The 49,521-nt window shown below is 63.3% G+C and carries 39 protein-coding genes and 3 pseudogenes; 18 read left to right on the forward strand and 24 right to left on the reverse strand.

Annotated elements, in window-relative coordinates; translation table 11 throughout:
- The first annotated feature begins 500 nt into the window (after window positions 1-500).
- From V8324_RS13825 to V8324_RS13840, 4 genes are all read left to right on the forward strand, one after another.
- Window positions 501-1,871 (forward strand): hypothetical protein, encoded by a 1,371-nt coding sequence (locus tag V8324_RS13825; protein ID WP_336420515.1) that lies wholly within the window; start codon window positions 501-503, stop codon window positions 1,869-1,871.
- A 242-nt stretch (window positions 1,872-2,113) separates the two neighbouring features.
- Window positions 2,114-3,013 (forward strand): VPLPA-CTERM sorting domain-containing protein, encoded by a 900-nt coding sequence (locus V8324_RS13830; RefSeq protein WP_336420516.1) that lies wholly within the window; start codon window positions 2,114-2,116, stop codon window positions 3,011-3,013.
- 327 nt (window positions 3,014-3,340) lie between these two features.
- Window positions 3,341-4,030, forward strand: a complete 690-nt coding sequence (locus tag V8324_RS13835) for a hypothetical protein (protein ID WP_336420517.1) — start codon at window positions 3,341-3,343, stop codon at window positions 4,028-4,030.
- A gap of 341 nt (window positions 4,031-4,371) precedes the next feature.
- A complete protein-coding gene (locus V8324_RS13840) occupies window positions 4,372-4,914 on the forward strand; it encodes a VPLPA-CTERM sorting domain-containing protein (RefSeq protein WP_336420518.1) in 543 nt (180 codons plus the stop codon).
- A 69-nt stretch (window positions 4,915-4,983) separates the two neighbouring features.
- Here V8324_RS13840 and V8324_RS13845 read toward each other — a convergent pair whose 3' ends face one another.
- The 4 genes from V8324_RS13845 to V8324_RS13860 all read right to left on the reverse strand — a co-directional run bounded on the left by V8324_RS13845 (window position 4,984) and on the right by V8324_RS13860 (window position 9,160).
- Window positions 4,984-5,844, reverse strand: coding sequence for a glycosyltransferase family 2 protein (locus tag V8324_RS13845; RefSeq protein ID WP_336420519.1), 861 nt, complete (start codon window positions 5,842-5,844; stop codon window positions 4,984-4,986).
- Window positions 5,845-5,864: 20 nt separating this feature from the next.
- On the reverse strand, window positions 5,865-6,683 hold the full coding sequence (locus V8324_RS13850) for a CpsD/CapB family tyrosine-protein kinase (RefSeq protein WP_336420520.1): 819 nt from the start codon (window positions 6,681-6,683) through the stop codon (window positions 5,865-5,867).
- 81 nt (window positions 6,684-6,764) lie between these two features.
- Entirely contained in the window at window positions 6,765-8,306 is a 1,542-nt protein-coding gene (locus tag V8324_RS13855) for a GumC family protein (protein WP_336420521.1), read from the reverse strand.
- Window positions 8,303-9,160 carry an ExeA family protein gene (locus V8324_RS13860; protein WP_336420522.1) on the reverse strand — a complete coding sequence of 286 codons (858 nt, stop codon included), beginning with the start codon at window positions 9,158-9,160 and terminating at the stop codon, window positions 8,303-8,305. The genes V8324_RS13855 and V8324_RS13860 overlap by 4 nt, the downstream gene beginning before the upstream one ends.
- A gap of 550 nt (window positions 9,161-9,710) precedes the next feature.
- Here V8324_RS13860 and V8324_RS13865 point away from each other — a divergent pair.
- The 5 genes from V8324_RS13865 to xrtD all read left to right on the forward strand — a co-directional run bounded on the left by V8324_RS13865 (window position 9,711) and on the right by xrtD (window position 17,058).
- Window positions 9,711-10,391 (forward strand): sugar transferase, encoded by a 681-nt coding sequence (locus V8324_RS13865; RefSeq protein ID WP_336420523.1) that lies wholly within the window; start codon window positions 9,711-9,713, stop codon window positions 10,389-10,391.
- A gap of 190 nt (window positions 10,392-10,581) precedes the next feature.
- Window positions 10,582-13,035, forward strand: coding sequence for a tetratricopeptide repeat protein (locus V8324_RS13870; RefSeq protein ID WP_336420524.1), 2,454 nt, complete (start codon window positions 10,582-10,584; stop codon window positions 13,033-13,035).
- A 175-nt stretch (window positions 13,036-13,210) separates the two neighbouring features.
- A complete protein-coding gene (locus V8324_RS13875) occupies window positions 13,211-13,807 on the forward strand; it encodes a polysaccharide biosynthesis/export family protein (RefSeq protein WP_336420525.1) in 597 nt (198 codons plus the stop codon).
- 14 nt (window positions 13,808-13,821) lie between these two features.
- The gene (locus V8324_RS13880; protein WP_336420526.1) at window positions 13,822-15,282 is read left to right on the forward strand and encodes a hypothetical protein; all 1,461 of its coding nucleotides are present in this window, start codon (window positions 13,822-13,824) and stop codon (window positions 15,280-15,282) included.
- A 186-nt stretch (window positions 15,283-15,468) separates the two neighbouring features.
- Complete coding sequence (xrtD, locus tag V8324_RS13885; protein ID WP_336420527.1) at window positions 15,469-17,058, forward strand: VPLPA-CTERM-specific exosortase XrtD; 1,590 nt, start codon at window positions 15,469-15,471, stop codon at window positions 17,056-17,058.
- A gap of 139 nt (window positions 17,059-17,197) precedes the next feature.
- Here xrtD and V8324_RS13890 read toward each other — a convergent pair whose 3' ends face one another.
- Complete coding sequence (locus V8324_RS13890; RefSeq protein ID WP_336420528.1) at window positions 17,198-18,082, reverse strand: hypothetical protein; 885 nt, start codon at window positions 18,080-18,082, stop codon at window positions 17,198-17,200.
- Between the two features lie 284 nt (window positions 18,083-18,366).
- Here V8324_RS13890 and V8324_RS13895 point away from each other — a divergent pair, with 284 nt between their 5' ends.
- Window positions 18,367-19,038 carry a rhomboid family intramembrane serine protease gene (locus tag V8324_RS13895; protein WP_336420529.1) on the forward strand — a complete coding sequence of 224 codons (672 nt, stop codon included), beginning with the start codon at window positions 18,367-18,369 and terminating at the stop codon, window positions 19,036-19,038.
- Window positions 19,039-19,045: 7 nt separating this feature from the next.
- Here the strand turns inward: V8324_RS13895 and V8324_RS13900 are convergent, their stop codons facing one another.
- The 3 genes from V8324_RS13900 to V8324_RS13910 all read right to left on the reverse strand — a co-directional run bounded on the left by V8324_RS13900 (window position 19,046) and on the right by V8324_RS13910 (window position 21,122).
- Window positions 19,046-19,564: a glycosyltransferase gene (locus V8324_RS13900; protein ID WP_336420530.1), complete on the reverse strand. Its 519-nt coding sequence runs from the start codon at window positions 19,562-19,564 to the stop codon at window positions 19,046-19,048.
- On the reverse strand, window positions 19,561-20,043 hold the full coding sequence (locus V8324_RS13905) for a UDP-N-acetylglucosamine--LPS N-acetylglucosamine transferase (RefSeq protein ID WP_336420531.1): 483 nt from the start codon (window positions 20,041-20,043) through the stop codon (window positions 19,561-19,563). Before V8324_RS13905 ends, V8324_RS13900 begins: the two co-directional genes overlap by 4 nt.
- 125 nt (window positions 20,044-20,168) lie before the next feature.
- A complete protein-coding gene (locus tag V8324_RS13910) occupies window positions 20,169-21,122 on the reverse strand; it encodes a glycosyltransferase family 2 protein (protein ID WP_336420532.1) in 954 nt (317 codons plus the stop codon).
- A gap of 397 nt (window positions 21,123-21,519) precedes the next feature.
- Here V8324_RS13910 and V8324_RS13915 point away from each other — a divergent pair, with 397 nt between their 5' ends.
- The 3 genes from V8324_RS13915 (at window position 21,520) to V8324_RS13925 (ending at window position 24,746) form a co-directional block, all read left to right on the forward strand.
- Complete coding sequence (locus V8324_RS13915) at window positions 21,520-22,500, forward strand: glycosyltransferase family 2 protein (protein WP_336420533.1); 981 nt, start codon at window positions 21,520-21,522, stop codon at window positions 22,498-22,500.
- A gap of 199 nt (window positions 22,501-22,699) precedes the next feature.
- Window positions 22,700-23,740, forward strand: a complete 1,041-nt coding sequence (locus V8324_RS13920) for a glycosyltransferase (RefSeq protein WP_336420534.1) — start codon at window positions 22,700-22,702, stop codon at window positions 23,738-23,740.
- Window positions 23,741-23,744: 4 nt separating this feature from the next.
- Window positions 23,745-24,746 (forward strand): glycosyltransferase family 2 protein, encoded by a 1,002-nt coding sequence (locus V8324_RS13925; RefSeq protein WP_336420535.1) that lies wholly within the window; start codon window positions 23,745-23,747, stop codon window positions 24,744-24,746.
- A 19-nt stretch (window positions 24,747-24,765) separates the two neighbouring features.
- Here the strand turns inward: V8324_RS13925 and V8324_RS13930 are convergent, their stop codons facing one another.
- The 8 genes from V8324_RS13930 to V8324_RS13965 form a co-directional block, all read right to left on the reverse strand.
- Complete coding sequence (locus tag V8324_RS13930) at window positions 24,766-25,506, reverse strand: hypothetical protein (RefSeq protein WP_336420536.1); 741 nt, start codon at window positions 25,504-25,506, stop codon at window positions 24,766-24,768.
- Between the two features lie 58 nt (window positions 25,507-25,564).
- Complete coding sequence (locus tag V8324_RS13935; RefSeq protein ID WP_336420537.1) at window positions 25,565-26,941, reverse strand: O-antigen ligase family protein; 1,377 nt, start codon at window positions 26,939-26,941, stop codon at window positions 25,565-25,567.
- Entirely contained in the window at window positions 26,934-28,115 is a 1,182-nt protein-coding gene (locus V8324_RS13940; RefSeq protein WP_336420538.1) for a sulfotransferase family protein, read from the reverse strand. The genes V8324_RS13935 and V8324_RS13940 overlap by 8 nt, the downstream gene beginning before the upstream one ends.
- A 134-nt stretch (window positions 28,116-28,249) precedes the next feature.
- Window positions 28,250-30,673, reverse strand: coding sequence for a PKD domain-containing protein (locus V8324_RS13945; protein ID WP_336420539.1), 2,424 nt, complete (start codon window positions 30,671-30,673; stop codon window positions 28,250-28,252).
- A gap of 409 nt (window positions 30,674-31,082) precedes the next feature.
- Window positions 31,083-32,396 carry an HlyD family type I secretion periplasmic adaptor subunit gene (locus V8324_RS13950; RefSeq protein ID WP_336420540.1) on the reverse strand — a complete coding sequence of 438 codons (1,314 nt, stop codon included), beginning with the start codon at window positions 32,394-32,396 and terminating at the stop codon, window positions 31,083-31,085.
- A gap of 11 nt (window positions 32,397-32,407) precedes the next feature.
- On the reverse strand, window positions 32,408-34,138 hold the full coding sequence (locus tag V8324_RS13955; RefSeq protein WP_336420541.1) for a type I secretion system permease/ATPase: 1,731 nt from the start codon (window positions 34,136-34,138) through the stop codon (window positions 32,408-32,410).
- A gap of 238 nt (window positions 34,139-34,376) precedes the next feature.
- Complete coding sequence (locus tag V8324_RS13960; protein WP_336420542.1) at window positions 34,377-34,589, reverse strand: hypothetical protein; 213 nt, start codon at window positions 34,587-34,589, stop codon at window positions 34,377-34,379.
- Window positions 34,590-34,781: 192 nt separating this feature from the next.
- Entirely contained in the window at window positions 34,782-35,810 is a 1,029-nt protein-coding gene (locus tag V8324_RS13965) for a replication initiator protein A (RefSeq protein WP_336420543.1), read from the reverse strand.
- 409 nt (window positions 35,811-36,219) lie between these two features.
- On the opposite strand from V8324_RS13965, the gene V8324_RS13970 reads away from it, so the two are divergent.
- Both V8324_RS13970 and V8324_RS13975 read left to right on the forward strand, forming a co-directional pair.
- Window positions 36,220-37,629: an AAA family ATPase gene (locus V8324_RS13970; RefSeq protein WP_442970541.1), complete on the forward strand. Its 1,410-nt coding sequence runs from the start codon at window positions 36,220-36,222 to the stop codon at window positions 37,627-37,629.
- Window positions 37,630-37,752: 123 nt separating this feature from the next.
- Complete coding sequence (locus V8324_RS13975; RefSeq protein ID WP_336420545.1) at window positions 37,753-38,787, forward strand: ParB/RepB/Spo0J family partition protein; 1,035 nt, start codon at window positions 37,753-37,755, stop codon at window positions 38,785-38,787.
- 43 nt (window positions 38,788-38,830) lie between these two features.
- On the opposite strand, the pseudogene V8324_RS13980 reads toward V8324_RS13975, so the two are convergent.
- Together V8324_RS13980 and V8324_RS13985 are read right to left on the reverse strand one after the other, a co-directional pair.
- Window positions 38,831-39,117 (reverse strand): annotated as a pseudogene (locus V8324_RS13980) (integrase); the annotation flags it as partial.
- 189 nt (window positions 39,118-39,306) lie between these two features.
- Complete coding sequence (locus V8324_RS13985) at window positions 39,307-40,380, reverse strand: NAD(P)-dependent alcohol dehydrogenase (RefSeq protein WP_336420546.1); 1,074 nt, start codon at window positions 40,378-40,380, stop codon at window positions 39,307-39,309.
- A gap of 406 nt (window positions 40,381-40,786) precedes the next feature.
- Between V8324_RS13985 and brnA the strand changes: the two genes are divergently transcribed.
- The gene (gene brnA, locus V8324_RS13990) at window positions 40,787-40,912 is read left to right on the forward strand and encodes a type II toxin-antitoxin system BrnA family antitoxin (protein ID WP_336420547.1); all 126 of its coding nucleotides are present in this window, start codon (window positions 40,787-40,789) and stop codon (window positions 40,910-40,912) included.
- A 36-nt stretch (window positions 40,913-40,948) separates the two neighbouring features.
- On the opposite strand, the gene V8324_RS13995 is transcribed toward brnA, so the two are convergent.
- Window positions 40,949-42,007, reverse strand: coding sequence for a tyrosine-type recombinase/integrase (locus tag V8324_RS13995; RefSeq protein ID WP_336420548.1), 1,059 nt, complete (start codon window positions 42,005-42,007; stop codon window positions 40,949-40,951).
- A 20-nt stretch (window positions 42,008-42,027) separates the two neighbouring features.
- Between V8324_RS13995 and V8324_RS14000 the strand changes: the two genes are divergently transcribed.
- Together V8324_RS14000 and V8324_RS14005 are read left to right on the forward strand one after the other, a co-directional pair.
- On the forward strand, window positions 42,028-42,249 hold the full coding sequence (locus tag V8324_RS14000) for a type II toxin-antitoxin system CcdA family antitoxin (protein WP_336420549.1): 222 nt from the start codon (window positions 42,028-42,030) through the stop codon (window positions 42,247-42,249).
- A 12-nt stretch (window positions 42,250-42,261) separates the two neighbouring features.
- Window positions 42,262-42,555 (forward strand): CcdB family protein, encoded by a 294-nt coding sequence (locus V8324_RS14005; protein ID WP_336420550.1) that lies wholly within the window; start codon window positions 42,262-42,264, stop codon window positions 42,553-42,555.
- 279 nt (window positions 42,556-42,834) lie between these two features.
- Here the strand turns inward: V8324_RS14005 and V8324_RS14010 are convergent, their stop codons facing one another.
- The 5 genes and pseudogenes from V8324_RS14010 to V8324_RS14030 form a co-directional block, all read right to left on the reverse strand.
- Window positions 42,835-44,988, reverse strand: coding sequence for a UPF0149 family protein (locus tag V8324_RS14010; protein ID WP_336420551.1), 2,154 nt, complete (start codon window positions 44,986-44,988; stop codon window positions 42,835-42,837).
- 567 nt (window positions 44,989-45,555) lie between these two features.
- Complete coding sequence (locus V8324_RS14015) at window positions 45,556-46,071, reverse strand: CAP domain-containing protein (protein ID WP_336420552.1); 516 nt, start codon at window positions 46,069-46,071, stop codon at window positions 45,556-45,558.
- Window positions 46,072-46,242: 171 nt separating this feature from the next.
- On the reverse strand, window positions 46,243-47,808 hold the full coding sequence (locus V8324_RS14020) for a hypothetical protein (protein ID WP_336420553.1): 1,566 nt from the start codon (window positions 47,806-47,808) through the stop codon (window positions 46,243-46,245).
- A 563-nt stretch (window positions 47,809-48,371) separates the two neighbouring features.
- Window positions 48,372-48,617 (reverse strand): annotated as a pseudogene (locus tag V8324_RS14025) (IS110 family transposase); the annotation flags it as partial.
- Window positions 48,618-48,686: 69 nt separating this feature from the next.
- Window positions 48,687-49,521: pseudogene (locus tag V8324_RS14030) on the reverse strand (transposase); the annotation flags it as partial.

The following is a 49,521-nucleotide window of genomic DNA, read 5'->3' on the forward strand; positions in this document are numbered from 1 at the left end:
AGACCCACATAGCCCGTCCCGATCATCGCGATCTTCATCGAGAAATATCCTTGTCGCTGCCCCGGCCATCACCCCGGGAAAATCAAATCGCGCCGCCCCTGTCCCGCATAGCGCCCCCGCGAGGCCCGGACAACCTGTTCCGCGGCCCCGCGCGCGTGACAGGTGGGTCCGGCTGCGCTATCTCACACCGATATTGATTTACCGTGAAAGCGTCACCGCCATGCGCCTCACCCTCACGCGCCGCCACCTGCTGCGGCTTCTGGCCGGGACGGCCCTCGTCCCCGCGGCGGCGGGCGCGCAGCAGGATCTCGCGGTCCCCGGGCTCGAAACCGGATCCGGGCCGCTGGTGGCCGAGGACGGCACGCTGCTGGTGCGCCGCGCGGCGCTGTCTCGCCGCGGCCCGGGCGGGCGACCGCTGGCGCGGGTGCGGATCCCCGAGCGCGGCGCGCCAGTGCTCGACCCCGAGGCGGGCGNGCCCTGCCGCGCGCCGGCTACGCCTGTTGGTCCACGAGGGGCGCGCGGCGGGCAATCACGGCGATCTCTACGAGAACCGCGATCGCGGGCATTCGCGCCTACCCGCCGAGGCGCATCCGCAGCTGACGCATGTGCGCTACGAGGCCGGGATGCGCGACGCGCGGCTCGATTACGGGCTGGCCGGGCCGGTGATCTTCGACGCGCCGCTGATCGGCAATTCCTCGACCGCTCTGAAGAACGGCGCGTTCTGGCGGTCGCTGGCGCGCATGGCGCTGACCCGGCCCGACGGGCCGCGCCGACTGTATCAGAACTACCTGGCCGGGCAGATCCACGTCTACCCCGAACATCGCGACCACGACCCCGAACACGGCGACCTGATCCCCGCCAACACGCCGTTCTTTCTCGTCTCGCAGGGCTCGTCCTACACGGACCGCCCGCACCTGCGGGCGCTGGCGATGATCCTCGCCGCGCTGCGCCCCGAGACCAAGGCATTCCTGCACGACGCCCAGCTTCTGGCGCCCACCGTGCAGATGGTGTTCCGCCGCAGCCTGACCCCGGTGCGCAGCCGCGCCGATTACCACTCGGGGATCGCGCATGCCTCGGCGGTGCCGGGCGGCCGGATCAACCTCGCGCGCATGGTCGGGCTGGCCAACACGCTGACACCCGACACCGTGCCGCCGATGGTGCGCCTCGCGGTGCTGTCGGAGACGCGCAGCACCGAGGGGGTCGATCATTTCGGCGAAGGCCTGGATGAGCGGCTCTTCGACACGCCGCCGGCGATCGCCCGGATCTGGCGCAGCGCCACACCGCGGCGCAGCATGGTCATCTCGGCCGAGGCGACGCGCGATCTGCAGGGCCGCAGCCCGGATTTCGCCTGGCGGCTGCTGCGCGGCGACCCGGCCCGCACCCGGATAGAGCCGCTGGACGCCCGCGGCACGCGCGCCCGCATCACCCTCGACTGGCAGGAGCCGCGCGCCGTCCCCGGGCGCGACGACATCCTGTCGAGCCGGGTGGATATCGGCGTCTTCGCCCGCATCGGCGATCATGACAGCATGCCGGGGCTGATCTCGGTGCTGCTGCCGCATCACGAGACGCGGGCCTATGCCCCCGGCCCCGACGGCACTCCGCGCATCGAGTCCCGCGATTTCCGGCTGGCCGAGGGGGGCTATGCCGACCCGGTGCTCTTTCCGCGCGCCGACTGGCGCGACGTCTACCGCTACGATCCCGAAGGCCGCTTCACCGGCTGGCAGCGCGAGGGGGGCGACGAGCCCCTGCGGTTCGACGCCGCCGGGCGGCTGATCACCGCAACCGGTCCGGTTGTGGCCCGCCACGTGGTCGAGCGCCCCGGGAAGGGCGTCCCGCGGCTGGTGCTGCGGACCGGGCCGCAGGCCGAGTAGCCCCGCACGGCCCCGCCCGGAAATCCGCGGGACGCCCCTGAAATCATGGTTAATCAATACCCTGCGGCGCGGCGTTCCGCGCGGGGCGCCACCGCGCGAGCCCCCGAATCATTGCCCGTCCCCCAGGCGCATGACCGGCGCATGACCGCCCCGCGGCCCGCGGCGATGTTTCCTGAATGCGGCCAGTTTTAATCGAATTCAAGGATCGCAAATCTGGGCGCGACAGTCATGACGCCCTCAGGTTGCAAACGCATATCCGCCTTTCCATGGCCACCCGGATGTGCCCAAGACAGCGTCCTCGGGATGCGCAGTGGAACCGTAAAGGGTTAATTTTCATGACTTATCTCTACAAGACGCTCGGCCTCGCCGCGGCGGCGACGCTCGCCCTGGCGACCACCGGGGCGACCGGCGCGCAGGCCGCCTCGATCACCGTCCAGAGCTTCAGCCCCGGGGCCTTCATCGGTCTCGCGAAAAGCGACACCGTGATCGAGGATTTCGAGACGCCCGGGGCCCTCACCAAGACGTTCGAAGGGGGTGGCACAGGTCTCGGAACGGCGCCGGACACCTACGGCGAACTCGCAGCGGGCACGGCCCTCGGCTCGAAAGTCGGCAGTTTCACCGGCCTGGGCGGCACCGGCAAGGGCAACACCTGCCAGAATCTCTCGATCGGCAACGCCACCTGTGACAACATCGCGCTGCAATTCGACTCGACCCTGAACGGTCAGTCCAACATCGTGCCGGATGAGGGTAAGTGGTCAATCAACGCGGCGGACACGAAGGGGATCGAATGGACCGCCTTCCTGCCCGGCGACCGGCAGTTCACGTCCCTGTTCTTCGCCATCCGCGACGCGGCCGACCAAGGCGCGAAGCTGACGGTCGCGGCGGCTGGGCAGTCCGTGGAACTCACCGACCTGCTCAACAATGGCAACCGGCTGGGCAACAACAACGAGCAGCTGATCTTCGTCGATTTCGGCACCGCCGTCGACTCCGCGCTGATCACGATGTCGAGCAGCAAGATCAACGACTCCTTCAGTATCGACGGGGCCGCGATCACCCCGGTGCCGCTGCCGGCCGCCGGCTGGCTGATGATCGCGGGGCTCGGCGGGCTCGCCGCGCTGCGCCGCCGCAAGCGCGCCGCCTGATCCCGTCCGCCCTCACGCCTTCGATACGGCCGCGCCCCGCGCGGCCGTTTTTTCATGATCTGCGCGCACACCCGCCCTGCCGGGCAGGACGGGATGCGGATCGGATCACGGGCCCGGGCCGGATGATTCGCGGCCCGGACGGCCCGGACCGGTCGCTGTATCTCGTTTCTTAACGGCTCAACCGTTTGGCGCGTTCTGATGAAGCCACGGCGACAATCATGACGGCCTGCGGTTGTAAATTCGCATGTGCCTTGGTCCGGCCCGTCAAAGGCGTCATGGTCGTCACGGCTAATGGTACAATCTAGTTAGGGAACAAGGGTTATCTTTATGAGAAATGCATACAAGGGCCTCGGCCTCACGGCAGCGATTGCCATGGCTGGGCTGTTCGCGGGTGCAGCGTCGGCTGCGGTCATCGATTTCGACGCGCTCGACGCCACCGCGGGCCAGACCGTGCCGCTGACAAGCTTCAGCGAGGATGGCTACACGTTCGACCTGTCCTTCACCGGCGGGTCCGCAGGTCCTGCGGTCTTCGACACGACCTGCACCGGCTATGGCGGTACCGACGGGTGCAACGACGATGCCGATCTTCAGCCCACGGTACAGGGCGAGAATGGGGTGTCCGACAATGTCCTGATCCTGCAGAGATCGGCGCCCGGCGCGCTGATCCCGAACGACTTCAATGACGGCGGCCGGATCGGCTTCACGCTGACCTCGGGCAAGGCGTTCTTCCTCACCGGGTTCTCGGCGGTCGATGACGAGATGTTCTCGGCCATCGACACGGATGGCAGCACCGTGCTGGGCAGCATCACGCTAGGCAGCGACGGCGAGACCGGTACGATCAGCTTCCGGTCCTCGCGCATTGAGATAGGGGATACGTTCTACTTCGACTACGCCGGATCGGGCGGGATCGACAGCCTGACCACCACGCCGGTCCCGGTTCCCGCGGCCCTGCCGCTGGCGCTTTCGGCCTTCGGCGCGCTCGCTTGGCTGGGCCGCCGCAGGCGTCGCCCCGTCTGACACGGCACATCAGTCTGCAACATGAAACGGCCGCCTTACGCGGCCGTTTTGCGTGGGCACGGGTTCCCTCTGCGCCGATCGCACCTGCCGGGCCCGGCCGGTGCCGGGGGTACGGAGTCGGTTATGGCTTCCGAAACATCTGATAAATAACGCTTTCAACCCCGGATCGATACTTTCAAAGCGACAGTGAAACGCCTTCCGATTGTAACATCGCCTGACCTCCACACCCTGAAATGGTAACATTTCGGGCCGATCCGGCCTCTTCCCCTTGACCCGCCGCGCCGCGGTTTGAAACCGTCAATCCTGCACGACAGATATTAGATGCGGAAGAGGAGGTTTTGATGAAACATCGATACGAGGCGCCTAAGGCTGCACGCGTCGCCGGGCTGGCCGTCGCGGCGATACTCGCCCTCGGTGCGCAGAAGGCCGGGGCGGCAACCGTCGTGAACGAAGGCGGCGGCCCGTATGACATCACCACGGACACGCTGTTCACGGGGCTTGTCGAGGATCCCGATGGCGGCGCCGGAAGCTACATCGTGGACTTCACCTCGTCACGGGATCCCCTGCCGGCGACGGCCGCCGCCTCCTTAACCGAAGGCGTGCTGGACACGTTCGACGATCTGACCATGGAATGGCAGGACGGGTCGGGAACCGCGCTGGCATCCACGCCCGTCTTCGATCCCGTCACCCGGCTGGAAACGACCTTCGCGTCCCCGAACCTGGCCCAGTCCCTCGCCTTCACCTGGACAGGGTCAGCCACGGACCAGGGCTTCGACTTCGAGGTCTCGCCGGTTCCGCTGCCCGCCGGGATCTGGCTGATGCTGGGCGCGCTTGGCGGGCTTCTCGGCCTGCGCCACCGCCGCAGGGCCGCCGCCGACGCGTGACCGGCATCCGGACCGCCGCAAACCGCACCGTCGAGGGCCGCCGCCGCGCGGCCCTTCTTCGGTTTCCGCTCAGATCCCGAGGCCGGCGGCCTGGCGCAGCATCCAGACCATGCGCGTCAGCCGCAGGCGGATCAGCGTCGCCGCGGCGCGCGCCCGCTCGCGCCCGCCCGACAGCCGCGGGCTGCGCAGCACCCTGGGCAGATGCACAACGGCGCTGGCGGGCATCATCAGCGCCTTGAGGGCCCATTTCAGCCGCGCCGCGGCCCCTCGCCCCGTCTGGCCGAACATCTCTTGGGTGATGCGCCGCCATTTGCCGCGCAGCGCCGGCCAGTCGGCGCGCGACGGATGCCCGACACGCAGCCCGTCCTCGTAGATCAGCCGGTAGCCCCGGGCGGTGGCGCGGAACGACCAGTCGCGATCCTCAGACACGCCGCCGCGGAACGGGCCCACATCCGCGAACACGTCGCGCCTTGTGACCAGGTTGCCGGTGCCGGAAAACCCCTGCACCTCGATGTAATGCCGGAAATCGAAGGCGAAGACCGCCTCGAATGCCTCGGCGCCGCTGCGCGGCGGCGGGGTCTCGTCGAAGACCTCGACGCGGCCGCCCACGAGATCGGCGCGGTCCATCACCGCCCGACCCACGGCCACCCAGTCGGGGGCGGGCACGCAATCGGCATCGATGAACATCAGCCGCGGCGCCGTCGTCTCGGCCACCCCGCGATTGCGCGCCGCCGCCGCCCCCTTTTCGGGCTCGGTGACAATGCGGATGTCGGAAAACCGCGCGCGCACCGCGTCCAGAGATTGCGTCGAGCTGTTGTCGACCACCAGCACCTCGCAGCCTGTCAGGTCGTTTTCCGTCAGCGCCCCGAGGCAGCGCGCCAGCCGCGTCGCGTCATTGTAATGCGGGATGATGATCGCGATCTCGGGCATGACGGCTCCGGTCCGGGGCATCAGTAATACTGGTAGTCATACCCGTCGGCATCGCTGGCATAGCGGCACTTGTTCAGCACGATCCCCATCACGTTGGTCAGTTCCGCCACCTGCCGTTCAGCATGGTCGATCTGGCCGGTCGGGGTCTGCTCGGCGGCGGCGATGATCAGCGCGCAATCGACGTTCTGCAGGAACGCGATGTTGTCGTCGCTGACATTGAGCGGCGAGATGTCGTAGAACACCAGGTCGGGGCTGTAGTCGCGCTCGATCGCGTCGAGCCCCTCGCGGGCAGCGCGGCTCAGCAGCAGTTCCGACGGGCGCGAGGCGGGGCCGCCATTGAGCCCGAAGGCCACGCGCTCGCCGAGGCGCATCCCGTGCTCGGCAAAGCGCACCCGGCCCTCCAGCACGTCGGCCATGGTATACTCGACCGTCTGGCCCAGCACCCGGTGCAGGTTCGGCCGGCGCAGGTCGAGATCGATGCACATCACCCGCATGTCGCGCTGGCGCTCGAAGCTGAAGGCGAGATTGGCCAGCGTGGTGGTCTTGCCGGCCGCGGGATCGGGCGAGACGATGGCGATCCGGCGCCAGCCATTGCTCTGGGCCTGGTGGATGATCTTGGTGCGCAGAAGGTCGTAGGGCGCCGCGGCGTGGCCGCTTTCGACGGCGACCACGCGGTTGCGCCGGAGGGTCTCGAGATCGCGCTTCACCGGCGCCAGCGCCTGCCAGCCATCCTCGATGCCCGGGTCGGAGGCGACCGGGGCCGCGTGATCGGTGCGCGTGGTGCTGCCGCGCTGGCGCTCGGCGCGCGCCTTGGCGAGGGCTTCCTGAATACGTTCCATGTCACGCGCTCCCGAAACAGCGGTTGCAGAAAGGGCCGGCCGGCCGGCGAGGGCCCCGCGCGGCCCGGGGCATCGGGCCGGTCACAGCCGCACCCCGAGCCGGTTCATCAGCTTGTCGGCCAGAAGATCGAGCGGCAGGTAATACATGTGCACCGCGTAGACCGCGACCGGCACCCCAACGAGGATCGTCACGTAGACGGTGGCCCTGAGCGCGCGTTTGCCGACCACCTCGCCGCGGCTGTACATGTACGGGATGGTGGCCAGCGGGCGCACCCCGATCCGGCTGATGATGTCCTCGGGCCGGCGGGCCGTGCGGTTGAGCAGCTCGATCAGCAGCACCAGCGCGAGCCCCGCCACGATCCCGAAGGCGGTGCCGCCCCCGGCGATCAGCACCCGGTCGGGCTTGGTCGGCCGGGTGGGGGTCGCGGGCGGCTCGATCACCGAGATGCGCCCGCCGCGCGACGCCGACTCGATCCGCTCGCCGGTGCTGGCCCGGGCCAGCCGGTCGACGGCGGTGTTGTACTGCTTCACGATGTTGCTGTAGGTGCGCTGCAACTCGCCCAGCTCGACGCTGTTGCGCGGGGTCTCCTCGAGCGTCCGGTTCACCCGCTCGAGCCGTTCCTCGGTCTCGGCGCGCTGTTCCTGCAGAAGCTTGATACGGGTATCGATCTCGTCGAGCTGCAGCTGCAGCGTGGCCGGCAGCTCGGTTTCGCCCTCGGTCTCGGACGCGGCGCGCGTCTCGGCGGCGCGGGCCTCCACCCGCTCTTCGAGCTGCGCGATCTGCGCCTCGAGCATCCGCACCTTCGGGTTGGTCTCAGAATAAAGCGCCAGCGCGTTCTCGCGCTCGCGGCGCATGTCCCGCAGGCGCTTCTGGGCCGGCGACAGCCCGTCGCCGCCCGCCTGCCCGGTGGCCTCGTAAAGCTGTACCAGCCGCTCGGCCTGGTTGCGCAGCTCGGTGATGTCGCGCTCGATCCGGCGCAGATTCTCCTCCATCCGGGACTGCTGGCTGAGACGGTTCTGTAGGTTCTCGGGCAGCGCCTCGGCATTCTCGGACTTGAATTCCAGGATGCGGGCATTCTGCGCGTCGAGATCCTGCCCCAGCCGCTCGACCTCCTGCTGGAAGAATTCCAGCGTGGTGCCGGCGCGGGCGCTGCGGAACTGCGAGTTCTGCCGCTCGATCAGGGTCAGGTATGCGTTGAGCACCCCGGCGGTGATGGCCGGGCGGCGCGCCTGGAAGGTCAGGGTCATGGTCGGCGCCTGATCGCGCCGCCCGGGACCCTGGATGGTGGTGCGCGCCCGCATCGCGGCGACGATCGCATCGGCGCTCATCGCGCCGATATTCTCGAACACGTTCTGGCTGCGCGCCACGTCGAGCAGGTTGGCGCGGGTCATCAGCCGCTGCTCGATGATCTCGAGCTGCTCGCGGGCGCCGACATTGACCGTCGAGGAGGCCAGTTCGCGCGGGATCTGCGGGCCCTCGACCAGCAGCTGGGTCTGCGATTCGTAGGCCGGCGGCAAGGAGATGGCGGCGATCACCGCAACCGCCGAGATCACCACCGAGACCAGCAGGAAATAATGCAGCCGCCGCAGGAAGATCGAGAAATAGTATTTCACTTCGGTCATGTCGCGTCACTTTCTTGCGCGGGTCTGGCGCCGGCGAAGAACAGCCCGTCATCCAGAACGCTTTGCAGGGTCTCTTCGGTCACCGAGGTCTGATCGTTGCTCCAGGCATAGACCATCGCGATGTCGCAAAGCTGGTTGACCAGCCGTGGCACGCCGTCGGTCTGCGTGTGGACCATTCGACAGGCGGCCTTGGTGAACTCGCAGCCCTGCCCGCCCACGGCGCACAGCCGGTGGCTGATATACTGCGCCACCGTCTCGGCGTCCATCGCCGGGATGTGAAAGCTCGCCGTCACCCGCTGCGCCAGCTGCTTCATCTGCGGGCTGCGGATCACGTCGCGCAATTCGGGCTGTCCGACCAGGATCAGCTGGATCAGCTCGTCCTTGTTGGCATTGATATTGGTCAGCATGCGCAGCTCTTCGAGACCCTCGACCGACAGATTCTGCGCCTCGTCGAAAATCAGCACGACGCGCCGTTCGGCGGCATATTCGGCGATCAGGAAATCCGTCAGCGTCTGGAACTTCTGGACGTAGCTGGCGTCGTTCGCCACCTCGACCGACAACGCGTTGAGCACCCATTGCAGCAGCTCGCCGCGCCCGCCCTGGGCGTTCGAGATCAGCCCCACGGTGATCGTGTCATCGGTGTTCTGCAACAGGTGCTGGACCAGCGTCGTCTTGCCGGATCCGATCTCGCCGGTGATCACGGTGATCGGCGCCCGCGAGAAGATGCCGTAATCGAGGATCGTGTAGGCGTTGCGATGCGCCTTCGACCAATAGAGGAACGCCGGATCCGGCAGCAGCGTGAAGGGACGCTCGGAGAGGCCGAAATGATCTGCGTAAAGGGTCTCCGGTCTCATGGGTGTCTTTCAAACGAAATCTGCAATCGAACCCGCATTCCGACATCCGACCAAAGCCGCAGGCCAGGACCTGCACATGTCGCGCCATCCCCTTGTCATTGTCATTGGCATTTGCCCGTTACAGGTTGATTATGCAACAGCAGAATGCCGGGCATGGCTAATCCCGCGCCGGGCCGCCCGCCCCCGCGCGGCTCGGCCGGCGAATCGTCCCGACCCCGCCCCGGGGGCTGCGGCAATGATCACGGCCCTGACGGGGCTTTGTTGCCGCATCGCGGGCAATCGGGATACTCGCGGCGCGGCGCGATTAACCAATGGACGCGAAAAACCACCTAAAAATAAGGCAATCCGGGCCTTCTCGTCTTAAAGTTGTAACTTGTCTTAAATTAGATATTGTTTTGAGCGAACTTGTAGATGTTGCTTGCATGAAGGGGGTGATCGCGTGCTAAGTGCGACCCGAACGGCGATCTGGCTTGATCCGCATCCTGCACGCTCGACGCATCGTGCAAGTGCCCTTTGTTCGGTTTGTTTGGAAAGCTGAGGATACGCAAAAATGGCATTTCAGGATTATTCGCAGATCCCGGCACATCGCGACACGACAGGCCTCGACCGGACGCCGCGCCGGCGCTCGCTTTATCGCAACGGGGCGAAGCGCGCGCTCGACATCGTGCTGGTCGTGGCGACCCTGCCGTTCACCCTGCCGATCCTGCTGCTGCTGATGGTTTTCGCATCGCTCGACGGGCACGGCCCGATCTACCGCCAGCCGCGCCTCGGCCGCGGTGGCCGGATCTTCCGCATGGTCAAGATCCGAACCATGGTGCCCGACGCCCACGCCCTGCTCGAGCGTCACCTCGCCGCCGATTGCGAGGCACGGCGCGAATGGGACGAGACCCAGAAACTCAAATGCGATCCGCGGATCACACCCGCCGGCCAAGTGCTGCGCAAATGCTCGCTCGACGAACTGCCGCAGCTGTGGAACGTGCTGACGGGCGACATGTCGCTGGTCGGGCCGCGGCCGATGATGGTCGGCCAGGAAAAGCTCTATCCGGGCACCGCCTATTTCGCCCTGCGCCCGGGCATCACCGGCCCCTGGCAGATCTCGGACCGCAACGAGTCGAGCTTCGCCGCGCGGGCGGGCTTCGACAACCGCTACCTCGCCACGCTGTCGCTGCTGGTCGATTTCAGGATCCTGGTGCGCACGGTGATGGTGGTGCTGCGCGGCACCGGATACTGAACGCACCGGATACCGGCGGCACCGGGCAGCGCAACGCTGCCGCCCGGACGTCGCCCGCCGCGTAAAGCACCGTAAAGCACGGAGAGCGTTTTTCGATCCCGTTCCGGATTTGGTCATGCTAGGGTGCGGCCACCTTTTCCACGACAGGCGCGGGCCGGTGGCCCGGGGCTGAACATGCAGGACCAATGACGTGATCAAACCGACCTTTCTGGCGCTTGCCACCGCGGGGCTGCTGTCGTTCTGCGACACCGCCGAGGAGCGGGCCGAAGCCCATTATCAATCCGGGCTCGAGCTGCTGCGGGAGGGCGACGCGGACCGCGCCCTGGTCGAGTTCCGCAATGTCTTCCAGCTCGACGGGCAGCATCGCGCGGCGCGGCGGACCTATGCCGAGACGGTCCTCGAACGCGGCAACCTGCGCGAGGCCTTCGGCCAGTATCGCCGGCTGGTCGAGCAATATCCCGACAGCCTGCCTGGCCAGCGCGCCCTGGCCGAGCTGGCGCTGGAATTCAACGACTGGGACGCCGCCCGCCGCCACGGCGCGGCGGCCGCCGAGCTGGCGCCCGAGGACCCGCTCGTGCAGGCTGTCAACGCCACCGTCGCCTACCGCGACGCGGTCTCGGGACGCGGCGACGCGGAGGCCCGGCGCGACGCGGTGACCAGGGCCCGGGCGCTGGTCGAGGACAATCCCGACCTGATGATCGCGCGCCAGGTGGTGATCGACGATCTCATCCGAAGCCGGGACTGGACCGCGGCGCTCACCGCGATCGACGCGGCGCTGGCCCGCGAGCCCGACAACCGGCAACTTTACACGATCCGGCTCGGCGTGCTCAACCAGCTGGGCGAGCGCCCGGAAATCCGCGCCCAGCTCGAGAAGATGATCGCGCGCTTCCCCGACGACCCCAACGTGCCCAACACCCTGGTCCGCTGGTACCTGTCGCAGGGCAATGCCGACGCCGCGCAGGCGTTTCTGAAGGACCGCGCCGACGAAAGCCCCGCCGATACCGACGACGTCACCACCTATATCCGGTTCCTCACCGAGATCCGCGACCTCGAGACCGCGCTGGCCGAGCTCGAGCGCATCCTCGCCACCGACCCGCCCGAGGCCGAGCGCCTGCAGGCGCTGCGCGCCGGGCTGCGCTTCGACCTGGGCGCGCGCGACGCGGCCATCGCCCAGATGGAAGGGCTGATCGACGCGATGGAACCCTCCGACCAGCGGCGCAGCATCATGGTGATGCTGGCCCGGATGCTGGATACGACCGGCAACAACGTGGGCGCGCGCGCGCTGGTCGAGGAGGTGCTCGAGGCCGACGCGCAGAACCCCGCGGCGCTCAAGCTGCGCGCCGGCTGGCTGATCGACGACGACCGCATCGACGAGGCGATCGTCACCCTGCGCTCGGTGCTCGGGGAGGCGCCCCAGGATGCCGAGGCGATGACCCTGATGGCCCGGGCGCATGAGCGCGCCGGCAATCGCGACCTGATGGCCGATATGCTGAGCCGCGCGGTCGAGGCCTCGGGCAACGCGCCGGAAGAGACCCTGCGCTATGCCCGCCACCTGATCTCGCAAGACAGCCTCGACAGCGCCGAGGGGCTGCTGGTCAACGCGCTGCGTCTCGCGTCGGGCCATGTCGGCCTGCTCGAGGCCCTGGGCCAGATCTACATGACCCAGCAGGACTGGCCCCGCCTGACCCAGGTGATCGAGGCGCTGCGCGGCCAAGACGGCGACCGCGCGCAGCGCATCGCCAACGAGCTGACCGCCCGCCAACTCGCCGCGCAGGACCGCGGGGAGGAACTCATGGGCTTTCTCGACACGCTGGCCAGCGAGGGCGCGCGCGGCCTCGGGGCGGCGGCGACGATCGTGCGCACCCGGCTGCGGCAGGGCGATGTCGAGGGCGCGCGGGACTATGCACGCGAAACCCTCGACGCCAATCCCGACAACCTGAACGCGCGCTTCCTGATGGCCTCGGTCGAGGCGGTGACCGGCCGGATCGACGCCGCCGAGGCCGCCTTCCGCGGGCTGGTCGAGGACGCGCCCCGCGATCAGCGCTTCTGGCTGGCGCTCTACAACATCCACGCCACCCAGGAGGACGAGGCCGCGGCCCGCCAGGCGCTGCGCGACGGGATCGCGGCGGTGCCCGGCTCGGTGCGGCTCAACTGGACGCTGGCCGGCCTGCTGGAACGCGACGGCGATGTCGAGGGCGCGATCGGGATCTACGAACGCCTCTACGAGGCCAATTCCGACAACCTGATCATCGCCAACAACCTGGCCAGCCTGCTGGCGACCGGGCGCGCGGGGGCCGAGGATCTCGAACGCGCGCACCAGATCGCGCGACGCCTGCGCGGCCGCGACGTGCCGGCCTTCCAGGACACCTATGGCTGGATCGCCTTCCGCCGCGGCGATCTCGACTCTGCGGTCACGGCACTCGAAGCCGCCGCCGAGGGGCTGCCGGCGGATCCCACGGTGCAGTACCACCTGGCGCGCACCTATGACGAGATCGGGCGCGACGCGGCAGCGCTCGCGCAGTTCCGCCGCGTGACCGGGATCGTCGGCGAGGGCCCCGCCCCCGATTTCATGCCCGAGGTCGCGGCGGCGATCGCCCGGCTTGACGGCGCGACACCGGACGGGGACGACACCGCCGGCAACTGAAGCGCCCCGGCCTGTCCCGTGCGCTCGGGCGGGTTTCCGCCGCCTCCGGCCCCGTCCCGGCCCGCCTGCTGCAAATCCGCCGCAGCGCAGTGAATTGTTGCATTCGCGTGTTTCACGCCCTGGACAAATGCCATAGCATCGCCGCAAAACTCGACACGAGGGGCAAAGGACCGAGATGATCAGATTCCTGACGGCGCTTTTTCTCATGGCGGGGCTGGCCGGTGCCGCGACCGCGCAAAGCAATTACATCATCCAGCCCGGCGACACCTTGCAGGTCGAGGTACTGGAAGACCCCGAACTGGGGCGCAACGTGCTGGTCCTGCCCGACGGCTCGATCAGCTTTCCGTTGGCCGGATCGCTGCAGGCGGGCGGGCGCACCGTCGATGGCGTGGCCCGCACCCTCACCCAAAGGCTGGCCGGCGATTTCGCGGTCGAACCGACGGTGCTGGTCTCTGTGGCCGCGCTCGGCCCCGACAGCCAGGAGCTGATGGACATCTACATCATCGGCGAGGCCAACCAGCCCGGCCTGCGCGAGGTCGAGACCGGCACCACGCTGCTGCAATTTTTGGCCCAGGCGGGCGGGCTGTCGCGCTTTGCCGCCAAGACACGCATCCAGCTGCGCCGCATCGATCGGAACAGCGGACAGGAACGGGTCTACCGGTTCAACTATAACAGCATGGGGGGCGCGAACAGCATCAGCGGCACGACGGTGCTGGCCCCGGGCGACGTGATCGTCGTCCCCGAACGGCGCCTCTTCGAATTCACCAGGTAAGGCAGATCTCGCCCGTGAAACGCGCATATGCCCTGATCGGCACCGGGACCCTTGGGGTCCTCGGGGTGCTCGGCCTCGGGGCGGTGCCCATGCTGGCCCAGCAGGACGCGGGCCCCGAGGCCGGCGGCCCGGTGCTGACCTTCGGGATCTCCTCGACGCTCAGCGCCACCGACAACTACAACCTCAGCCCCGACAACGCCGAGGACGCCACGCTGTTCGACACGCGGCTGTCGCTGGGCTACCGCAACCGGCGCGCCATCGACACGCTCAGCTTCGACCTGTCGGGCGTGCTGCGCGCGATCGAGCCGCCGCGCGGCGCCAAGATCTTCGACGACCGCAGCGCCCGGCTCGGCTACCAGCGGCGGGGCCTGAACAGCGCGCTCAGCTTCGGCGCCGATTACAACCTCTCGTCGGTGGACGCGCGCGACCCGTTCGACCGCAATCGCTTTCTTCTGGACGAGGATCTGCCCGAGGACGAGGACCCGGTCTTCGAGGAGGATCCGCTGGACGAAACCGATCTCAGCCAGGATCGCGGCGACCGCGAGGAGATCGGCGCGCGGTTCCGCGTCGAGACGGGGCTGAACGACCCGCTGGGTTTCGTGCTCACCGGGCGCTACCGCGAGCGCAGCTTCACCGATACCACCGATCCGGATCTCTTCGACAGCGAAACCTTCACCCTGTCGGGGACCACCCGCGTCACCCTCACCCCGGTCACCCGGGCGCGCGTGGTGCTCGATTACCGCGATTACAGCGCCGACGACGTTCAGCGGACCGATCGGCAGACCAGCAGCGTCAATCTCGGCCTGAACCAGGCGCTGACGCAGGTCGACACGCTGGATGTCTCGCTGGGGTTTCGGCGGATCGAGACCGAAGAAACCAATGGCGGCACCCGCAGCTCTGACACCGAGGAAGGGGTGGTGGGCCGCCTCGCGCTGACGCGCGAGCTGACGCTCGGCTCGATCGGCACGACATTCGAGGTCAATCAAAGCGAGAACGGCCAGACCATGACATGGCAGGTCAACCGCGCGCTGCCGCTGCCGCGCGGGTCGCTCTCGCTCAGCGTCGGGGCGACCCGGAACGTGGCCAACGACATCGTGCCGTCGGGCAGCCTGAACTTCACCCACCAGATGCCGCGCAGCAGCATCAACGCTTCGCTCTCGCAGGATATCCGCACCAGCGACCGCTCGAACGAGTTGCGCAGCACCCGCGCCTCGGTCGGGTACAACTACCAGCTCAATTCGCTGTCGCGCATTGGGGTCTCGGCCAATTTCGCCGAACTGGCCCAGTCCGGCGGCCCGAATCTGAACGACACCACCCGCACCGATCTGCGCGCCACCTACAGCTACGACCTGACCCGCGACTGGCGGCTCTCGACGGGCTACGAATACCGCATCCGCGACGAGGAGAGCATCGGCGAGGCGACCTCCAACCGTGTGTTCCTGACCCTGCAGCGGAGCATCGCGGTGCGCCCGTGATCGGCGCCCGTGATTTGCGTACACTCCCCGCGTCCATGACGTACATCATGGACACATTCCGCGCCGCGCGGCGCCCGCTTTTTCAATCGCCACGCAGGGTGTTTGCTGCTAGACCCCGGGCCATCCGGGGGCGGTCGTGACGCCCAATGCGACAACCCGTGCGACGAGAGGCAAGAGTGCATGTTCATGACTGACCAGTCCGGCCCGGAAAGCCTCGCGCGTCCGGTCAACCCTGCGGGGCTGTTGTGGTTCACCCTGCTGCTGGCCGGGTCGATCCCGATCTTCTGGATCGGATTCGTGTCCCTGGCCGAGGCCTGGTCGACCCCCGAATACAGCCACGGCCCGCTCATCCCGCTGATTTCGCTTTATCTTTTCCTACGCGAGATGCGCCGCATGCCGCCGCCTTCGCGCGAGGTGCACGACCGGGCGCCGGGGCTCGCGGTGCTGGTCCTCGGGCTGCTGGTGGCGCTGGCGGGCAACCTGACGCGGATCCCCGACATCGTCAGCTACGGCTTCATCATCTGGGTGGGCGGCGCGGTGCTGACGATCTTCGGCTGGGAGCGCGGCAAGAAGCACCAGCTCGGCGTGGTGCACCTGATCTTCATGCTGCCCCTGCCGCATTTCATCTATCTCAAGCTGACCATCCTGCTGCAGACCATCTCCTCGGAAATCGGCGTCTGGTTCGTGGCGCTGATGGGGGTGCCGGTCTTTCTCGAAGGCAACGTGATCGATCTCGGCGTCTACAAGCTGCAGGTCGCCGAGGCCTGCTCGGGGCTGCGCTATCTCTTTCCGATCCTTAGCTTTTCCTATCTCTTCGCGATCCTCTACCGCGGGCCGATGTGGCACAAGGCGGTGCTTCTGCTGGCCGCCGTGCCGCTGACCGTGCTGATGAATTCCTTCCGCATCGGCGTCATCGGCGTGCTGGTCAACAGCTACGGGATCAGCCATGCTGAGGGATTCCTGCACTATTTCGAGGGCTGGGTGATCTTCGGCGCCTGCATCGCGATCCTCTTCCTGATGGCCGTCGCGCTGCAACGGCTGACGCATGATCCCAAGCCGCTGTCCGAGGCGATCGACCTCGACACCACCGGCTTCGGCGCCATCGCCGCGCGCCTCATCGGCATCCGCGCCTCGCGCGGACTGGCGGCCGGCGCGCTGCTGACACTGGCGGTCTCGGGGGCCTGGGCGCTGCAGCAGGGCAGCGAGGCGCCCGCCGTCGACCGCGACCCGTTCTCGCTCTACCCGCGGCAACTGGGCGAGTGGTCGGGCAATTTCTCGATGCTCGACCCGCAGATCGAGCAGGTCCTGGGCGCCACCGACTATCTCGCGGCCTCGTTCAGCAGCCCGTCCGCGGCGGAACCGGTCGAGCTTTTCATGGCCTTCTACGACAAGCAGACCGAGGGCAGCGGCATCCATTCGCCCGAGGTCTGCCTGCCCGCCGGCGGCTGGGAGATCTTCAGCTTCGAGACCATGCCCGTGGACATGCAGGGCACCGGCTACGGCACGTTCGACGTGAACCGCGCGGTAATCCAGAAAGGCCTGTCGCAGCAACTGGTCTATTACTGGTTCGAACAGCGCGGCAAACGCATCACCAACGATTTCAAGGCCAAGATCAGCGTGGTCTATGACAGCCTGATGATCGACCGCACAGATGGTGCCATGGTGCGCTACATCACCCCGATCCGCGAGACCGAACCCGAGGCTGCCGCCGACGCCCGCATCCAGCGCCTGATGCGCGAAAGCCTGCCGAGGCTGCCAAGGTTCGTGCCGGAGTAAACGCACTTGCATGATTGAAGGTGTCACGCAACATCGGTCCAGTCACAAAGGTTGAGCGATCGACCTGCGACATTAGCCCCTCATACTCGATCCGTCGTACGTATCGATGGATCCGTTTCGGTAATGTCTCCAGTCGGGATCACATCCTTTCCTCGAGAACATGACCGAGATCGTTTTTTCGAAGCGTCAACTTCAGTTCATCCTCGTTGATGACGCGAAATTTTCCATTCGTTCCGCCTGTGCGCTCGAGAGTGGCTTTCACGGTGCTGCAGAGGATGCCAAGATCGGCGCAGATCGTATCGATCGTCTTTTGCTGAGCGACCGGGTTCAGGAGGTCTTGTTCATATTGCACCACATGATGTGGAAAATTCGATAAAAGTTGGTCTTCATATGAGAGCATTTCAAGGTTCCACAGGACTTGCGCCAGGAAACGCTCCGGTTCGATACGGATGTTGCGCCTCTTTTCGTGAGATTCGCCCGGCTTGAGAAAATACTGACTTGTCACCTGTGCTGTCGACAGCGAGAGGGCTTGGTCGTATGTGCGTCGGCGCAGATGCAGCAGGTGAAAATCGACGTCGTGCAGATTTTCAAAAAATGCCAGAGGGTCCTGGATCCGCTGTACTTCAAACATCTGGTAAGACAAAAACTTGCAGACATACCCTTTTGCTTTGCAACAGCGCGCGCGGTTTTGAAGAAATTTCACGGGGTCAAGAACAGCATGGTGCAGGCACTCGCGATCATCTTGAATATCGGGCACTTGACCCATGAGTTGACCAAGAAGCGTGGTGCCTGAACGGGGGCGCGCAAAAACTAGCAGCTTGGCCGGCGGAGCGTCATCTGCCAAGCGGCTCCTCGCCATGGCGAGGGCTTCCTTCACATATCCTTTTGCACTCACTCGGTGCTTGTGCCACCGTCCAAAAATATACGGATCTCCGACGGGTGGCACATTGTGAACTGGATGATCCTCGAGTGTCGTGCGAACGGAGAGGCGTGATTCATGATCGTTTGCCTTGTCATGCATCATGTCACCCCCGAAGCATAATATACAAACTCAGATGATTTCCATCGCTATGAGCATATGCAGTTTTCCGTAAGGGCACCAGTGTCTGTGAATAATCATCTTGAAGCGATCAGTGTGGCTGTTGATATTTTCGAGTAATGAAATCACGCGAGCACGCTTCTTGTACGCATACCGATTGATATCACACAGACATGAACGTCGTACGAGACGATCCGGGGAAGGCATTATGGGCCGTACTCGGATCACCGTTTTCCCAGCTTGAGTTTCCCAGCCCGCTGGCGCATCCCATGGGGATGACAGCCCGACCCCTGCCGCCCTTTCGCACGCGTTTCTTGGCATGGGCCGCCGGCCATGCCGTGCTGCTTGGCATCCTCTTGGTCTGCATCCTCGTCGAGGCGGTGCTGCAGGGGGCTGATTTCGGCCTCTGGGGATCGTCGCGCTGGCGCGGGCTGGCCTATCAGAATGGCGGGTTCTGGCGCGGGCTCCTGGACAACTGGCGGCCCAATTATGCCGGTCAGCCCGCCCTGATGTTCGCGACTTACGGCTTTCTGCATGGCGGGATCTTTCACCTCGCGGTCAACATGATCACGCTGGTCTCGCTGGGGCAGCCGGTGATCGAGCGGGTCGGGCAAGTGCGCTTCGCTGCACTCTACGCCGCCTCGCTTCTGGGCGGGGCCGTGGGCTTTGCGGTGCTTTCGTCGGCAGTGCAGCCGATGGTCGGGGCCTCGGGCGCGCTCTTTGGCCTCGCCGGGGTGCTGACGGGCTGGGAATACACCGCCCGGCGGCTGGCGCGCGAGGGGATCGGGCCGGTGCTGAAGGTGGTGGGGCTGCTGATCGCGCTCAATCTCGTGATGTACTGGGCGATGGACGGCCGCCTCGCCTGGGAGACGCATCTGGGCGGGTTCCTGGCCGGCTGGGCCGCGGGATGGGGACTGCGCGACCGCTCCGCACCCGGGTAGAGGCGCCTCAGCGCACGCCGGTCAAGATGAAGCGGCGCAGCCGGTCGGTAAAGCCGCGATCCGCGAAGGGATCGACGCATCCCCCCTGCCCCGCGCCGCCCGCGCGCAGCGCCGCATCGAGGCATCCCGGCAAGTCCTGCTCGTCGCGGGCGGTGAACAGCCCGGGATGCGTCGCCAGCCTTTGCCCCAGTCTTTGCGCTGTCGCAAGCTGGTGATCGTTGCGGTGTTCGCCATGGCGCATCTGGCGCGGCATGATGCAGATCCGCTTTCCCTGGGTCAGCGCGGTCAGGATGGTGCCCATCCCGGCATGCGCAACGATCAGCTCGGCGCGGTCGAAGGCCGCGGCATACTCGGCCGGCGAGAACCGCGCCACGGGCTCGAAATGGCGCGGCACATACGCATCCCGCGGCGGTGACAGGACCTGGGCCACGATCTCGCAGGACGGTGTCGTGGCCTCGACCCACTGATCGACGGCCCGCACCAGCCGGTCGAACGGAAGCTGCGTGCCGGTGGTCAGGAAGATCACAGCACCGCCCCCATGAAATGCGGCCCCTCGGGGCGGGCAAGGTGTTCCCATTGCGTCAGCCACAGATCGGCGTGGCGGCCGATCTCCTGGCCCGATCTCGACAGCTCTTCGGCATTGGCCATGCTGTCGATCCAGATCGTGCGCGCGCCCAGAAGCTTGCCCAAGCGCAGCGCGAAATAGCCCGGCGCCGCCCCGGTGGTGACGATCACGTCGGGCCGGTGCCGCAGCACCAGGCCCAGCACCTGAACGAATTGGCGCAGCAGACTCAGCTTGTGCGTGAGGTTGGCATCGGGGACCGCGCGGAACGCCGGCGCCGGGCTGCCCTCGTCGCGGGCCATGGCGCGGACGATATCGCCCAGCCCCGGCTCGGTGCTGACATAGACGACCGGCAGATCGCGCCACGCCCGGCGTAGGCGCATCAGCTGCACCCAGTGCCCGCCGGCCGAGGCCACGACCATCAGCTTGGGATATGTGGACATGCGCGCCTTTCCCCGTAGCTCGCCGATCAGCTATCCGATGACCCCCGCGCCGCGCAAGGCGTATTCCCGGCCCATGCAGAAAGCGCCTCATCCGGGGGTCGCGGGCGGGACCTGCCCCCTCCGGATCAGAACCCGTGGCGCCATTCCCCCCGGCGCCGCCAGACCGTGCGCCATGGAGCGGCCGCGTCGCGAAACCGGGCCGTGCCGGGCACCCGCGCCAGCACCGACAGCGCCAGCAGGCGCGAGGCGGGCCAGGCCGCGAGCAGCATTAGCCCCAGGGCCCGCGTGCCGGGCGCGAAATGCCGCTTCACAAGCTCGGCCTTGGCCCGCAACAGCCGCACCAGCTTGTCGGCGCGCACCGTCTCCGAGGCGCCGCCATGGTGGACGATCGTCGCCTCGGGGGTGATCGCGGGGCGCAGGCCGATCCGTCGCGCGCGCAGGCACAGATCGGCCTCTTCGCCATACATCACGAAGACCGGGTCGAAGCCGCCCAGCCGGTCCCAGCTCTCGCGCGAGATCAGGAAAAGGCACCCGGTCACGATATCCACCTCGCGCACGCTGTCGCGCGGCCAGCCGCCATAGGTCTCGGAATTGAAGAATTCCGATCGCGGAAAGATCACGGCCAGCCCGGCGGCGCGGCAGAACAGCGACCACGGCGTCTGGCGCCGCCAGCACGAGGCCGGGTTGAGCCGCCCGTCCGCAAAGACCGTGCGCCCGCCCCAGATGCCCGCCTCGGGGCGTCGCCGGCGAAACGCCATCAATTTGTCGAGCGCGCCATCGAGAACCTCGGTATCGGGGTTCAGCAGCACCAGCCACGGCGCGCGGCACTGCGGGACGGCGACGTGATGCGCGGCGGCGAAGCCGTGATTGACGCTCTCGGCGATCAGCCGCGCCTGCGGAAACTGCGCCGCGATCGCCTCGGCCGATCCGTCGATCGAGGCGTTGTCCACCACCACCACCTCGAACGCGCCGGTCGTCTGCGCATAGACCGATGCAAGGCACGCCAGGGTCATGTCGCGGGTGTTGTAACTGACGACAATGACAGAGAATTCCGGGGCGGGCGGTGGTTCATCCGACATTGCGCATCCTGGGACCAGCGGGGCCATCCTGTTTCGGGCCCTGCCGCATCACGATGCCCCGGCCCCCGGGCCTGTTCATTCCCCAATGCCCGCCATGATGCAAGGGGGCGCGATCCGCCGGGTCCTCTGGCGCTCCGTTCGTCCGTCATGGCTTCGCCTTCCGGGAGCCGCTTTCGTCCAAATCGGCCTTCCGGAAAACCATACACCGGAGAGGCACGCGCTTGTGCCTCGACATCCCGGCGCTCCTTGCTGTCGAAGATCGACAGACTGAAAATTGCAGTTTGTATAAGCCGCCGATTCGAAGGAAGAAGGATCGGTCAGCGTGGTCGCCGCCGGCCATGTCTGGCCGTCTCCGGAATGGCCGCTTGGGCCAAGACAGCATGTGGGAGCATCAGCAATGTCGCTTGAACGGTCAAACTCGAAAGAATTGACGCCTGCCACCCCGGCCCGACTTGCGGTCGTCATTCCCTGCTACAACGCGGCGCCTTGGCTGGAGCGAACGATCAATTCGGTTCTCGCGCAGATCCGCCCGGACACCTCGGACGTGGACATTTTGATCATCTTGGCAGATGACGGCTCGACCGATGACTCCGTCGCGGTGGCCAGCGGTTTCGGCGAGCGGGTGCAGATCCTGACAGGTCCGAATCGAGGCGCCTGCCATGCCCGGAACGCGGGCCTTGCAGCAGCAGAACAAGAAGGTATCGACTACATCGTTTTTCTCGACGCCGATGATTATTACGAAGGCGATCCGCTGATCTCTGCCCGACGCCTTGCTACCGAGCGTAAGGCCGACATGATTTTATCAAACATGCATATGGAATATAAGGATGGGACACGTAAGAAACGATACCGTTATTCGGGGCAGGTAGAGCCTGAAACCTTTTTCGACGGCTGGACGCGTGGCGATGTCGTGAATCCTGCCGGTATCCTATGGCGCACCGACTTTGTCCGTGGCATCGGTGCCTGGGACGAAAGTCTTGCCCGCGCCCAAGATCGTGAAATCTCTCTCAGAGCGATGTTCAGCCGTCCGCTGATCTGGAAGAATGAAAGTGGAGCAGGGATCTATACGCGAGTAAACCCAAACTCGATCACCATGAACCAGTCCTTTCCCGCCCTCGAGAGCCGTTATCGCACGACCCGGTCAATGGTAGAGCGCGCCCGTGGCACATCTTTTGCTCCAAGCATTCCTCTTTTGTGCCGAGAGATCTATTATGTTGCGCGGGCTGCCTTCCGCACTGGTGAAACGGCACTGGGACGCGAAGCCCTCGCGTTCGCGCGCAACGAAGGCTATCGTGATCACCCCGGTACCTTGGCGCATCGACTGGCAACGTCGGTCCTGGGGCTGGAGTGGAAAATCCGGCTTTGGAAAGGTCACTAAATGATGGGAGCAATTAGGACCGCTCCGGCATGCCCTCAGGTGCTCGTAGGAGGCATGGTGTCGCTTCGACCGCTTGGCGTGACATCGCATATGCGACTGCAAGCAAGCACATATTCACGAGGACGGGGACGGATGGCCGGCTCGTCGCAAAGGTAGAACAGATCAATGAGATCGTACTTTGACCGATAAGGGGTCTCATATGACCGAGATGACAGAGCGCCCGCTGGTGACTTTTGCGGTCATCGCCTACAATCAGGAAAGCTTCATCCGCGAGGCGATCGAGGGGGCCTTCGCCCAGACCTACCAGCCTCTGGAGATCGTCCTGTCGGACGACGGATCCTCCGACCGCACCTATCAGATCATGCAGGAGATGGTCGCCGCCTATGACGGCCCGCACCGGGTGCGACTCCACCGCAACGAACCAAACCTGGGGCTGGTGCCGCATATCGACCGGGTGATGGAGCTGGTGCGCGGCGAGTTCATCGTCGTGAGTGCGGGCGATGATGTTTCCTTGCCAGAGCGGACCTCTGCCATGGTCGCGGTCTGGAAACCGGCTAAAGGTGAAGTGTCTATGGTCCACTCGCCTGCAGAGAAGATCGATGAAAATGGCCGTTCACTCGGACTCAGAATTTCTCCGCAACCGGTTCTGGACTCGCCTTCAGCTTATACCCTCGCGGCAGGATGTCATTACGTTCTCGGTGCGACAGTAGGCTGGGACAGACGCGTCTTCGATAAGTTCGGTCCTTTGGGGGCGGGTCTTGATGCGGAAGATCACGTGATCCCGTTTCGGGCTGCTCTTCTGGGTCGAATTGAATATATAGACAAACCTTTGATTAAGTACCGTACCGGTGGCATGAGCCTTGGGCAATATCGCGGCGAGCATTTGTATAATTATCTCTATGGGAGCAGGCACACGCTACGAAAGTGGCATAGCCAAGCGGATATATACATTGTTGAACGCTTTAATGACGTCGATTATCCTAGGAAAAAAGAGGCCGAGGCCATTTGCCGAGAGCGTGGGGAAATCATGCGATTTTCCGTCGATCTGGTGGAAAGCTCAAAAGGGGTTAGATGGTTGATGGTACCGCGCGCAGTGCGCTTGGCGCTGCGTTACAGAAATGTCCGTCCGCTAAAGGACTGGGCCAGGTATACCTTTGAAGTGATCTACCTTCCCTATGCAAATTGGCGCATGTCGAGGCGCGACAAGCTCCAGAGCCATGCGCCAGACACAAAGGCATGATCCTATGACATCTCCATCCACCGTTTCCGTCATCATCCCCACCTATAACCGCGCGCATTGCGTGGGCGAGGCGATCGACAGCGTTCTGGCGCAGGATCCGCCCGCCGACGAGGTGATCGTGATCGATGACGGCTCTACCGATTCCACCCCCGATGTGCTGGCCGGCTATGGCGACCGGATCACCGTGATCCGCCAGAAGAACGCGGGATCAGGAGCGGCCCGAACGGCCGGCCTGCGACATGCGCAGTGCGACTGGATCACGTTCCTCGATTCCGACGATCTTTGGTACCCGGGCCGCCTAGCTTTGCTGCACCACGACCTCGCAAACGAGGACAACGACGACATCGTGATGCATTTCGCGGATCACCAGATGACAGGCGCGGGCTACGAGGAAGATCTTTTCGAACTGCGCAACATCCAGATACCGGAAGGCGGCACGATGAGGGTGAACGACGCCTTGCGCCACGCACTGGCCGGGCTGCACCTGAACTCCATGGCTGTGCGTGCGGACGTGGCCAAGACGACGAAAGGATTTCCAAGCGAGCTCACGATAGAACAGGATGTATATTTTGTGTGCTCTGTGGCACTGCTCGGGCCGGCGCTTTTTTCAAGGACAATCGTTGCAGAAGTCAGACGGCTTCCCGGGGAAAAGGTCGCAAACCTTCACCTGCATCAGAAGGATCCGCTGAAGGCACGACAGATCACACAACTTCGTCTTGACATGGTGGCCGATCTGTCGATGTCACCCGAGCGGAAGAAATTCGTGCGCCGGCACGCCAGCGGACACCTCTTCAAGCTCGCTCATGCCGAATTCGAGGCGGGCAAGGGCACCCCCCGTCGACACTTGCTGCGCATGGCCCTCAACCACCCCAATCCAATCATCGGCTGGCTCAAGGCGCTTCCCCCGCTGCTTCTTGGTCGGATTGGATTTTCTGTGATACCGCAAAACAAAACAAACTTCACCAGGGATCCGGAAACCACGGGCGAAGCGTCGCACTCAAATTGAATTACCACTTTGACTGAAATCATTCATATCCCAGCGTCCGGGCGATCGCTTGCGGATTGGCCCGGTCAGATCCGCGCGCCGCATGGATCTTTTTCCTGTTTGGAAAATTGACCTGATATCTGCGGAAATCCTTCCATCTTGCTGCGAGCCCGGATCGGGTGACACGTGTAACGGGTGTGATAATGGGGAGGCTGTGTCGCCACTTTCGACGCATGTAATCATACGCATACATGAAGCCGCCATGCAGCCCCGCGACCGGAAGGCTGTTATGTACGACAGGAGCGTGTATGACGAATGCGCCATGCCCCCTTGAGCGTGCGGTCTGCACCACGTCGGCCCCATAAAGATGGAAGCTTGGCAGGCTGGTATCAAAGCGTAGTGCCTTGTCCCTGTCCAGTATGATCAACAGCTCATCAAGGGATTGGACGCCGATCGGCTGTTCGAATGAACCGCCAAGCTCCCTGCCAAGACTGCCATCCCAGACCCGACCGACATGGGCACCGTCGCGATCAATACCGTAAAGACCGGCGACCGCCCAATTCGGATCGAAACGATCAAGTTCTTCAATCCGCTCGGACAGCACCTCTTCCCATCCGAGTGGCAGGTAGACGTCCTGATGCGCGAAAACGCAGATCCGTGCCTGTGTCTGATCGAGACCCTCGTTGTAAGCAAGCGACGACGATGGCTGATTCCGGATGATGGACAAGCGCGTCGGATCTGACGAAAAGATCGGTGATGCGCCAAGATTTTGCGCGAGCACAGAGCTATCATTCACCGCCGCAATACAACACCACTCCATTACTCTGCACCCACCCTCATCAGGACGTTATACGGTTATCTCGAGTTACAGGGAACCTGGTATAGGGCAACGACTTTCGCTCACTTCCGATCCTGTCACTCGCTTGCGCTGTTTTGTCTCTCTCAGGCGCCGCGGTGATAAGCCACATCCCGGCACCGAACATGAAGAACACGAAAGAATAAATACTTGTCCAAACATGCACAGTGGCCAAGGTAAAGGAAAGTCCGATAAACGTAAAAACCCAGGCACGACGAAAATTGAAAAGAGAGCGATCAGCATCAAAGTCACGAGCCATTATTTTGACAAGGCCATAAATATAACCTGCGGCCAAGAACAGGAACCCGGTGATGCCGTAACGCACTGCCATGACCAACCAGAAATTATCGATGCTTGGTGGCAGCCAATGTGGACGCGCCCAGTCGTTCAAGCCTATTCCGAAGATCGGATTACCTAAAACATTGTCCATTCCATAATCAAAAATAAATGTCCTGATATAAAGATTGTGTTCCGAGAAGGCCAGGCGACTTAAAACTGCTAAAACCGGCGATCTATTTGAAAGGATATCTACTAGAATATATGCGAAACACATGAGGCCGAAGAGAAGCCACCAGCGCCAACGAATCTTGTCGAATAGAGTTGCCCAAACGACCAGAAACAGTTGCAGCACGATGGCCAGCAGCGCCCCACTAGAAAGTGAGAAAAATCCGCCAATCATGACAACTGAAGATGAAACATACCTCTTAGTTGGTGACGTATGATCCTTGAGCGCAACGAAAGCCAAGGACATGGCTATCGAACAAAAAAGGCCGTAATGTATTGGATGATCGAACAGAACTTGTGCACGGTTCAGACCGAAGCGCGCCTCGCTTACAGCATAAGATACTGCGTTAACTCCAGGCACCGTTTTGAACAAATCGATCAACAAAGAACGACCGGTAAAGGCTTCAATCATCGCGAACGGCACCGTGAAAAGGATCAGAAGAACGATCAAACGGGACAACTTGGCAAATGTCTCAGCATTCTGAACAAGAATCCGACCTATTAGGTAGGCACCTAAAAACTCCACTCCAACAGACCCAAATTGAGAGATGGCCTTGCTTGGATTGTTTACTCCCAGAGCTACGATGATCCAGAAAAAATGACAGAAGAAAAGAACATCGACTGGCAAAAATTTTCCATATTTGCCTGTCAGCAGCCCCCATACGAGGTAGACAATTACAGGCATTAGGTACAATCTGACCGGTGTTATATTGAGACCACCAATATTGAAAGAAACAGGTATTACAATTGAAATAAGATAAAAAACAACAACGAGGCTCAAATTCGCCGAGTCGGTCGAGATATGTTTCAATTCCCTTGCAGTATTGAATTCCCTGCTGACCATCGTATTAACCATGCAAGGCTGCTCGTATCCGCTTTCCAAAATAAGTTGCAAGAGAGCTGTACCGCGAGCGATTGACTTTTGCAGCCCTCCAGACCGAGATCGGTAGAGTTAAATAAGTTTTTGCTGTGTAAAATAGTGTCTTTCTACATGGTTCCTGCTCATAATTTAACTTTTTCATTGGGCCATGTACAAGACTTTGAATCATTGCTATTTCATTTCGGGCAAGGACTTCGCGCCATCTGTTTTGCGGGGCCTGACTTACACCAGCCGAGGACTGGAAGGCGAATGCCGAACTGTTGTGAAGTGGGACTTGCAGCATTTCCAGTTGGTATTCGATGTCCAACCAAGAGCAAAGATCAGAGATTACCCGTTCCGGATAGGCAATCACATCTTCGTATTTAATGATCTTCACTTTTCTTGGTGTAAGGGTTTTTTGCGCCTGCAGCGCGGCATTTGCAGCAGCGCGCCACATCATGGATGCAATAATGATATGATAGGACTGACGAGTTCTGTCCGCCTCTTTCGAAACCACTTTCTTGTAATCTTCATCTTGCTCTATGGATGAGCCATTTCCTTGAAATTTCCAGTCCCTGTATGAAGCCACGACAGCGCGCGGATCCCGTATCATACAAATAAAGCGGGCTTCGGGAAACCTCTGTACGATATCATTTATTCTGAAAATATGTCGTGGTGTTTTTTCGCCCCAGATTTCTGCTCCGGATCTGCTCGCACTCAGTTTGCAATAAGCCTCGAAGAGGCTGTCGACATCTGTTCCGAGCTTCTTCGCTGTAGCGAGCAGTTCTTTACGGCTCAACCAACTATTTTCGGGGTTACCACTCTTGCCATAAGGCCTGTCCGTCTGGGCCCGGAAATAATCACAGCAAACCTCGAGATCACCTTCTTCGATTTCGTCCAGATTCTTTCCGATGAATCGCGGGCGCAAGTCGTCAAAATAATGCGTCTCACCCGTCAGACTTACGATTTTGTTTTGCATCAATATCGACCGCAACATTGCGGTTCCGGATCGAGAGGCGCCCACAATGAACAACGGCGCTCTCCAGTGATTGGGTTCGACCACTGAAACAGCCGCGTTCGAAGATTCACGAACTTTCATGGACAAGCTCCGCTCCATCTCATCGACAGGCAGGTTGTATAGCAGATGCTCATCAAGATAAACGTCTTTCATCTGATCCTAAGTATCATCTCGTGGCTTTTTTACTGCATATATCTTGGTCTTTTGCTCAGCCAGATCTTGAAGCTCCGTCACCGTGCCAGCCATCTTGACATCATAGCCAGCATGATGCGCAACGTGGATGACGCTCAGACGGCAAAGTCCTGCGCATAGTCCACGAATTCCTCTGAATCCTCCGAGGTGCCGATGTCTTCGCTGTTATAATGGCGGGTCCAGGCGGTGCTGATCGCCCCGCGCTGTTCATACCCGACGGGGCTGGTGACGACCGGAACCGGATCGGCATTGGCCGCGTCAGCGTCATCGAGCACCACCTCGATGCGGTCCGCCTCGGCGTCGATGATAACGTGGGGGGCTTGTGCCTCCTCGCTGTCATCCGGCGCATCGTTTTCATCCGGCGCTATGGTCTGCGGCCCGTCATTCTGGGTAGGATCGGTCGCAGCCGGCTCGCTGCGCTGCAGGTCGTCGATCGGTACTGCCTCGTTTGGAATCGCCGCCGGGTCGCCGGTGTAATCGGGATAATCCCGATTGCCGACGGACAGATCAAAGGCGGTCAATGTGCCGTCGAAATTCTGCTTGCCCCATGCGTTGCCGAAGTGAAGGTTGCGCGGAAAGTCCGCGCGTACTGCACCTTCTACATCCGTTGTGGCCGCAAGCGCGCCATCGACATGGATCTCGAGACGACTTGATGCGCTGTCCAGGGAAACTCGGATATCGTGATCGTTTCCGTCATTTACCGTGACCCTCGTCGTGGTCAGCTTGATAGCGCCGGAATCGGTTTCCAACCTCACAGCCACCTCGCCCCGACTGACAACCGAAAGATCAAAATTGGCATGAACCCGCGCCACTTCGCCGGTGCTGCCAAGCGTATCGGCGCGCAATGTCATCGACATGTCGAAGCTTTCAGCCCCGAAAAATCGTGCGAACTGGGATTTGCTCACACCGACCGCAACACCCCCGCCGCCGAGGTCGATGCCATAACCGCCATCGGTCGCGACCGACGCCCTGTCGCTGTTGTCTATCTCCGTTGCGTCGCCATATCCCTCGGCCTGGAAAAATCCGGTCTGCGGATCGAAGGAGAGCACGTCCTCCCCCATGATCGCGATCTCGCTTTCCGCCGTCGCCGCGGCCCCGTCCGGTGTCACGACCGTCAGCGTCGCCTCGAAGCGTCCGGCCTCGGCATAGGTGTGACGCACCACCTGCCCGGTCGCCCCCGTCCCATCCCCGAAATCCCAGATGAACTGGGCATCGGAAGCGGCGACTTTACCCGTCGCCCCATATGTGTGGCCCGCGTCGAAAACGAGCGCGGTTGCACCATCCGCATCGGTATCATTCGCCACGTCGAAAGCCGCTCTGAGACCTTCGGGAGGCGTGTCGAGTTGCAGGCGGCTTGCGCCGGCCCCGAGCTGCGCGATCGTGCCGTTCGGATCGGCGATGTACCCATTGGCCGCGCCGCTCATGGTTGACGTGAAAAATTCGGTTTCGTAATAGCCCGGTGCGTTGAGATCCGTGTTCTGGACCAGTGCATTATCGGAAACAGTCCAGTCCGACTGCCCCCTGTGGCCATCGATCTCCGCGGTTGCATTCTGTTCGATCAAGACATTGGTCGAGTCCGATTTCACGTTTATCCTTGGTGTCGCGACGCCGGCAGAAATTGTTGCGTCAGCATCAAGAACGGAATTCTTGCGAATAACCAGTCCGTCCGTTTGTCCAACCGTGATACCATGCAGATGGTTATTGAGGATCACATTTTCCTCGATGAGGATATTCTTGTAATATGATTCCTCACCGGCTTGGCCACGATCCACCACCTCATTGCGCATGAAAATGCTTTGCGTTCCATCCCCGTCCCCGACATCGATCGTATTGCCACGAATGGTGATATCCGTCGAGCGCCCCCCGAGATTGAAGAACTGGATCATGTCGGCGTGATCGCCGGAGGCCTTTGACCTGTTGGTGGAGTGCATGTAATTGTCTGCGATCACAATGTCTTGTACGTTTGAAAATTGCATCGCGTCTTTTCGACTCGAATGTACTTCATTACCAACGATTTGAACATTCTGAACTCCGCCAAACTGAATGGCGGTTTCCCATGTGCTGAACTCGTTGTTCTCAACTAGAATATTGGAACTTCCTCCGCGCACGGCCAGGCCCTTGCCTGTCGCGAACCCATCCGCCGTCGGATCGCTGCTCGATGCCGGTTTGCCTTCGAAAAGAGAGTTGCGAAATGTTATGTCGGAGCTGTTGTAACCCACACTGAAAGGCGAAACCCAAGTCGCTGATCCCGTGTAATTCGACTCGAAAATCACATTGTCGAATGTCAGGTTCTTCACCCCTCTCAGGTCTATTCCGGAAAATGAGGCACGGTCGTCCGGATCAACCGAGGTGATCGTGACTGGGGCGTCGTAGATTGCCTGTACTCCGAACGTATTGGCCGTCTTGAGATCAAGCTGGCCATAATTTCCGCCCGCCAGCTTGATCGTCTCTCCGCCTCTGGCGTCGACCAGTGCTTTCCTGAGTTCTTGCGCATTCGATACTGAAACTATATCGCCCATGTCCGAAATCTCCCGCAATTCATTTCGAGGTTGTGTCTGCGTCTGAGCTACAGAAAAACTGTGTCCACTCCGAGGTCGCTGTGTGGTTCAAGAATGGCTTCCCGAAGGGGAATTTTGGACAGATCGCCACTGTGGTCTGTTCACGAAGCAAGATCGAAAACCAACCCGATCAGCAGGAGCAGAGAATAGCTTGACCTACGCTCGAGCTTGTCCAGAGGGCAAAGATTAGCTTACCGTTCGCGCTTGTAAAAGGGCCTGCCTCGCTTCATGCCGCTATCCCGTCCTTCGTTTCGACACACACGGTGCATACCACCCTGCCCGAAATGAAGTCGAGGCGATTTCGATGCGGCCTGCTGTCGACGCCCCCTGCCCGCGCCCGGCTGACGCTTTTTGATGTGTGACCGGCCTCTCAGCCGTCGCGGAAGGCGCGGCGCAGGTGATCGGTCAGCGGGCGGACAAGATAGCTCAGCACGGTGCGCGCGCCGGTCTGCAGGAAGGCCTCGATCGGCATGCCGGGCAGCACCTCCTGGCCCTCGAGGCGGGCCAGTTCCTCGGGCGGCACGACCAGGGTCACCCGGTAGAAGCTTTGCCTTGTCGCCGGATCGGTGACCGTGTCGGGCGAGATATCGGACACGGTGCCGAAGATCTCGGGCGTGGTCCGGGTGTTGAAGGCCGAGAAGACCAGCTTGGCGCGCTGTCCCCGCGCCACCTGGTCGATCGCGTCGGGCGGGACCCGGATCTCGAAATCGACCCCGTCGGAGATCGGGATGACCTGCAGCATCGTCTCCCCGGGCGGCACGACGCCGCCGGCGTTGAAGACCTGGATCTCGTGCACGATGCCATCCACCGGTGACAAGATCTCGATCCGTTCGAGCTGCTTGCCGGCGGTGACGATCTGCAGGACCATCTCCTCGGCGGCGCGCGCCGCGGCGCGCAGATCGGTGACCACCTGTTCGCGGAACTGCCGGTCCGATTGCAGGATCTCGAGCTCGGTGTCGCGGATCGAGTTGCGGATGCGGGCCCGTTCCGAGCGGTGCTCGGCGATCTCGCCCAGAAGCCGCGCGCGCCGGCGCTGCAATTCGAGCATCTGGCTCTTGCGGGCCAGCCCCTCGGCGTGCAGGCCGCGGATATCGGCCAGTTCCTGTTCGATCAGCTCCAGTTGGTCGCGCTTGGCCCCGGTCACCCCCTCGACGCCGGAAATCTGGTTATGAAACTGCGCGATCTTCTCGCGCAGCTGGGTCTCGCGCCCCGCCATCACCTCGTGGCGGGCCGCGAAGATATCCGCCTGGCCCTGGTTGATCCGCCCGAGATCGAGCCCGTCGAGATACATGGTGTCGTAGTCGAAACGCGGCTGCGCGGCGCCGGCCTGTTCGGCCTGCAGGCGGGCGATCTCGGCGCGGGTCTCGGCCAGCCGGTGGCGGTACATGTCGAGATTGATGCGCAGCAGCGTGGGGTCGAGCCGCAACAGCACATCGCCGGCGCGCACCAGGTCGCCATTGGCGACGCGGATCTCGGCGACGATGCCGCCATCGAGGGTCTGGACCATCTTGGGCTGGCCGCGCACGACCGCCGACCCGGACGCGACGACCGCCCCGCTGATCGGGGTCAGCGCCGCCCAGGCGGCGATCACGACCAGCAGCACGAGCCCGGCGAGCATGCCGCCGCGGCCCGACCCCGACAGGTCGGTCTTGAGGCGCGGGGCCGAGAAGGCGTCTGCGGACATCTGCGCGCCCTTCACCGTGCCACGACCGAGACCGGACGGGGGGTGCTTTGCAGCACCTCGTCCTTGTCGCCGAATTTCGCCACCCGGCCCTGGTGCAGCAGCAGGATCTTGTTGACCGCGGTGATGGCGCTCGGCCGGTGCGCCATGACCACGACGACACTGCCCTGCGCGCGCATGGTGCGGATGGCCTGCGCGAGGGCATCGTCGCCATCGGCGTCGAGATTGGAATTGGGCTCGTCCAGCACGATGAGGCGCGGCGCGCCGAACACCGCCCGCGCCAGCCCCAGCCGCTGGATCTGGCCGCCAGACAGCGGCCGGGTCATCCGGTCCATGTGGGTGGCGTAGCCATCGGGCAGCGCGAGGATCATCTCGTGCACCCCGGCGATGCGAGCCGCGGCGATGATGTCGGCATCCTGCGCCTCTGGGTCGAAACGCGCGATGTTCTCGGCCACGCTGCCGGGCAGCATCTGCAGCGATTGCGGCAGGTACCCGACATGCCGGCCCAGGGCCTCGGGGCTCCATTGATCGAGCGTCGCCCCGTCGAGCCGGATCTGCCCCGCATCCGGTAACCAAGCCCCGACGAGCAGCCGCGCCAGCGTCGATTTGCCCGCCGCGCTGTTGCCCACCACGCCCAGCCCGTCCCCGGCCTCGAGCGCGAAGCCGACCCGGTCGAGGATACGCGGCTGCTCGGCCCCGGGCACCTCGCCGGCCGGGGCCAGCTTGGTCAGCGCGGAGACCTGCAGATCGCCCCCCGGCGCGGGCAGATCGATGCGCGGCTTCTCGGCGGGCAGCCGGTCGAAGGCCTCGCGCAGGTGCCGATGCGCCTCGCGGGCGCGGCCGATGGCGCGCCACTGGCCGATCACCTGGTCGACCGGGGCCAGTGCCCGGCCGGCGATGATCGAGGCGGCGATGATCATGCCCGGCGAGATCTCCTGACGCAGCGCCAGGAAGGCGCCCATGGTCAGGATCGCCGATTGCAGCAGCAGCCGGAAGGATTTCGAGAACGCGCCGAACCCCTCGGAGCGGTCGCTGCCGACCTGGCCGGCGGCCAGCGCCGCATCGTGCAGCCCGCGCCAGCGCGCGACCAGCCGCTCGCGCATGCCGAGCGCGTGCAGCGTCTCGACATCGCCGCGCGCCTGCTCGACGAAGCCGCGCTCGACCCCGTCGAGCGTCATCGCCTGCCGGATCGACCCCCTGGTCAGCCATTGATTGAGCAGCGCCGCCAGCGCCACCACCCCGGCCCCGACCAGTGTCAGCGCGCCCAGCCAGGGATGGATCAGGAAGATCAGCCCCAGGAAAAGCGGCGTCCAGGGCAGGTCGAAAAGCCCGGTGATCGCCCCGCCGCTCATGAAGCCGCGGATCATCTCGAGATCGCGCACCGGCTGGCCCCCGGGCGCGGCGCTGCGGCGCGCCTCGGGGCCGGCGGAGTACAGCGCGAGGCGGAACGCCGCCTCGCCCACCCGCGCATCGAGCCGCAGCGCCGCGCGCGACAAAAGCCGCTTGCGCAGGAATTCGTAGAGGCCGAGAAACGCGTAAAGCACCACGACGATGGCGAACAGCCCCAGAAGCGTGGCGACCGATCCCGATGACAGCACCCGGTCGTAGATCTGCAGCATATAGACCGGGCCGGTCAGCATCAGCAGGTTGATGAACGCGCTGAACACTCCCACCAGCACCAGGGTGCCCCGCAATCCCCGCAAGGCCCTGATATAGGCATTCTCCGATGTCGCGCCGGTTGTCATCCTGCCCCGCCATGCTGTGTCATGATCGGTGCGTCATGATCCGTCATGCGGGCCGGGCATGACCCGGCGCCCCATATCATGCCGCTTCCAAGGGGATATGACGTGGGATTGCCATGGCCGAATGGCAAACATGTGTCGCAATGCGGGCTTTTGAGCGGGATTTTGCGCAAATTTCAAGCACTATACCGGATGCGGAACCGCGATACCCGGCCCTGCCCCGGGGACGCGGCGCAGCGCCTCAGCCACGCTGCGGACGGGTCAGTGAGCGGGTCCCGGGCTGCGCGGCACGGTCCGCCCGCAGCGCCACGAGGCCGGCGCAAACGAGAACCGCCAATGTGCCGGTGCCGGAATAGACCAGCAGCGCCATCCAGACCCCCTGCCCCAGAACCAGGGCAGCCCCGGCGGCTAGGATCCCGATCACGCCTCCGACAAGGATTATTCCGACGATCATGTGACGCCTCTTCTGATCCTGACGATACGGGGCCTCGGACGTATGGCGAATATCGCAACCCGGTCTCCATCAAGCTAAGGGCTTTTCATGGGCAAAGCCAAACACGATCAAGACAAGATTTAGTTAAAATCCGGGGCACAAGCGCCGTGCAGGCATGACCCGTCCCCCGCGCCACTGCGGATCGGTGACGCCTCAGCCCTTGCTGCGGGCCCCCGCCCGCTTGCGCACCCAGCCGAGGAACGCCGCGTCGGGGCTGCGCAGGCGGGGGCGGCCGGTGGCGGCCCACCAGGCGCGCCAGTCGGCCTCGAGCGCGTAGGCATCCGCGCCGGGGATCAGGCGGCGCGCCTCGTCCAGCGCCGCGGCGCCGGGGCGCGGCCCCTCGCCCGGGGCCAGCACGACGCGGCGCGGGCGCACATGGATGATGTCGCCCGCCGCCTCGGCCAGCTCGTAATCGGGCAGGTGGTCGGCGGCGATCATGTCGCGGATCATCCGGCGGAACACCCGGATCGGCGAGGCCGAGCCGGACTTGTGCGCGAGCACGGCCAGCGAGACGCGCCATTCGGGCTGATGGCCGCAATGCTTGCGCGCCAGCTCGTAGATCCGCCGCTCCAGCGGTTTGCGCAGGCGGAAATAGTCGCGGCTGAGGGTCAGCACCGATTTCGCCAGCACCGCCCGGTAGAGCCACTCGGCCAGCGACACCTTGACCGACACCATGCGCCCGCCGCGCGTCCGGCGCTGGATCTGCCACGCCTCGATCAGCCCAAAGCCGGTGGTCTCCTCGATCTCGGCGGTGCTGATATTGGTGGTGATGCGGGTGCCGGCCAGACGCTCGAACGCCTCGACCAGCCGGCGGTAGCCGTCTCCGGAAGTCTCGCGATTGGTCGCCACCAGAAGATCATGCGCGCGCAGATGCACCGTCCGGCTGACCGGACGCCCGGCATTGAGCGCCGCCATCAGCTGGCTGATGCAATAGATAAGGATGTCCTTGTCAAACAGCGTCGCGCGCCCGCGCACCGAGGGCGTGATGGTGACGGTGACATCGTTATGGGCATAGCTGAGCACCCGCAGATCCGCCCGGGTCGACAGCGAGAACAGCGGATGCTCCATCGAGGCGAGATCGTTCTTGGGCAGCGCGTCGAGGATGTCGCAGACGACGAAATCCGCCGTCGGATGACGGTCCGGCAGCAGCCTGCGCCCTTCTGATCCTGCCTCACCGCCCATGCCCTGCCTGCCCCCGGCCTGCTCTTTTTGTTTCGGGGTTTCATTATCGCCACCTTATCCACAGGCATCCCCTACGTCCAGCACCCAAGGCCGCGGGAACGTGGCTTCGGAATCGGTTCAACGTGGGTTCGGAGTCGCGATATCGTGGGATCGGAATCGCACGAAGCCAAAAAGGCTACCGAAAGCTCTATAAAATCAAACCTCTACCGACAAGCTGGACATGCCTAACTATAAATAACACCATTCTAACGACAGGAATTTCCTGTCCTCTCTCCGATCCCACCGAAGATCGGGCTGAAACCACGGAATTTGCAGAGAAAAAACCGTCACAAGCCGAATCGCATCGCGTGAAAGCATGATTTCATTTTCATGTTCGCAAATTTAGGGTACATATCCCGAAACGCATCACATGAGGCAAATCATGGCACATGACGGGTCGTCCCCCCTACCCCCATATTTCAACATCTCCCCGGATGCGGCGATGGCCGAGCTCGACGCACCGCAGCGGACGACCGATTTCGGGCGCATCGCCGAGGCCTGCCTGCGCGGGCGCCGCGATCTCGCCTCGCGCGGGCTCGACGAGGGCGGCGGGCGGCAGTTGCGGCGCTTCTCGACCTGGGAGATCACCCGCTACCTGATCCCTATCGCCACCGCGCATTTCCGCCGCGTGCTGAAGGCCAATCCCGACCTGCCGCAGGGCCGGTCCGAGACCGCCAGCGGGGCGAAATGGTTCACCCTCGACGAGGTGCTGCGGTTGCGCGCGCATTTCGCGGCCGAAGGATCCAAGACCAAGGAGTACCAGCCCTGGCGCCCCGAGGGTCAGCCCGCCAAGATGGTGGCGGTGGCGAATTTCAAGGGCGGGGTCGGCAAGACCAGCACGGCAGCGCATCTGGCGATGTCGGCGGCGCTCGACGGCTACCGGGTGCTGGTGATCGATCTCGACAGCCAGGGCTCGATGACCTCGATCTTCGGCGGCCGCGTCGAGGATGAATGGGCCACGATCTTCCCGCTTCTGGCCCGCCATTACGGACGTCACCTGCAAGAGGACAACCGCCAGCGCGCGCAGCGCAACGAGGCGCCGCTGCCGATCGACGACACCCTGGCCGATGCCATGAAAATGCGCGCGCAGGATCTCGTCCAGAAGACCCACTGGCCCAATATCGACCTGATCGGCGCGCAGCTGAACCTCTACTGGTCCGAGTTCCAGATCCCGGTCTGGCGCATGGCCGCGCGCAGCTGGAAGCTGTGGGACGCGCTCACCGAAAGCCTCGAGGCCGATGGCGTGCTGCAGGACTACGACCTCGTCTTTCTCGACACCCCCCCTGCCCTCGGCTACCTCACGATCAACGGGCTGGCCGCCGCCGACATCCTGCTGGTGCCCTTGGGTGCGTCGTTCCTCGAATTCGATTCCACGGGGCGGTTCTTCGAGATGCTGCACGCCACCTTCCAGTCCATCGAGGAGGGCGAGAACATGGCGGCCCGCGCGCTTGGCCGCGACGGGGTGCGGTTCGAATGGGACGCGGTACGCGCGATCATCACCCGCTACGACGCAGCACAGCAGGCGGAACTGGCCGGGTTGATGCAAGCCTATCTGGGGCCTGCGCTGGCGCCGCAGCGGCAGGATTACACCGCGCTGATCGGCCAGGCCGGCGAGCAGGTCAGCGGGATCTACGAGGCCGATTACCGCGATTTCAACCGCGAGACCTATATCCGTGGGCGCGAAACGTTCGACGCGACCTATGCTGCCTTCAAGAAGCTGCTTTACGGGGTGTGGCGCCGCGACCAGCTGGAAAAGGCCACATCGGAGGCCGCGCAATGACCGCCCGCCTGATGCGCGCCCGGCCATCGAAATGTTTCGCATGCGAAACATTTGACCCGCACCCGGTGCGTTTCGCGTGCGAAACATCCAGCCCATCCTGCCTTGCATTTCGGGAGGTTGCCCATGGCCAAGCGTAAACGTCTCGGGGGTCCGCTGCAGGATCACCTCGCCCCGTCCGATCCCGCATCGGGCGGCAGCGCCTCCTCAGCCCCGATCGCGCGCATTGCCGGCGAGACATCGGTCAACGCCGCCTTCGACGAAGTCCGGCAGGAGCTTGACAGCGCGCGCAGCGAGGGCCGGCTGGTGCTGCGGCTGCCGCTCGACAAGATCGAGACCGCGTGGCTGATCCGCGACCGGCTCGATCCCGGCACCGAGGATGACCCGGATTTCGCCGCCCTGCTCGACAGCCTGCGCGCGCATGGGCAGCGCAGCCCGATCGAGGTCGCCGATATGGGCGACGGGCGCTACGGGCTGATCTCGGGCTGGCGCCGGCTGACGGCGCTGGCGCGCCTGCACGCCGAGACCGGCGAGGCCCGGTTCGCCACGGTGCTGGCGCTGCTGCGCCGGCCCGACAGCGCGCAAGGCGCCTACCTGGCGATGGTCGAGGAAAACGAGATCCGCCTCGGCCTGTCCTATTACGAACGCGCGCGGATCGCGGCGAAGGCGGTCGAGGCCGGCGTCTACCCATCCACGAAAACCGCTTTGCAATCGCTTTTCGCCACCGCCTCGCGGGCGAAACGCTCGAAGATCGGATCGTTCCTCACCTTGTACGAAACCATGGGCGATTTCGTACGTTTTCCGCAGGCGCTGACCGAACGGGTGGGCCTGTCGCTGGTGAAGATTGTAGAGGGCAACGCGGGCGCTCAGACCCGGCTGCGCCGCCATCTCGAGGCCGCGCCCGCCAAGGATCCCGAGGTCGAGCAGACCCTGCTGGAGGCCTTCATCGCGTCCGAGACCGCGCCGCCGGTGCCCGCGGCACCGGCAACCCCGGCCGCGCCGAAACGCGCCGCGGGCAGCACATCGCGCGCGACCACGGAGATCTCGCCGGGGGTCTTTCTCGACCAGAGCGGCGGGGCGCTGCGCCTGTCGGGACCGGGTGTTGATTCCGCGTTCCGCGCGCGGCTCGAGGCCTGGCTGCGCGACGCGGCGCAGGACTGACCAAGGCGCAAATGTTTCGCGCGCGAAACATTTGCGCGCGCGGCTACAACCCCGCCGCTTTCGTCAGGTGACGCGGAACCGGTCACGGCGGCGCGGGTAGCGGCGGGTCATCTCGACCGAGGCATGGGTAAGATGGCGTTGCACATGCCGCTCGTCCACCTCCGCCGAACTGGCGAGCCCGGCGCGCAAGGCATGGCCCGATAAGAGCGCGAGACGCTCCGTTTCTGGTATATCCGGGCGCAGGCTGGCGGCCAGCATGCAGCGTTTCACCAGCCGCACGACATGCCGATCAATCAGCCGGGTATTTGATGCGCGGGCGCTATCGCGCGAGTGTCATTCGACTCAGGTGAACGTCAACCACCCCTAGAGCCCTTCGGGTTGACACGCGGATTGGCGCAGGTGGAGCACCCGACATACGCGCGAGACTTTCAGAATGTCCGTCTGGATCAGGCCGTTTGTGGTATCAAACGTCACTTGGCTCGGCTGCCGTGGGCGGCCGAGCCAAGTATCCGCCAGGCTTCACGCGTCGCCCTTCAGGCTCGCCATGTCGATCACGAAGCGGTACTTCACATCGGCTGCTTGAACACGTTTCCAGGCCTCGTTGACGTCTTGCATGCCGATCATCTCGATATCGCAGACGATGTCGTGCTTGGCGCAGAAATCGAGCATCTCTTGCGTCTCGGGAAGGCCGCCGATCAGCGAGCCGCCAACCGTGCGGCGTCCGAAGATCAGGTTGAAGCCTTGAACCGGCTCGATCGCATCGATGGCGCCGACGATAGCCATTGCGCCATCCGTCTTCAGCAGCTGCAGATAGGGGTTGATGTCGTGACCCACGGGGATTGTATCCAACAAGAAGTCGAAGCTCCCCGCCTCGGCCGCCATCGCATCAGCGTCGCTGGATAGAAGGACCCGGTGCGCGCCCAGGGCCTTGGCGTCCTCGCCCTTGCCCGCCGAACGGGTGATCATGGTAACCTCTGCGCCCATTGCGGCGGCAAACTTCACGCCCATATGTCCCAGTCCGCCGAGGCCGATGACACCGACCTTCTGCCCGGGCTTCACGTTCCAGTGACGCAGTGGTGAATATGTCGTGATACCAGCACAGAGGAGCGGCGCCACGGCCTTTGTGTCAAGACTTTCGGGCACGCGCAGCACGAAGTGTTCATCCACGACGATGGATGCCGAGTACCCGCCATGTGTGGTGCCGCCCAGATGGGGGTCGGGCGACCCGTAGGTCTGCGTGGCACCGTTCTGACAATACTGCTCATCGCCTTTCGCGCAGGAGGGGCAAGCGCGACAGCTGTCCACCAGGCACCCTACGCCGACGAGGTCGCCGATTTTATGCGCGGTGACCTCGTCCCCGACCGAGGTAACGCGGCCCACGATTTCGTGGCCTGGCACCAGAGGGTAGGTGGTCATGCCCCAATCGTCGTGTCCGAAATGGATGTCGGTGTGGCAAACACCACAATAGGTGATGTCGATCGCGACGTCCTTGGGACCGACGTGACGGCGCGGAATCGTGAGCGGTTCAAGATTTTGGTCCGGACCTTTGGTTCCAAAAGCCGCGGTGTCGTGACCAGGTGTATCGAAAGCCATGCGGGTTCCTTGTATTTTCTGCGGTGCGGCACATTACCGTCATCCACTTGCAGTTATGTAGCTGGTCCCTGATTTCAAACCGGGGACTGGGACGTGCAGGCCGCCGACGCAAGGATGCGATGAGACCCGGTCAGTAATACGAGACCGATTGGCCGCTCTCATGCGTCCCTCGGCAACGCAGTGCATTTTTTGGGAAAGACGGCGGTGACGCAGGGAGGAGAGAGCGTCACCGCCTTGTATCGAGAAGCTCAGGGAGGAGGAAGAGCTCGCGATATCAATGAACTCAGGATGACATTCAAATGTACGGTCGGGAAGGACTTTCGCTGCAATGCAGCATCGCGCGCGTCGCATAGCTTAAAAAACAAGCGCCTCCTCAGCGAGGTGCCCAAGTCCGGGCTTCTGGCATATGCCAAAGCGCATGAACGTGGATTTTCCGGCCTGGGTTGTCGCCGGTTTTGACCGACAGGCTCGTACGCTCGGCATCACCCGTCAGGCGCTGATCAAGATATGGATCGCTGAGCGGCTGCAATGATGGGGTCAGTGGCGACCCTGCAGAAGGGAAGGGGAGTCACAACCCTGCCGCCTTGGTCAGATTCACGCGGAACCTGTCACGCCTGCGCTGATAGCGCCGGGTCATTTCGGCGCTGGCATGGCCCAGGTGTTTCTGGACATGGCGCTCATCAATCTCGGCGCTGCTGGCAAGACCGGCGCGCAGGGAATGGCCGGAATAGAGCTTCACACGCTCCGCATCGGGCAGGTCTGGGCGCAGGGCGGCGTCCAGCACGCATCGCTTGATCAATCGCGCAACATGCTTGTCGTTCAAGCGTGTCTCCCGTGCGCGCTTGCCATCGCGTGTCACGCCGGTAAAAATTGGACCGAAACTGATGCGCCCGAAATGCAGCCATTGCTGCAAGGCATGCACGGGACAGGTCTGCTCGTTCGAACCGCGTCCGATTTCCACTTCGCGCCAGCCGGTCTTGCCACGCAGGGTGATCAGCGCGCCCTGGTCCATGATCTCCACCCAGCCGCCCGCATCGGGCGTGTCATCCTTGCCGTGGTCGAGGCTGACGATCTCGGACCGCCTGAGACCTCCGGCAAATCCGATCAACAGGATCGACCGGTCGCGCAACCCGCGCAGATCGTGGGGCAGGGTGGCCACCATGGCGCGGATGTCGTCCGCCAGGATCGCCTCTTTCTGCACGGGGGGGCGGGCGTGCTTGCGCCGGATGCCCGCCAGTACGGTGGCGATATGGCGGTCCTTGCGGTCGAGAGGCTGACCGCGCTGCGCATAGCCCCAGCCAAGCCCTGACAGGCGGCGTTCGATCGAGGCGACCGAGAGGGCAGGAGTCTTGCCCTGCGCGGCGGCCAGATCAGCGATATAGAGGCCGACCAGTTCAGGAGAAGGGGGCAGGGGGTCGGTGCCGCGCATCCGGCACCAGCGCGCGAAATGCGCCCAGTCGGCGGCATAGGCTTTCAGCGTGTTGTTGGAGGCGGCATGTTCCGCATAATCCCGCGCGGTCTCCACCAGCCGGTCCAGGCTGCCGGATCCCGCGACATCGGCGGGCAGGGCGATCTCGTCCGGGGTGTCTTGCGAAGGGGAATCCGTCGGCTTATGCTTTTTGTCCATACGTATGCTCCAGGGGTGCGATGGGACGGGTCAAGGTCAACCTGACGCTGGATGCCAAGGTCGCGGACGCGGCCCGGGCGCTTGGCCTCAACATGTCGCGCCTTGCCGAGGCGGCGATTTCTGATGCAGCGCGGCTCGAGAGAAATCGCCGCTGGCGCGAGGAGAACCGCGCGGCGCTTGCCGCCTATTCCGAGGAGGTGGCCGGCGAGGGGCTGCCCCTCGCGCATTTCCGAAGCTTCTGAGGCGCCACCCGGATGGCGCAGTTCGATGTGCACCGCCTGCAGGGGGGACAGCTGGTGATCGACCTGCAGACCGACCTCATCGGCATCGACGCGTCGCGCATCATGGCGCCCTTGCGCGCGGCGGGGCGTCATGCCGCGCTGCCGGGCCTGACGCCATCGGTCGAGCTCGAGGGGGCCGAGTGGATCTTCCGCGTTCAGGAACGCGCCGCCGTGCCGGGCGCCGAGCTGGGCGCGCCGGTCGGGTCGCTGGCGGGGCATCGCGACGCGCTGAAGCGCGCCCTCGACATCCTGATCGACGGTGTCTGAGCGCGTGTCGGGTCGAAAATCACCTTGCGACGCTGCCGGTTTCATCCTTCTCCCGCCCGATATCCGTCATGTCCGATAATGCAATATTACCGAACATAGCGAAGGCCGACAAGCTGCGGCGGTTTGGGTCGAGAATAGGGGTTGAAAGCGCCGCGGCGGAATGGCATCCCGGTCTGAAGCCCGGGCATGCGGATCGAGGTCACGCGTGACGCGGTGGTGTCGGGCGGGCACGCCAGGGCAAGCGGACTCGACAGGGGGCAGGGCGGAACCGACACCCCGTCAAGACGGCCCCGCCTGGGCGACAAATCTCCGGCGCAGCCAGTTTGGAAGTGTTTTTCTGAAGCTGTCAGCATCCGCCCGCCAGGATGCGGCATCCTCCAGGAGTTTGCGGGCGGTCTTGTCATCCTTGCCGAGCCTTGCCTTTGGCCAATACGCCAGATTGCCTTCCCAGGCCGTCAGATAGCCATCTGCCCAGATCGAGATCAGCGTTTCCTCTTCGGGGATCAATGCGATCCCGACGGGCGTGCGAAGATTTGCCAGCGCGCCATTGTAGCGAAGCATCAGCAGGTCCAAGATCCGCTGAAGCGTCTTGTCGCTTTCGATCTCGGGTCCGATGATGGTCAACAGGACCTGGGCCCAGGCTCCCGGCGGAACGAACTCGGGCGCCGTGCAGACACCCATCATGAAACCATCGACCCACCATTCGGTCAGTCCGGCCGGCTTGAGCAGCTTGCTCAGTTCGCCGGGTCTCTCCGGACGGATGTCGGGTATCTTCATGCCCGCCGGTGCGGGGCCGCTGGTGACTTCGAACGGGACATGGTCATCTTCGTCCGGGGATGCGGTCCCCAGGACGCTCTCATGCAACCAAACCTGAAAGGACTGGTCGAAGATCCTCTCCATGATCGGCGTTTTCTTCAATGCCCGCCCCTCTTCCAAAGCCGTGGCAACGGCGACAAACTGCCTTGCCTCCGGATCACCGGCAGCATGAAGCAAATGCGCCATGCGTGCGATCACGCGGGCCCAGAATGGTCTCCGGCCTTCAAGGGTTCGCCACAGGTCGCGTTTCAGCGCGGCAGGCGTCTTCGCGGCTTCGATCGCCGTGGTGAAGGTGTCACTGTCTTCAAACCAGCTTTCGAAAATCATCGGGAAGTGCGTTTCCCAATCGGAACTGGCATTGATCAGGCGCCCCCGTGCTTGAAGGGACATCGCGGCAACCTGTCCGTCCGGATCGGCCAAGGCGGCAATTTCGGAGACCGATGCGGGTCGCGGACGCAACTCGGACCAGCCCAGGGCCTGGACCACGCCGACCAGACCGGGGGCGGGTGGATGCCCGGTCTGCACGCCCTCGGACAGGCCGATCGCGATCGCCTCTTCAATGTAGTCGACCGGTACGTCTCGTATCTCCACCTCGGTCGCCATCATATCGATCAAGCGGCGTTGTTCGCTGGCACTCGAGCAGGGGACCAGATAGGCATCCTTGATCCCGAACCCTTGTTTGATCAACACCACCGCGACGCTGCGCGTCCCGCCTGCCTGGATTGCGATGGTCATGCTCTGGGCACCGGTGCCGTCCACGAGGCTCGTGAGCGCCCGGTGTACCTTTGGTGCGGCCCTGGATGTTGCGCGTCCGGTCTCATGACGCAGGGCATTTCTGACGATAGCGTCGATCCCCGTACGCGTGTCTTCATCTGCGATCCAGCTGCGCATGACGGTCAGTCGCCCGATCATGTCTGAGGTCATCGCATTGGCGGCCAGCCGATCCGCCAGGCCATCGATGGCTCCACGACGGATTTCGGCCCTGCCATCGAGCAACAATGCGCAGCCGAGCTCTCCCAGGACAGTCTTGGGGCGCGATGCGACGTGCCGAACAACGGCCTGCCTGACGGGGGCAGGAAAGGTGGCAATCAACTCTGCAAAACCGGCATGGAGGGCCGATATGCTGTCCACCCGACCGCCTGACACCTCCTCCAGCAGCTTGTCGATGAGCGGCTCAAGCTCGGGCGCGTCAGAGAGGTCCAGATCTCCCTGCATGTCGTCTGGCATATGAAACTCGCCACCCAGGGCATCCGGGGCGTGCAGGCCTGCCCGAACCCAGCAAGACGCCAGAACCAGGCGCCCGCGATCCGTGAGGGCCTCTTTTTCCTTGAGAGCCTGAATCTCGCCTTCGAGGTGACTGATGAAGCTCGCTCCCACAATCTTGCCGTTTTCCCGCGCCATACGAGCCTCATCCAGAGTGGATGACAGGAGTGAGACAAGCCGTTCATCGTGATTATTACGCTCCTCGAGACGGCCAATCGCCGCAACGACCGCCACTGCCTGCTCTGGCTCGGCAATCAGGGAAAGGGCGACCCGCTTGAATGCATGGCGCGCGCCCGCCTCTTCGAGGTCCTGTGGCAGCGCATCCAGAAGGCTCTGGAGCTTGGGAGACAGCATGAAATCCTCTGCTTGTGCGATGGCGCGTCAGAGATTGATTTGCCTTGGCAAGGTTGGAGGAAATGCTACTCGATCGCAATTCTCGCGGCGTCGTTTTTTTCCAGTACCGACCACGACACACACCCAAAGGGTGGTTTTCGGCAGCGTGACCACGTCCCTCGCGAAGGGCTACGTGTCTGCCAGTGACGGGCGCGACGTATAGGATGCGATGCATGTGCCATTCCGCAGCCACCATCTGCCAGAATGAACTGGCCCCATTTTCGACCGGACACCTGGGCCTGAATCAGGAGGCTTAGGCATATCCCTAAGCAGGTGTAAATTTCCGATGAGAAGTGACCCGGTATTTTCACCGAGATTTGACCCATATGAACACCTTTCCCCGACCCATTTTGCTCCGGGATTGACACCACCGCCTGCACTCAGCCTTGGGGTATCTCAGCCCCGCCCAGTTGGAGAACAACCACGCCCGCACCCCTGTCAAAACACACGCGTGATCCTGTCCATCCCGAGGGGCGCACTCCAACAAGGGGTCACGATTGGATGCTGATTGACAGCGCAGCCTCGATTTCAGCGCAGACCGCCATTCATGACCCAATGCAGTCGTCCGTCGTGCCCACGCGCTACTGCCAGGCCCAAGTCATTTGTCCGAGGTTCAAAGATGTTTTTCCGGTGCGTAGAAGACCGTAACCAGGCTTCGAGCACCTGTTTGGCCTTCGAATATCCAATTGCCACATTTTCTGTCACTACATCAAAGTCATAGCCTACGCGTAAGACGCGATTACCGGGCAAACTGCCATCCGTGCCAATATGGCTGAGACGGTCGTGGTTAGCATTGTCGCAAGCGTGCATTTGCGCCCCTCTGACGAGCGAGGGAGACATATAAAATTGCGGCAGACCGGAACGCCGTCGTTCTTCGTTGATCTGATGCAGGAGCCGTTGGACCAGCTCGCCGGCATTGTAGGGAACTGTACAGGACATGGCAGGCACCGCCAGCGATGCCCCGAATAGCACGAAAGCGACAACTAAAGTTGCTTTCCTCGCATCGAACAACCCTAAGAGATTTTTCATGATCTGGGTTTTCACAGCTGGATAATACTAAGGCGCCCCGGTTCGGACGATGAGTTCTCATTTTACCCAACGGCTCTGACATTTACAAATGTGTTGTCGGTTCTTACTTAATCAATTACAAAGCTTCGAACGTGCCTGTCTTATTCTCTCGATGACCACAGTTGCCGACGAATGGATTGCACCAAGTCAGACGTGCTTTTTGCGTTTTTTCAGAACACTGACACCGGACAATCCGGTCAATGCAAGCAATATCATCCAAAACGCGGCCGGCAGGGGAACCATCGGAACATCTCTTCCGCTCTCGCCCGGCTCGGCACTGCCTCCGCCAGGAACGATGATGTCAGACTCGAAGTCACCCAAACTGGCCCGGCTGCTGCCACCGCCACCACCTACGAGCCCGCTGAAGCTACGGAAGCTGCCAACGGGCCTGGAAAAGGACCTGCCGCTGCCCGTCCTCTCGTTGGTAGTCATTATGGCAGGCGTCGCCTCATCGACACCGGTGAAGAACGGCACAAAGACCTCGTCCAGGTACAGCTCGCGTGTCTGCGACATGCCGAGAACACCGCATTCGGCCACGGTATAGCTATCACCTCCTGATTTCGAGATGGCACAGACCGGCGCTTCCAGTGGCGCATCCCCGAGGCAGCCGCGCACCGTGTTGGGCTGGTCTGGAAGATTGGAGTCGGCTGCCAGGCTGATATGGGCACGGTTCGATCCCATGGTCAGGTCGGAATCAAATATTCCAGGAATATATGCCCGTTGCAGCTCGCCTCGGTCATCGAAGGCGACATAGACATCCTGCGTTTGCGAGAAAAAGCCGGTCACGGCGCTCAGTTGCCCCAGAAAGACGTTGTCGGGAATGTCACGCATCCGGCAATGCTTCAAAGCGCTCGGGTCTACGCGCAGTTCGGGATCTGGCCGTGCGCTAAACTCGAGCCGCAGCCCTGTAACCGGAACGGGCACGACGGGTTGGGAGGCTCCGGTCTCTTCCGCAGGCAGCGTGCCCAGGTTCTCCGGCACATCCTCGTTCGGGGTGTCAGCCACGCGGTCATCCGCATGCCGCAATTCCATGGCTGAGCCCGGTATGTCTGCATCCGCTACATCATAATTCGAAACTTCTGCGGTCGGTAGATCATCGACAGCCGGCGGATCTTCCAGCGTGACCAGACAGGAGTCCAGTCCGGCCATATCCGGCGCCATTATCTGGTCGATAATCCGTCGACCGGTCACATCAGATGTCGCGCGCAGAGTCGGTGCGGTGCCGCGACGCAGCACATCCGCCAGCAACTGCGCGGTGTCGCCTGTCAGCAACAAGCTGTCATTGCTAGGCTCGAGCGCGTCCACGAGGTCAAGCGTTTGGCCGTCGATCCGCATTTCGATCGGCCTTGAAGGATCGGGCGAGTATTTCAGCTGGACTCGGAACGTGACTGGTTCGTCCGGACGCGCGATGGCCTGGACCGAGCTGGCAGGGCTGCGGGTCACATCTTCAAAGGAAACCGGAGTGCCGTTCGGGGCGGAATACGATGCGTCGGCAATCGGCAAGACCCGACTGGCAACACAGGAGATCCCGTGTTGCGTCCGGACAAGACTGACATTCTCACCTTGGCTTTCAAGAAACGTTTGTGAGACCGGACCACCACGACGGGTGCTTGGATCAATCACCGTAACCGTTGATGCACTGGCCGATACAGAAGCCAGCAGCGCAAAACCTATGCAGCCGCACCAAACCGATATTTCGTAACCATTTTTCATATGTACGACAGGCACCCAGATCCCGGTTTTCTCACTGATGCGGACAAACCAACCACTTCTCTAAACACATGTGCACGTATATCAGGCACACGGTTAAATTTTGATTTAAACTTAAAGATATGGTGAACGCAGCAACGAAATTGCGCAGAGTTGAGAGCCAGTTAACTTGATGAGTAGTCTTGGGCGGGAGAGACATCATCCAGTCCAGGGCTTGGGTTTCTCCGGCCTTGCCCGGTGACAGACAAATTTCCCGCACAGACGGGAGTTCATCACCTAACAGGCTGCTTCTTCTGTGGTTGCCGCCCGTAGTGCAAGAAGTTTTTGACCCTATTGGCGTGTGATCGAGTGCGGACTTCTGTTAGGCCTCGGCATGCGGCATTTCCAAAAGCCGCGGGCCGCGATGGTAGTCAGCGGATCGGGTCCACATCTGAACAACGAGCTCTCGGGCTCGCAGCAGCCTGCTGGTTCTCCCGGTCCGGATCTGTTAGATCGTTTCGCCCATTCAGGTCGTTGGCTTCTCACACTCCCCTTGGCACCGACACTTGGTAACTACGACATGATACTCATGTCGCCGCTGCCAGCGCCGGATCTCTGTAATCCTCGTTTTTCGTCAGCATCACCCAGAGTTGCCGCGCCATCTTGTTGGCCAGCGCGATCGCGCCCAGCCTCTTCGGCTTGCGCGCCCGCATTCGGCCAAGCCAGCTGTCGGGTGGAATCTTGTGGCGCGCACCGCCCATGATCCGGGTCATCGCCCCGATGATCAGGAGCCGCCGGATGTCACCTTGGCCTGCTTTTGATGTCCGGCCGAGACGCGCCTAGAGGTGGTTTGGTTTGTCTGAACAGGTTCCGGGCGTTTTCTAAGTGGTTTTCCGCCTCGGTTATGCCGCCGCTGCTTTGGGCATCGGCTGATTGAAGTAAGCCTGGTCGGGCGTCCCGGCCGTCAAGCGATGAATGCAGGCGCCGGCCATTGTAGAAGCCGAGATAGCGGCCAATCCCGGCACGGGCTTCCGAGACGCTGGCGTAGGCCCGCAGGTAGACCTCCTCATATTTGATGCTCCGCCATAGACGCTCGACGAAGACGTTGTCGTGCCAGGCCCCCTTGCCATCCATGCTGATCCTGATCTCACGTGCGGCCAGCACCTTGATGAAGTCGATCGACGTGAACTGGGCGGTCTCAAGCGGTCGTCGCAACACCCTTTTGAAGGAGGTTGCGACGACCGGTTGAGACCGCCTTGGCTGCCCTGATCCGTGTTGAAGATCTCGGGCGTGCCGTGTTTCACCAGTGCCTCCTCCACAGCTTTTATGCAAAAATCGGCCTCCAGCGNTTCACCAGTGCCTCCTCCACAGCTTTTATGCAAAAATCGGCCTCCAGCGTGATCGACACCCGCCAAGCAAGGACGCGCCGGGTGAACCAGTCCAGCACGGCGGCCAGACATATGAAGCCGCGCGCCATCGGGATGTGGGTGATGTCCATCGCCCAGACCTGGTTGGGCCGGGTGACGGGCAGTTTCCGCAGCAGATAGGGGTAGATCTTGTGCCCCGGCGCCGGTTTCGAGGTGTTCGGCTTGCGATAGAGCGCCTCGATGCCCATGCGCTTCATCAGCGTGGCAACGTGCAGCCGCCCGACCTTGAAGCCTTCCTGCACCAGCAGACCCCGCAGCATGCGGCTGCCCGCGAATGGGAATTCCATATGCAGCTTGTCGATCCGGTGCA

The organism is Roseovarius sp. D22-M7 (assembly GCF_037083785.1).
Classification (GTDB): Bacteria; Pseudomonadota; Alphaproteobacteria; order Rhodobacterales; family Rhodobacteraceae; genus Roseovarius.

What these genes read in the sequence shown, in the direction of transcription:
- V8324_RS13835 (WP_336420517.1), top strand. Translation starts at nt 3,341, where the DNA reads ATGAGAAATGCATACAAGGGCCTCGGCCTCACGGCAGCGATTGCCATG.
- V8324_RS13840 (WP_336420518.1), top strand. Translation starts at nt 4,372, where the DNA reads ATGAAACATCGATACGAGGCGCCTAAGGCTGCACGCGTCGCCGGGCTG.
- V8324_RS13845 (WP_336420519.1), bottom strand. Translation starts at nt 5,844, where the DNA reads ATGCCCGAGATCGCGATCATCATCCCGCATTACAATGACGCGACGCGG.
- V8324_RS13850 (WP_336420520.1), bottom strand. Translation starts at nt 6,683, where the DNA reads ATGGAACGTATTCAGGAAGCCCTCGCCAAGGCGCGCGCCGAGCGCCAG.
- V8324_RS13855 (WP_336420521.1), bottom strand. Translation starts at nt 8,306, where the DNA reads ATGACCGAAGTGAAATACTATTTCTCGATCTTCCTGCGGCGGCTGCAT.
- V8324_RS13860 (WP_336420522.1), bottom strand. Translation starts at nt 9,160, where the DNA reads ATGAGACCGGAGACCCTTTACGCAGATCATTTCGGCCTCTCCGAGCGT.
- V8324_RS13865 (WP_336420523.1), top strand. Translation starts at nt 9,711, where the DNA reads ATGGCATTTCAGGATTATTCGCAGATCCCGGCACATCGCGACACGACA.
- V8324_RS13875 (WP_336420525.1), top strand. Translation starts at nt 13,211, where the DNA reads ATGATCAGATTCCTGACGGCGCTTTTTCTCATGGCGGGGCTGGCCGGT.
- xrtD (WP_336420527.1), top strand. Translation starts at nt 15,469, where the DNA reads ATGACTGACCAGTCCGGCCCGGAAAGCCTCGCGCGTCCGGTCAACCCT.
- V8324_RS13890 (WP_336420528.1), bottom strand. Translation starts at nt 18,082, where the DNA reads ATGATGCATGACAAGGCAAACGATCATGAATCACGCCTCTCCGTTCGC.
- V8324_RS13895 (WP_336420529.1), top strand. Translation starts at nt 18,367, where the DNA reads ATGGGGATGACAGCCCGACCCCTGCCGCCCTTTCGCACGCGTTTCTTG.
- V8324_RS13905 (WP_336420531.1), bottom strand. Translation starts at nt 20,043, where the DNA reads ATGTCCACATATCCCAAGCTGATGGTCGTGGCCTCGGCCGGCGGGCAC.
- V8324_RS13910 (WP_336420532.1), bottom strand. Translation starts at nt 21,122, where the DNA reads ATGTCGGATGAACCACCGCCCGCCCCGGAATTCTCTGTCATTGTCGTC.
- V8324_RS13915 (WP_336420533.1), top strand. Translation starts at nt 21,520, where the DNA reads ATGTCGCTTGAACGGTCAAACTCGAAAGAATTGACGCCTGCCACCCCG.
- V8324_RS13920 (WP_336420534.1), top strand. Translation starts at nt 22,700, where the DNA reads ATGACCGAGATGACAGAGCGCCCGCTGGTGACTTTTGCGGTCATCGCC.
- V8324_RS13925 (WP_336420535.1), top strand. Translation starts at nt 23,745, where the DNA reads ATGACATCTCCATCCACCGTTTCCGTCATCATCCCCACCTATAACCGC.
- V8324_RS13935 (WP_336420537.1), bottom strand. Translation starts at nt 26,941, where the DNA reads ATGGTTAATACGATGGTCAGCAGGGAATTCAATACTGCAAGGGAATTG.
- V8324_RS13940 (WP_336420538.1), bottom strand. Translation starts at nt 28,115, where the DNA reads ATGAAAGACGTTTATCTTGATGAGCATCTGCTATACAACCTGCCTGTC.
- V8324_RS13945 (WP_336420539.1), bottom strand. Translation starts at nt 30,673, where the DNA reads ATGGGCGATATAGTTTCAGTATCGAATGCGCAAGAACTCAGGAAAGCA.
- V8324_RS13950 (WP_336420540.1), bottom strand. Translation starts at nt 32,396, where the DNA reads ATGTCCGCAGACGCCTTCTCGGCCCCGCGCCTCAAGACCGACCTGTCG.
- V8324_RS13955 (WP_336420541.1), bottom strand. Translation starts at nt 34,138, where the DNA reads ATGACAACCGGCGCGACATCGGAGAATGCCTATATCAGGGCCTTGCGG.
- V8324_RS13960 (WP_336420542.1), bottom strand. Translation starts at nt 34,589, where the DNA reads ATGATCGTCGGAATAATCCTTGTCGGAGGCGTGATCGGGATCCTAGCC.
- V8324_RS13965 (WP_336420543.1), bottom strand. Translation starts at nt 35,810, where the DNA reads ATGGGCGGTGAGGCAGGATCAGAAGGGCGCAGGCTGCTGCCGGACCGT.
- V8324_RS13970 (WP_442970541.1), top strand. Translation starts at nt 36,220, where the DNA reads ATGAGGCAAATCATGGCACATGACGGGTCGTCCCCCCTACCCCCATAT.
- V8324_RS13975 (WP_336420545.1), top strand. Translation starts at nt 37,753, where the DNA reads ATGGCCAAGCGTAAACGTCTCGGGGGTCCGCTGCAGGATCACCTCGCC.
- V8324_RS13985 (WP_336420546.1), bottom strand. Translation starts at nt 40,380, where the DNA reads ATGGCTTTCGATACACCTGGTCACGACACCGCGGCTTTTGGAACCAAA.
- brnA (WP_336420547.1), top strand. Translation starts at nt 40,787, where the DNA reads ATGCCAAAGCGCATGAACGTGGATTTTCCGGCCTGGGTTGTCGCCGGT.
- V8324_RS13995 (WP_336420548.1), bottom strand. Translation starts at nt 42,007, where the DNA reads ATGGACAAAAAGCATAAGCCGACGGATTCCCCTTCGCAAGACACCCCG.
- V8324_RS14000 (WP_336420549.1), top strand. Translation starts at nt 42,028, where the DNA reads ATGGGACGGGTCAAGGTCAACCTGACGCTGGATGCCAAGGTCGCGGAC.
- V8324_RS14005 (WP_336420550.1), top strand. Translation starts at nt 42,262, where the DNA reads ATGGCGCAGTTCGATGTGCACCGCCTGCAGGGGGGACAGCTGGTGATC.
- V8324_RS14010 (WP_336420551.1), bottom strand. Translation starts at nt 44,988, where the DNA reads ATGCTGTCTCCCAAGCTCCAGAGCCTTCTGGATGCGCTGCCACAGGAC.
- V8324_RS14020 (WP_336420553.1), bottom strand. Translation starts at nt 47,808, where the DNA reads ATGAAAAATGGTTACGAAATATCGGTTTGGTGCGGCTGCATAGGTTTT.